This is a genomic window from Aetokthonos hydrillicola CCALA 1050, assembly GCF_017591665.1.
Lineage (GTDB): Bacteria > Cyanobacteriota > Cyanobacteriia > Cyanobacteriales > Nostocaceae > Aetokthonos > Aetokthonos hydrillicola.
On record NZ_JAAKGC010000038.1, the window covers coordinates 1 to 57,671 of the forward strand.

The 57,671-nt window shown below is 41.5% G+C and carries 50 protein-coding genes and 2 pseudogenes (1 of these 52 running past the window's edge); 17 read left to right on the top strand and 35 right to left on the bottom strand.

All coding sequences use genetic code 11. From position 1 onward, the window contains the following. Positions 1-116: 116 nt before the first annotated feature. From G4P69_RS19330 to G4P69_RS19365, 8 genes and pseudogenes are all read right to left on the bottom strand, one after another. Entirely contained in the window at positions 117-272 is a 156-nt protein-coding gene (locus G4P69_RS19330; protein ID WP_208344955.1) for a hypothetical protein, read from the bottom strand. Between the two features lie 215 nt (positions 273-487). Further along, positions 488-685: a hypothetical protein gene (locus G4P69_RS19335; protein ID WP_208344956.1), complete on the bottom strand. Its 198-nt coding sequence runs from the start codon at positions 683-685 to the stop codon at positions 488-490. A gap of 39 nt (positions 686-724) precedes the next feature. After that, entirely contained in the window at positions 725-868 is a 144-nt protein-coding gene (locus G4P69_RS19340; protein ID WP_208344957.1) for a hypothetical protein, read from the bottom strand. Between the two features lie 50 nt (positions 869-918). Continuing rightward, positions 919-4,089, bottom strand: a complete 3,171-nt coding sequence (gene infB, locus G4P69_RS19345) for a translation initiation factor IF-2 (protein WP_208344958.1) — start codon at positions 4,087-4,089, stop codon at positions 919-921. 478 nt (positions 4,090-4,567) lie between these two features. Beyond that, entirely contained in the window at positions 4,568-4,837 is a 270-nt protein-coding gene (locus G4P69_RS19350) for a YlxR family protein (RefSeq protein WP_208344959.1), read from the bottom strand. 562 nt (positions 4,838-5,399) lie between these two features. Beyond that, positions 5,400-6,734, bottom strand: a pseudogene (gene nusA, locus G4P69_RS19355) (transcription termination factor NusA); the annotation flags it as partial. 140 nt (positions 6,735-6,874) lie between these two features. Further along, positions 6,875-7,336, bottom strand: a complete 462-nt coding sequence (rimP, locus tag G4P69_RS19360; RefSeq protein ID WP_208344960.1) for a ribosome maturation factor RimP — start codon at positions 7,334-7,336, stop codon at positions 6,875-6,877. 173 nt (positions 7,337-7,509) lie between these two features. Beyond that, a complete protein-coding gene (locus tag G4P69_RS19365) occupies positions 7,510-8,955 on the bottom strand; it encodes a hypothetical protein (RefSeq protein ID WP_208350900.1) in 1,446 nt (481 codons plus the stop codon). Between the two features lie 246 nt (positions 8,956-9,201). On the opposite strand from G4P69_RS19365, the gene G4P69_RS19370 reads away from it, so the two are divergent. Then, positions 9,202-9,912 (top strand): peptidoglycan-binding domain-containing protein, encoded by a 711-nt coding sequence (locus G4P69_RS19370; protein ID WP_208350902.1) that lies wholly within the window; start codon positions 9,202-9,204, stop codon positions 9,910-9,912. Positions 9,913-9,971: 59 nt separating this feature from the next. Here G4P69_RS19370 and G4P69_RS19375 read toward each other — a convergent pair whose 3' ends face one another. Continuing rightward, positions 9,972-10,865: an SDH family Clp fold serine proteinase gene (locus G4P69_RS19375; RefSeq protein WP_208350904.1), complete on the bottom strand. Its 894-nt coding sequence runs from the start codon at positions 10,863-10,865 to the stop codon at positions 9,972-9,974. A gap of 175 nt (positions 10,866-11,040) precedes the next feature. Then, the gene (locus tag G4P69_RS19380; RefSeq protein ID WP_208350906.1) at positions 11,041-12,984 is read right to left on the bottom strand and encodes a serine/threonine-protein kinase; all 1,944 of its coding nucleotides are present in this window, start codon (positions 12,982-12,984) and stop codon (positions 11,041-11,043) included. Between the two features lie 258 nt (positions 12,985-13,242). On the opposite strand from G4P69_RS19380, the gene G4P69_RS19385 reads away from it, so the two are divergent. Next, positions 13,243-14,151, top strand: a complete 909-nt coding sequence (locus tag G4P69_RS19385; protein WP_208350908.1) for a c-type heme family protein — start codon at positions 13,243-13,245, stop codon at positions 14,149-14,151. Between the two features lie 43 nt (positions 14,152-14,194). Here G4P69_RS19385 and G4P69_RS19390 read toward each other — a convergent pair whose 3' ends face one another. From G4P69_RS19390 to G4P69_RS19400, 3 genes are all read right to left on the bottom strand, one after another. Further along, a complete protein-coding gene (locus G4P69_RS19390) occupies positions 14,195-15,433 on the bottom strand; it encodes a serine/threonine-protein kinase (protein WP_208350911.1) in 1,239 nt (412 codons plus the stop codon). Between the two features lie 332 nt (positions 15,434-15,765). Then, complete coding sequence (locus tag G4P69_RS19395) at positions 15,766-16,710, bottom strand: phosphate/phosphite/phosphonate ABC transporter substrate-binding protein (protein WP_208350913.1); 945 nt, start codon at positions 16,708-16,710, stop codon at positions 15,766-15,768. A 32-nt stretch (positions 16,711-16,742) separates the two neighbouring features. Continuing rightward, complete coding sequence (locus G4P69_RS19400; RefSeq protein WP_208350915.1) at positions 16,743-17,954, bottom strand: histidine kinase; 1,212 nt, start codon at positions 17,952-17,954, stop codon at positions 16,743-16,745. Between the two features lie 1,055 nt (positions 17,955-19,009). On the opposite strand from G4P69_RS19400, the gene G4P69_RS19405 reads away from it, so the two are divergent. From G4P69_RS19405 to nblB, 4 genes are all read left to right on the top strand, one after another. Next, the gene (locus G4P69_RS19405; protein ID WP_208350921.1) at positions 19,010-20,413 is read left to right on the top strand and encodes an S-layer homology domain-containing protein; all 1,404 of its coding nucleotides are present in this window, start codon (positions 19,010-19,012) and stop codon (positions 20,411-20,413) included. Positions 20,414-20,853: 440 nt separating this feature from the next. Further along, on the top strand, positions 20,854-21,921 hold the full coding sequence (locus G4P69_RS19410; RefSeq protein WP_208350922.1) for an SGNH/GDSL hydrolase family protein: 1,068 nt from the start codon (positions 20,854-20,856) through the stop codon (positions 21,919-21,921). A gap of 219 nt (positions 21,922-22,140) precedes the next feature. Then, positions 22,141-22,608, top strand: coding sequence for a CBS domain-containing protein (locus G4P69_RS19415; protein ID WP_208346328.1), 468 nt, complete (start codon positions 22,141-22,143; stop codon positions 22,606-22,608). Between the two features lie 383 nt (positions 22,609-22,991). Then, entirely contained in the window at positions 22,992-23,660 is a 669-nt protein-coding gene (gene nblB, locus G4P69_RS19420; protein ID WP_208350923.1) for a phycobilisome degradation protein NblB, read from the top strand. 206 nt (positions 23,661-23,866) lie between these two features. Here the strand turns inward: nblB and G4P69_RS19425 are convergent, their stop codons facing one another. The 3 genes from G4P69_RS19425 to rpaB form a co-directional block, all read right to left on the bottom strand. Then, a complete protein-coding gene (locus tag G4P69_RS19425) occupies positions 23,867-24,385 on the bottom strand; it encodes a DUF456 domain-containing protein (protein ID WP_208350925.1) in 519 nt (172 codons plus the stop codon). Between the two features lie 5 nt (positions 24,386-24,390). Beyond that, positions 24,391-25,044: a cofactor assembly of complex C subunit B gene (locus G4P69_RS19430; protein WP_208350927.1), complete on the bottom strand. Its 654-nt coding sequence runs from the start codon at positions 25,042-25,044 to the stop codon at positions 24,391-24,393. A 153-nt stretch (positions 25,045-25,197) separates the two neighbouring features. After that, complete coding sequence (rpaB, locus tag G4P69_RS19435) at positions 25,198-25,926, bottom strand: response regulator transcription factor RpaB (protein WP_208345777.1); 729 nt, start codon at positions 25,924-25,926, stop codon at positions 25,198-25,200. Between the two features lie 171 nt (positions 25,927-26,097). Here rpaB and radA point away from each other — a divergent pair, with 171 nt between their 5' ends. Beyond that, on the top strand, positions 26,098-27,636 hold the full coding sequence (gene radA, locus G4P69_RS19440; protein WP_208345776.1) for a DNA repair protein RadA: 1,539 nt from the start codon (positions 26,098-26,100) through the stop codon (positions 27,634-27,636). An 89-nt stretch (positions 27,637-27,725) separates the two neighbouring features. Here the strand turns inward: radA and G4P69_RS19445 are convergent, their stop codons facing one another. The 7 genes and pseudogenes from G4P69_RS19445 to G4P69_RS19475 all read right to left on the bottom strand — a co-directional run bounded on the left by G4P69_RS19445 (position 27,726) and on the right by G4P69_RS19475 (position 36,411). Then, on the bottom strand, positions 27,726-28,673 hold the full coding sequence (locus G4P69_RS19445) for a VOC family protein (RefSeq protein ID WP_208350934.1): 948 nt from the start codon (positions 28,671-28,673) through the stop codon (positions 27,726-27,728). Position 28,674: 1 nt separating this feature from the next. Then, positions 28,675-28,938, bottom strand: a pseudogene (locus tag G4P69_RS19450) (NAD(P)-binding protein); the annotation flags it as partial. A gap of 100 nt (positions 28,939-29,038) precedes the next feature. Beyond that, on the bottom strand, positions 29,039-29,464 hold the full coding sequence (gene mutT, locus G4P69_RS19455; RefSeq protein ID WP_208346213.1) for an 8-oxo-dGTP diphosphatase MutT: 426 nt from the start codon (positions 29,462-29,464) through the stop codon (positions 29,039-29,041). Between the two features lie 164 nt (positions 29,465-29,628). Then, entirely contained in the window at positions 29,629-29,979 is a 351-nt protein-coding gene (locus G4P69_RS19460) for a DUF760 domain-containing protein (protein ID WP_208350936.1), read from the bottom strand. A gap of 249 nt (positions 29,980-30,228) precedes the next feature. Beyond that, a complete protein-coding gene (locus tag G4P69_RS19465; protein ID WP_208342061.1) occupies positions 30,229-31,185 on the bottom strand; it encodes an RNA polymerase sigma factor, RpoD/SigA family in 957 nt (318 codons plus the stop codon). 566 nt (positions 31,186-31,751) lie between these two features. Beyond that, positions 31,752-35,048: a carbamoyl-phosphate synthase large subunit gene (gene carB, locus G4P69_RS19470; protein ID WP_208342064.1), complete on the bottom strand. Its 3,297-nt coding sequence runs from the start codon at positions 35,046-35,048 to the stop codon at positions 31,752-31,754. Positions 35,049-35,871: 823 nt separating this feature from the next. Beyond that, complete coding sequence (locus tag G4P69_RS19475; protein WP_208342065.1) at positions 35,872-36,411, bottom strand: DNA starvation/stress protection protein DpsA; 540 nt, start codon at positions 36,409-36,411, stop codon at positions 35,872-35,874. 525 nt (positions 36,412-36,936) lie between these two features. Here G4P69_RS19475 and G4P69_RS19480 point away from each other — a divergent pair. Together G4P69_RS19480 and G4P69_RS19485 are read left to right on the top strand one after the other, a co-directional pair. Next, complete coding sequence (locus tag G4P69_RS19480) at positions 36,937-37,182, top strand: Asr1405/Asl0597 family protein (protein ID WP_243902422.1); 246 nt, start codon at positions 36,937-36,939, stop codon at positions 37,180-37,182. 152 nt (positions 37,183-37,334) lie between these two features. Next, on the top strand, positions 37,335-37,997 hold the full coding sequence (locus G4P69_RS19485) for a (2Fe-2S) ferredoxin domain-containing protein (RefSeq protein WP_208342066.1): 663 nt from the start codon (positions 37,335-37,337) through the stop codon (positions 37,995-37,997). A gap of 220 nt (positions 37,998-38,217) precedes the next feature. Here G4P69_RS19485 and G4P69_RS19490 read toward each other — a convergent pair whose 3' ends face one another. The 3 genes from G4P69_RS19490 to G4P69_RS19500 form a co-directional block, all read right to left on the bottom strand. Beyond that, positions 38,218-38,490, bottom strand: coding sequence for a GlsB/YeaQ/YmgE family stress response membrane protein (locus tag G4P69_RS19490; RefSeq protein WP_208342068.1), 273 nt, complete (start codon positions 38,488-38,490; stop codon positions 38,218-38,220). A gap of 123 nt (positions 38,491-38,613) precedes the next feature. Then, positions 38,614-39,003: a RidA family protein gene (locus tag G4P69_RS19495; RefSeq protein ID WP_208342071.1), complete on the bottom strand. Its 390-nt coding sequence runs from the start codon at positions 39,001-39,003 to the stop codon at positions 38,614-38,616. 24 nt (positions 39,004-39,027) lie between these two features. Continuing rightward, positions 39,028-39,459, bottom strand: coding sequence for an NUDIX domain-containing protein (locus G4P69_RS19500; RefSeq protein WP_208342073.1), 432 nt, complete (start codon positions 39,457-39,459; stop codon positions 39,028-39,030). A 195-nt stretch (positions 39,460-39,654) separates the two neighbouring features. Between G4P69_RS19500 and malQ the strand changes: the two genes are divergently transcribed. Continuing rightward, on the top strand, positions 39,655-41,163 hold the full coding sequence (gene malQ / locus G4P69_RS19505; RefSeq protein WP_208342075.1) for a 4-alpha-glucanotransferase: 1,509 nt from the start codon (positions 39,655-39,657) through the stop codon (positions 41,161-41,163). Positions 41,164-41,328: 165 nt separating this feature from the next. Here the strand turns inward: malQ and G4P69_RS19510 are convergent, their stop codons facing one another. Next, complete coding sequence (locus G4P69_RS19510) at positions 41,329-42,147, bottom strand: helix-turn-helix domain-containing protein (RefSeq protein ID WP_208342077.1); 819 nt, start codon at positions 42,145-42,147, stop codon at positions 41,329-41,331. A 208-nt stretch (positions 42,148-42,355) separates the two neighbouring features. Then, positions 42,356-43,105, bottom strand: a complete 750-nt coding sequence (locus G4P69_RS19515; RefSeq protein WP_208342079.1) for a pseudouridine synthase — start codon at positions 43,103-43,105, stop codon at positions 42,356-42,358. Positions 43,106-43,264: 159 nt separating this feature from the next. Here G4P69_RS19515 and G4P69_RS19520 point away from each other — a divergent pair, with 159 nt between their 5' ends. Then, complete coding sequence (locus G4P69_RS19520) at positions 43,265-43,981, top strand: LmeA family phospholipid-binding protein (RefSeq protein ID WP_208342081.1); 717 nt, start codon at positions 43,265-43,267, stop codon at positions 43,979-43,981. 166 nt (positions 43,982-44,147) lie between these two features. Here G4P69_RS19520 and dps read toward each other — a convergent pair whose 3' ends face one another. The 4 genes from dps to cbiT all read right to left on the bottom strand — a co-directional run bounded on the left by dps (position 44,148) and on the right by cbiT (position 47,682). After that, positions 44,148-44,687, bottom strand: coding sequence for a DNA starvation/stationary phase protection protein Dps (gene dps, locus G4P69_RS19525; RefSeq protein WP_208342083.1), 540 nt, complete (start codon positions 44,685-44,687; stop codon positions 44,148-44,150). Between the two features lie 328 nt (positions 44,688-45,015). Beyond that, on the bottom strand, positions 45,016-45,909 hold the full coding sequence (locus tag G4P69_RS19530; RefSeq protein ID WP_208342084.1) for a helix-turn-helix domain-containing protein: 894 nt from the start codon (positions 45,907-45,909) through the stop codon (positions 45,016-45,018). Positions 45,910-46,038: 129 nt separating this feature from the next. Continuing rightward, entirely contained in the window at positions 46,039-46,920 is an 882-nt protein-coding gene (locus tag G4P69_RS19535; RefSeq protein WP_208342112.1) for a phosphatidate cytidylyltransferase, read from the bottom strand. A 159-nt stretch (positions 46,921-47,079) separates the two neighbouring features. Then, entirely contained in the window at positions 47,080-47,682 is a 603-nt protein-coding gene (gene cbiT, locus G4P69_RS19540; RefSeq protein WP_208342085.1) for a precorrin-6Y C5,15-methyltransferase subunit CbiT, read from the bottom strand. A 223-nt stretch (positions 47,683-47,905) separates the two neighbouring features. Here cbiT and G4P69_RS19545 point away from each other — a divergent pair, with 223 nt between their 5' ends. Both G4P69_RS19545 and tatA read left to right on the top strand, forming a co-directional pair. Next, complete coding sequence (locus G4P69_RS19545) at positions 47,906-49,399, top strand: serine/threonine protein kinase (RefSeq protein ID WP_208342086.1); 1,494 nt, start codon at positions 47,906-47,908, stop codon at positions 49,397-49,399. 133 nt (positions 49,400-49,532) lie between these two features. Further along, the gene (gene tatA, locus G4P69_RS19550) at positions 49,533-49,706 is read left to right on the top strand and encodes a twin-arginine translocase TatA/TatE family subunit (protein ID WP_279605172.1); all 174 of its coding nucleotides are present in this window, start codon (positions 49,533-49,535) and stop codon (positions 49,704-49,706) included. 34 nt (positions 49,707-49,740) lie between these two features. Here tatA and cphA read toward each other — a convergent pair whose 3' ends face one another. From cphA to G4P69_RS19565, 3 genes are all read right to left on the bottom strand, one after another. Continuing rightward, positions 49,741-52,440, bottom strand: a complete 2,700-nt coding sequence (gene cphA, locus G4P69_RS19555) for a cyanophycin synthetase (RefSeq protein WP_208342114.1) — start codon at positions 52,438-52,440, stop codon at positions 49,741-49,743. A gap of 176 nt (positions 52,441-52,616) precedes the next feature. Continuing rightward, positions 52,617-53,480 (bottom strand): cyanophycinase, encoded by an 864-nt coding sequence (locus tag G4P69_RS19560; protein WP_208342088.1) that lies wholly within the window; start codon positions 53,478-53,480, stop codon positions 52,617-52,619. 57 nt (positions 53,481-53,537) lie between these two features. Next, positions 53,538-53,957: a hypothetical protein gene (locus tag G4P69_RS19565; RefSeq protein WP_208342089.1), complete on the bottom strand. Its 420-nt coding sequence runs from the start codon at positions 53,955-53,957 to the stop codon at positions 53,538-53,540. A 204-nt stretch (positions 53,958-54,161) separates the two neighbouring features. Between G4P69_RS19565 and trmD the strand changes: the two genes are divergently transcribed. From trmD to G4P69_RS19585, 4 genes are all read left to right on the top strand, one after another. Then, positions 54,162-54,971, top strand: coding sequence for a tRNA (guanosine(37)-N1)-methyltransferase TrmD (gene trmD, locus G4P69_RS19570; RefSeq protein ID WP_208342090.1), 810 nt, complete (start codon positions 54,162-54,164; stop codon positions 54,969-54,971). 91 nt (positions 54,972-55,062) lie between these two features. After that, entirely contained in the window at positions 55,063-55,542 is a 480-nt protein-coding gene (ispF, locus tag G4P69_RS19575) for a 2-C-methyl-D-erythritol 2,4-cyclodiphosphate synthase (RefSeq protein ID WP_208342092.1), read from the top strand. 1 nt (position 55,543) lies between these two features. Next, positions 55,544-57,358, top strand: coding sequence for an ABC transporter substrate-binding protein (locus tag G4P69_RS19580; RefSeq protein ID WP_208342094.1), 1,815 nt, complete (start codon positions 55,544-55,546; stop codon positions 57,356-57,358). Positions 57,359-57,463: 105 nt separating this feature from the next. After that, positions 57,464-57,671, top strand: the 5' end (the start) of a protein-coding gene (locus G4P69_RS19585; RefSeq protein WP_208342095.1) for an ABC transporter substrate-binding protein. The gene runs 1,583 nt beyond the window's last position; only the first 208 of its 1,791 coding nucleotides appear in the window; it begins with the start codon at positions 57,464-57,466; its stop codon lies beyond the right edge, outside the window.

The window sequence follows — 57,671 nt, forward strand, 5'->3', positions numbered from 1 at the left end:
TACAGATGTACTAAAATTTAGCGCTCCCCTGTGCCAGTTGCGTAAGTCCTGGCACATATTCTCTATTTTTCCTAGTTTACTTGAATATGTGACCCTCTCTAGCAAATTTTGCGGTTCTAGTTTTTTTGAGATTCATTTTGTGGTGTAAAGTCAACTAATACTGTGCCTGACGGTGATTGTTTAGCAGGATGAGGTAGTTTACCGGCTTTCCACCAACGCCAAGCAGTTTTGTAACTTACTCCAATGTGTTCGGCGTACTGTGATAATTTCATATTCTCAATTTAGCCATATTTGTCTATTTATGGGAATACTTGTCTATATTCTTTATAAAAATTTACAATACCTGAGAGTATTCGCTAACTCAGTAGTAAAAAACGATTATCTTGCTCGCCTACATTTAGCCGAACAAGATGTAGTAGTGTATCACGAAAAGACGACATCTACAGAGAAGTTATTTATTTTGACTTTTTATTGTTGCCTTGTCGTACTAATAAGCTAAAGTTTCTAAAGTTTCACGCAGGTACCTCTGTACTTGCTGATCAAGTTCAAGCTCTTGAAATTGAGCGTGATGCTCCAACAGCCAACTTTGAAATCCGGAACTGGCTGCGATCGCGTACTTTAAACTATTCCATATTTCGGCATTAGCAGCGAAGTGGGAATTACTAGAAGCTTGAATCCGAGCCATAGTTTCTCCGTCCTCAGTTTTTCACAGAGTTGTTAATAATTACTCGTTGGTTGATGGTTGGTTAAAATTTAACAGCAACCACCAACAACTCATAACTACAGAAGGAGTCAGAATTCGGAATTCAGAAGGAATGAGATGGGGATTTAAATCCCATAATTCACTTGCCATTAAGCCAGCATTCATAATACTGACTCCTGACTCCTGACTCCTGAATTCTTTCTTATCAACACTTTCTACTTAGACATAGAGAGTGTGCGGCGCTTAGTAACCATTTGGAAGGCTTCGATGATGTCATTGTCTTGCCATTCATTGAATTTATCAACGCCGACACCGCATTCATAGCCGGAACTCACCTCACGTGCGTCTTCTTTCATACGCTTGAGGGAATCAAGGACACCTTCGTAAATCACCTTACCACTGCGACGTACTCGCAGCCTACAGTTGCGAAGCAGCTTGCCTGACTGAATATAGCAACCAGCAACAGCTCCACGTCCCACAGGGAATACAGCACGTACTTCGGCTTGTCCAAGGGGTTCTTCTACCAACTCTGGTTCTAGGAGCCCTTCCAAAGCACCTTGAATATCTTCTAAGAGTTTGTAGATGATATTGTATTCGCGCACGTCAACGCCAGCTTCATCAGCAGCTTGTCTTGCCCCACTAGCGTAGGTAGTATTGAAACCAATGATGACGGCTCCACTAGCTGCAGCTAAGTCGATATCCGTTTGGGTAATTTCTCCCGCTGCCGCTAACAACATGCGTATCTGCACCTCGTTTTGCGGAATTTGCTTGAGTGATCCGACAATAGCTTCTACAGAACCTTGAACGTCTGCCTTCAGTATCAAGTTCAGTTCCTTCAACTCGCCTTCTTGCGCTTGAGCAGAAATGGTTGTGAGGGTAACACGTCCTTGCATGAGGCGAGATTGACGTTGTTTGTCGGCACGATCACTTGCAAGCGCTCGTGCTTGTTTTTCATTTTCAAACACTTCAAAATCGTCACCGGCTGCTGGCACATCGCTCAAGCCCAGTACTTCGACTGCAAACGAAGGAGAGGCAACTTCTACTCTCTTACCTCTATCGTCTACCATCGCCCGAACTTTACCGAAGGCAGAGCCAGCGACTAACATATCGCCCACATGTAAGGTACCGTTCTGGATTAGTAAGGTAGCAACTGCTCCCTTTGCTTTATCCAGATGTGCTTCAATTACTGTTCCTTTAGCAGATCGATCTGGGTTAGCAGAAAGTTCAGCCACTTCTGCTACCAAGAGAATCATCTCTAAGAGGGTATCTAGATTTTCTCCCTTGATTGCACTGACGGGAACCATAATTGTTTCGCCGCCCCATTCTTCTGGTGTTAGACCGTACTGAGTCAGCTCTTGCTTCACACGATCCGGCTGTGCGCCCTCTTTGTCAATTTTGTTAATTGCCACAACAATTGGCACTTCAGCAGCTTGTGCGTGGCTAATTGCTTCTATTGTTTGAGGACGTACACCATCGTCAGCCGCCACAACTAGGACAGCAATATCTGTCACCCGTGCACCCCGCGCCCGCATAGCAGTAAAGGCTTCGTGACCGGGAGTATCTAAAAACACGACTTGTTGAACTTTACCATCATGTTCAACGTCTACATGGTATGCTCCAATATGCTGAGTAATACCACCAGCTTCACCAGCAGCCACCTTGGTTTTACGAATCGAGTCAAGCAGAGTGGTTTTACCATGGTCTACGTGACCCATAATCGTTACTACTGGTGGACGACGGAGAAGATGTTCTAGATCTGCCAAGTCGATCATTTCTGTGACTTTGCGTGCTTCAGCTTCTGGTTCGCCGGTTTCAACTTCCACTTCAAGATCGGTGGCGATCACCTTAATTGTAGGAACATCCAGATTTTGGGTGATACTGACCGCCATACCTTTGATAAAGAGAATTTTTACAATCTCTGTATCCGCAATTGCTAAAGCGTCAGCCAGTTCTTGGACCGTCATTGGCCCCATGACCACAATTTTTTCTGGACGCTCTTGCTTTTGATCAGGTTCTCGACGACGGTTTTGGTCACGAGATGTGCCTGGCTTTTTGACTCTAGCCGTTGGGCTAACAGTAGTCGTCGTAGGTTGTGCAGGCTTGGCTGCTTTGGGTTTAGGCGGACGGGCGATGGAAAGACTTACTTGGACTGTAGCTGGTATTTCCAGTCCTTCTTCATCCAGGAAATCATCCTCTAGTAAATCATCTTCAATGATTGGCTTAGTGCGTTTTCCTTTAACAGCTCCTTTACCAGCCTTACCTGATTCTTTGACTTCGTCAATTTCCTCTTCTTGCCACTTTTTAGCAGTCTTAGATGGACGAGGTGGTGTTGGACGTTTAAGTTCAAGAATTTCGGGTGGAGCAATATCATCCTCATCCAGGACCTCTGTTTTTGCTGTTCCTGGCGGTGCTGGTTTTACCGGGGCCGTAACATTTAAAGAAGCTGCAACTCCTGGTGATTGTTCTGGACGTGGTGGTCTTGGTCTTGGCATGTCAACGCCTTGACCTGGTGCAGATGGTTTATTAGCCCTCTGATCTAGTTTTACTGGCGGTCCCGCAGAACGAGCCGGTCTTGGTGATGGAGTTTGGGACGTTTCTGTATCCCTTGGCTTGCTAACCTTTGCTTTATGTTGCTCGCGTGTTTGTTCGCGATCGCGTTTCAGGATCGGTCGCTCACTAATACTTGGTTGGCCGTCTGAATCAGTTGATTGCTCAGACGCTGGTCTTGTTGGTGGAGCGGCCAGATGTGGTTTTTGCGGTCTGTCTGGTCTTGCTCTATGGGGTGTACCAGTTTTTTCTGGTGCTGCTTTGCCCTCTTGCTGTTTATTCTTAGGCGTTGTGGGCGTTGTAGGCGTTGTAGGCGTTGCAGGCGTTATTTCCGCCGCATTGTTGTCTGTGACAGCCGGTTCTTGGGTGGTCTCAGACTGATTCCGGGGTACAGGTCGGGTTGGTGCCGTCGGCTTCATGGGTGAGACTGGTGGCGCGAAAGGTCGGGGAGGTGAAGGAGAAGAAGACACTTCAGAAGAAGCAAGTTGGTTATTGGTAGCGACGGACGCCTCTGAGGCGTTGTGATTATTATTTCTCAATATTTTGGGTTTACGAATCTCCAAAATTTGTTGTTTATTAGGTGCAGCAGGTTGGTTACGTCCGCTCGGTTGTGGTGAATTTGGTCTATGGCTGTTTCCGCCATTATCCTTTTTCGGCGTCATATTTGCCGCCGCCAATTTCTCTGCTTGTGAACGGATACGCTCTGCCTCTGATTCTGTAATCGTGCTGCTATGGCTCTTGACCGCAATATTGAGCTGGTCGCAAATTGCTAATAGCTCTTTGTTATCCAAATTTAATTCCTTTGATAATTCGTAGATTCTAACTTTGCCGTTGTTCATCCACTCTTCCCCTTTAATTTACAGTTTTAGCGGATGGTTGCCTGGTTTGCGACATCTCCATCCTTTGATTACTGTGTTTGGTTGCCGTTATCGGTTTTGCCGGTGCCTCCAATTAGGAAAGAGAGATGTTTCGGTTCATTGCTGGCATCCCCACCGAGAATTATGGTTGACGCCAAATTGCGCACGAGCGCTACCAGGTTGCCATTTTGTTGTATTTTTTGGTTTTGCTGATTCTGAGTCTTCCACGACACAATCGAGTCAAACTTGTTTGGAGTATTGCTTAGCCCTTTAATATATTTTTAGAGCTATTGCTGGACACTCTTTTTCTATTTTTGCATTACAAGGGCAATCACAGAGGTTGAGATGATAGCACAATTAGTTCGGCTGTCGCCACAATTTCTCTAGTAATTACCGTTATATACGGTACTTCTAAGTAGGTTTGTTTTTAGAATTGCTTTGAGCGTATGCTCCAAAAGGGTTAGCCTGACCCTGGAGACTGGCAAATCGCTAAACGTTGCCACAATGTTTGGTACAGTGTTTCTGGCACTGGTGCGTGTAACGATCGCCCAAGACGATTCTTTTTTTGAGCCGCTTGTAGGCAGCTCTGCTGGGGACATATGTAGGCCGAACGACCCATGCCCTTATCTAATTGTACCTGTCCTGACGGAAATACGCGGACAATCCGCCAAAACTCTTGTTTTGTGCTTACTTTACGGCAACTAATACACCGTCGTTGATTTGGCTTCATTGGTGTTGTAGCTGCCTCCTTGGCAATCTGCCCAGATTTATAAAAAAGTCTTATTTAAATGTCACTACTGTCTCTACCGATTCATCGTTTATAAATTTCAAAAATCTTATCCTCCAGTTTATCCTCATTTTTATTATTTTCGGGTTCTTGGTGCTTAATGTCATCTACTTTATAGTGTAGATTTAACTTTTTCGTTAGTTAGGTGCTAGGGATACAGCCTTTTCAACTTTACTATGGTAGATGCGCTCTTTAAAGTACAGCGTCTTTAAAATACTCAAACCTCCAGTGAATCTAAGATATTTTGTAATTTAACATTCTCTAATTCTAGGGTGTCAGCTAGCTTCTCGATAGCAAAGTCGGTTCCATACTTAGCATCCAGATTCACTAAGCGTTCTAGAAGCTGCTTTAAAACGTTTAAAGAACTTTCAATAATTAACACTCTAAAATTGTCTGCCGCTTCAGAATTTTCTTGTATGAAATCATTTATAGCGGCTTTAAGCTTTGGCGGAAAACCTTCAAAAGACTTTGTTGCTGTCTCTATCTTGTTGTGAGAGGCTTCTATCTCCTCGGCTTGATAATCGTCTTCCTCAGCCTGATCATCGTCGTTGATTTGTGGTTCTTCGTACTCATCCACTTCATCAAGCTCATCTATCTCTAGTTGATCGTCAAGCTCAAGCTCAAGATCATCTTCTTCCTCTTCCTCTTCTTCTTGTTGTTGTAGTAAATATTGTGCGCGTGAAGCCGCGAATTTGGCATCTTCTGCTGCATAATCGTACCTAGCTTTATCTTTTATGTCAATTTTCCAACCAGTAAGACGAGCAGCTAAACGAACATTCTGTCCTTCTTTCCCAATAGCTAAACTTAGCTGATCATCAGCTACCAATACATGAGTTTGTCGAGTCTCCGTATCCATAAGGCGCACTTCATCTACACGGGCAGGACTAAGAGCATTAGCAATATATGTTGCTGGATCTGGAGACCAACGAATAACATCTATTTTTTCACCACGCAATTCGTTAACTACCACTTGAATGCGTGATCCCCGCGCTCCAATACAAGCACCCACAGGATCTACGTCCCGATCAAGAGTGTCAACAGCAATCTTAGTTCTAGGACCAACATGACGCGATGGAGGATTAGCTTCTCGTGCTACTGCAACAATTCGTACCACTTCATCCTCAATTTCTGGGACTTCGTTGGCAAACAGATAAACTACTAAACCAGCATCAGCTCGAGATACTAGCAACTGTGGTCCCCGTTGTTGACCTTGGGAAACTTTTTTGAGATACACCTTAAAAGTGGCATTTGCACGGTAATTATCATTAGGCAATTGTTCGCGCTTAGGTAATTCTGCTTCTACCTCTGGCTGACCAAAGCCACTTGAAACAGCCATGATCACAGATTGCCTTTCAAACCGCAGGACTCTTGCTTGTAAAACAGTCCCTTCTAAATCTTGAAACTCTTCTTGCACCATTTGGCGCTGCTGATCCCGAAGTTTTTGCGCTAAAACTTGCTTAGTTTGCATCGCCGCCATACGACCAAAATCTCTTTGTTCTGGGGTTACATCCAGCACAACTTCTTGTCCTAATTGGGCTTCGTCACCGCCCATGTCTTGAACTTGTTTAAGAGAAATCTCATGATCGTTGTTCAAGATTTCTTCAACTATAGTTTTAGTAGCAACAACGCGAAACCCTTCTTCTTCAACATCAAGTTGTACATCAAAATTGTCAAAGTAATCTTCATCGAATTGTTTTCGCTCTAAGTTTTGCGCGCGGCGAAATCTTTCGTAACCTTTCAGTAAAGCTTCTCTAATAGCTGCTTGAACTGCCATTCTAGGCAAATTACGCTCTTGACTAATTTTTTCAATTAAATCTTTTAACCCTGGTAAAGTAACCATTGACATAAGCAATCTCCTTAATTTTTACGCAAACAGCCAGCATAAGCTACGAGTTATAAGCTAAGAGTCAGGAGTTTAAAATTTACAACTCTTAACTCTTAGCTGTTAACTCTTAACTTTTAGCTGTTAACTCTTAGCACTTAGGTGTGTTCATCAAATTGCACCTTAGTGACTACGGTGCGAGGAATTTCGATAGAACGACCTTTTTGGTTCAAGTAAACTTTTGTCTCATCCCGACGAATCAATTGCCCAATCCACTGTTCTTGTCCGTCGTGAGGTGGGGAAGTCCAAACGATTACAGGAAACCCTTTAAAAGCAATAAACTCTCGGTCAGTGATCAACTCCCGTGAAATACCAGGACTCGATACTTCCAATACATAGGCATCTGGAATAATCTCCGCCGCATCTAATGAAGCTTCTAAAGCACGGCTCATCCGTTCACAATCATCTAATCCAGTATCCTGATGAGGATTACGGATATCTACTCGTAACACTGGCGGACGTTGGTTCGTGTGGAAAACCACGTTAACAACTTCTAGTTCCAGTTTTTCTGCCACTGGTGTTGCCAATTGAATAATTTGTGGGACTATAGGATGAGTCATGCGATAATTCAACAAAAAAAGTGGGCGGTGACCCACTTCCTGCGATAGGGATATCTTCCAAGAAGTCTTGGCGGCGAAACTATGTAGATTCGCCTCTCATTCGAGTTTAGCGCATTTCTTTTAGAGCGAAAAGTAAGATAGGACTAAATCGTGGAGAATTACAATCAGGTTGTTTATTCAGGAGGTAAGATGGCAGAGTTCTTACTGCTAACCACTGGTTGAATTGATACCTGAGTTTTTAATTGTCCTGTTTGCGTTAGTATCTCAGCTATTTCCTCTTCAGATAATTTCTGCACGTAGTTTAGCTTCACCTCTTCTAAGAAATCTAAAAGCAAACTTTGAATTTCAGGGAGTACGTGTTTTTTCTGGATTTCAGAGCCCAAGGCACTGCTAAAGCGTTCCACCAACTGACTAGAAAGTTTTGCCGAAACAGGATCTTCCATAGATCTCACAAGAACATTGTAAAGGTTTGTCGCGATCTGAACTGCCAATTGCTCGCTTAAATCGGTTTGGATTTGACCAACTAATGGTACGGTTTTCAAATTCCGGTAGATTGGTGATTGACTAAGCGCACCTTCTATACTATGGCGTAAAATAGCAGTTATTTCGGGCTGGATCTGCGGTAAAACTTGGTAAACAATTGTTTGTGCCAATATACTCGCTATTGCTTCTATTTCGTTTAAATTATTTATATCTATATAAGGACGTTGGGTCTGTTTTTGAAAAAGCCAGCGTATTAACTCTCCTCGCTGAATAGAACCTTGGATCTGGTTAATTACCCGAACCACAACAATTTCAGTGATTTCTTCGGCAAAATTTGATAAGATTCCCAGATGTACTTGCTGCCTGACACTTCGGAGACTGATCACATGGGCATGGTCTAGCCGAATTAAAACAGGTATAAACCGTAACCAACGCCAAAAGGGTATCAGTAAAAATAAGTCGTACCAGCGCCACAAAATTGCATTGAACCAACTAAAGCCCGGATGGCGGCGTTTAATAAATAAGCTACGTGCTAGCAACTCTAGAGAAAATAAAATGACAAAAGGTAAATCAATACGCCAAAAGTTATCAACAAATTGACCGCTTTCCCCAAGGCGGCGGTAATAATTCGTTGCAATTAAAGGAGCTATTTTTTCGTCAAAAAAATTAATTTCTTGCTTCCAATTGTGCTGCAATAAATATGCCTGACTCCAAAAAATTGCAAAAGAACGTTTTGCTGATGTTTCTCGGGTGCGATCGCGCATCCGATTTTTGATTTTTTCTAACGTCCCACTTTTACCTGCTGCTGCAAATGGGTTAGTGTCAATCATTTCAGCGCTTAAACCCTGGAGCGTTTGCAGCGTTGTTGCTACCTCAGGCGATCGCAATCCTACTTGACTAACTTGATGAGATAGTGTATGAACAACCTGTAGATAAGCTTCTGTTTCCCGATGGGGTTCGATAGCCTTTACCTGATCATAGACATGAGTCAGTCCTGGCAGCCTTCTTAAGTAAAAATTTCGCCAAGGAATGTAACTTAAGTCAAATAAAACTAGTAACAAGTTGATTGTAGCAACGACTGCCAGCAATTGCTCCAACCATAAATTACGCTGCTTGGATGAGTTCTCGTTGGCCATTCCTGATCTATGGATTTAGGTTATGTTTTTGCAGTTTTCTCAGCCTATATTCTTCCCTGAACAGAAAGTGCTCTTATAGTAAGTTGTAAAAATGAAATTATATATACGTACCAAATAGTTAAATTAAACCATAACACTTAAAATCATCAAAAATCTTTAATTATTAGAGATAAATAGGTTAAAGAAACTTAAAATGCAACTGTTAACGTCAAGATCCTGACGATTCGACTAAAAGGAGTTTAAACCATGTGGTGTGGGTTTGGAAGAGCAAGTGCTACAGCTGCTGTTATTTGCTTTGTAGCAACTAACGCGATCATGTCCGACACAGCTTTTGCTGTGAAGAAATATACACCTAGACAATTTCGTGCTGTGTTGCAGGGACTAGGGTATAAGGTAAATGTATCAAATGCACCACTAACTGATGCTGAGACAAAAGCAGCTATCAAGGAGTTTCAAACCGGGTATAAGCTAAAACCTGCTGATGGAGTTGCTGGACCAAAAACTGAAGAATTTGCAGCACAAATAGTGGAAATTCTCCAAGCCAACTTAAATTTGGTCCTTAAACCTAAATCTCCTCTTCCTCGAAATCAATATTATGGTTCCCAAACCCAACTGGCAGTAAAGCAGTATCAGAAGAAAAATCAGTTACCAGAAACTGGAATTGCTGACTTAGCATTGCGGCAGAAGCTAGATAAAGAAGCTGAGAACTTAGTCAGTTCTCCAGCTTCCACCTCTACCCCAACTAAGAAGCCATCAACAAAGCCCAAAGCTTCACCAACCCCAACACCAACGGCATCACCGGAGGAAACATCAACGCCTGAAGCTACATCAACACCAACCGAGTCTCCTGAAACGACATCAACACCAACAGAGTCCCCTGAAGCTACATCATCACCATCGCCTACCAGTACATCGAAGCCTAGTGCTAAACCTACCACTAAGCCGAGAAAGAAATAGTAAATAAGAATTCAGGATTCAGGAGTCAGAATTCAGAATAATTCTGACTCCTGAATTCTTCAATCATGAGTGGTTTTTTCTTCTAATGGTCTCCCCTTGGGGATAGGTAGAATTGGGCGGCGGTCATCGTAGGGCATGGGAATATATTGTACGGTCGGGCGTCCGCCTTGCGGTTGTGGGTATAAATCCATAAGATCATAAATAGTATGGGGCAGTCCAACTGTAATGGGCAGCCCTATTTCTGTTGCTTCTTCAACAGTGATCGGGTAGTCGTGGGTAACACGCCCAGTAGTCAGGAAATCAACGATGTTTTCGATATTTTCCGGCTTAACTTTTTCGTTAGGAATATTATCCTTGAGGAGCGTTCGCACAAAGTTTTGTACCTGACGAATAGCTTTGCGGGATAGATCTCCCATAATCAGGGTTTGATCATCAATTTCGCTAATCGGCTTATCTTCAATTACTTTGAGGATACTAGCTGCTGGAAAATTACCAAGCTGAGGATCAACTGGTCCCAGAACAGCGTTAGCATCCATAACAATTTCGTCAGCAGCAAGGGCAAGCATTGTTCCACCACTCATCGCATAATGTGGAACAAAGACTGTAACTTTTGCCTGGTGACGAATTAAGGCTCTGGCAATTTGTTCTGTTGCTAAAACCAAACCACCAGGGGTGTGCAAAATCAAGTCTATAGGTACATCTGGTGGGGTGAGGCGGATTGCACGTAAAATTTGTTCTGAGTCTTCGATTGTGATGTAGCGGGATAGGGGAATTCCTAGTAAACTGATAGACTCTTGACGATGAATGAGTAAGATGACTCTACTTTTACGTTGTTGCTGAAAGTCTTGTAAGGCACGCAAGCGACGAAACTCTATCTGACGTTTCTGCCATAAGGGTTGCAGAGAAGAAAGAAGTAGAAAAATCCAGAATAGATCACCAATACCAAAGCCCATAGGATTGATTGTTCACGACTAATGGTTTCGACATTATTGTCCCAATTTTGAGAACATAAAAAGTCTATCTTAGAGGGGATTGGGCATGGGGCATTAGGCATGGGGCATTGGGCATGGGGCATTGGGAATTGAGGGTTTGACTAATTCCTGCTCCTGAGCTTCTGTGGGCAATTGCTTAATCCCGTTGCCATACCTTAACAGTATTGTCATCACTTCCGCTGACAAGGGTTTGCCCATCGGGACTGAATGCAACGGATCTTACATAGTTGGAATGACCGCTAAGAGTGCAGATTTCTTTACCTGTATTGATTTGCCAGAGTTTGATAGTTTGGTCCCAACTGGCGCTCGCTAAAATCCCTCTGGGTTCTCGTTGCTCAAGTGAACTTGGGGGAATTGGGCTGAAGGTGACGGAAGACACAGCATTTGAATGTCCTGAGAAGGTGCGGATTTCTTGACCATTGCTTACTTGCCACAGTTTAATCTTTTTGTCACTGCTACCGCTAGCAAGAATTTTGCCATCGTTGCTCCAAGCGATCGAATTAACATAGAACGAATGACCAGCAAAAGTCAGAAACTCTTGACCACTAATTACGTGCCATAGCTTGATCGTATAGTCAGCACTAACACTAGCTAACAACTTTCCATCAGGACTAAAAGCTATTGACAAAATAGTGTCGGAATGACCACTAAAAGTGCGAATTTGTTTACCACTACTGACTTGCCATAGTTTGATCGTGCTATCAGCTCCGGCGCTGGCGAGTAACTGTCCATCTGGACTGAAGACTAAGGAGTTCACCCAGTTTGAGTGAGCCATGAGAGTCCGAATTTCTCTACCGGTAGTGACTTGCCATAGCTTGATAGTGTCATCCCAACTACCACTAGCCAGAACCTGTCCATCTGGGCTAAAGGTAACAGTATGAACCATACTAGAATGACCAGAAAACCAACCACCAAGCGAACGCAGCAACTTCCCCGTATCTAATTGCCACAACTTAATAGTGCTGTCATTGCTACCACTAGCAACAAGTTGCCCGTTGGGACTAGTGGCAACGGTATGAACCATGTTGGAATGATCTTTGAGGGTATGTACGCATCGCCAATTCTCTGGAAACACAACAACCGGCAAAGATTTTGCTCGAGGTGCAGTCCCTGATTCCCCGCTTTGCTTTGCCACTGCTTTTTGCGATGGTTTTTTTGGAGCTACTAAAGGTGATACTGCTTTAGGATCTGCTGCAGGTAATAGCCTAGTGCTGATCGTCTCTATCGGATCGATTGGAGATGATAACATTAAGCTGTTTTTGGCGTTCAATAACTCTAACCACTGCTGTATGGACTGGGGTCGGGAGTTTGATTTTAACTCCATTCCTCGAATAACTGCCTGATTAACTTTGTCACTGATCTTAGGATTTAAACGTTGTGGCGGAATCAGAGGAATATTCTTGGCTCTATCGTATGCACTTGTGGGAACTCTGGAAGTAATTAAACTATATAAAGTGGCAGCTAGGCCGTAAACATCAATATATTCTCCCCTTGGCGCTTCTAATTCATACTGCTCGAGAGGCGCAAAACCGGGAGTGCGGTACACCGTATGTTTTTGGACAACGTTGGGTACAAATTCTCTAGCAATACCAAAGTCAATGAGTACTGCTTCTAATTTACCCTTGCGAATCATGATATTACTTGGCTTAATGTCTCGATGCAGTAAGCCTTTACGATGAATGACTGTCAAAGCTTCACCAATCTGCTGAATGTAAAGCACCGCTTCTGATTCTGATAACGGTCCTTTTTTTTCCAGGCGCTTACCTAAGTCTTCCCCTTCCACATACTCCATTGCGATGCATGGTATGTTGAACTCATCGAAGATTGTTTCTATCTCGACTATATGGGGGTGGCGACAAACAGCCAGTCGCGTTGCTTCGTCACGGAAGTCTTGCTTTAATTTAGTCTGATAGGGTTTCCAATCAGGATTATTTCGAATTTCTTCTTTAAGAGTTTTAATGACCCGTAGATCACGCTGTTTGTTTCTGGCAAGATAAGTTATACCTATTCCGCCTTCACCTAATTTTCTTTCGATGACATAGCGCCCTTCAAACAGCTGCTGCCCAGGATTCCAAACCATTAGTCAAAGTTACCAAGTTATGTTATTTATTGTGGCACGGGATCGCGGTAGGTAGTAGACTGCAAAAGGTACCTCTCCTAAAATCCGAGATTTCAGGCTTGGGAAGCGTTTTGAGATTGTATTCAAGATTCTGAAATCACATTGATAATTTTTGTTAAATTTAGAAGGCAGTACGATTTCAGTATTTCTAATGCGGACGTATGCAGAGCCAAGTTGTAGTTATAAAGAACCTTATTTTATTCTTAGAACGCTCAAATTATGTTAAAAAATCTTAACCTAAAACAAAAATTTACAATTTTACTAACTATAATTCTTGTCGTCGGTCTAAGCTTGAGTGGATTAACTCTATCTTATTTACTGAGGCAAAACGCTAGTGATGAAGTTGCTGCAAAAGCTTTAGCACTGATTGATACAATGACTTCTGTACGTGACTACACTCTTAAACAAATCACTCCAGAACTAACTGATAAACTAGAGACCAAATTTTTACCACAAACTGTATCGGCTTACTCTGCACGGGAAGTTTTCGATATTCTACGACAAAAATCAGATTATCGTGACTTCTTCTATAAAGAAGCAACGCTCAATCCTACCAATCTTAGAGATAAAGCTGATACTTTTGAAACAGATCTTGTAGAGCGTTTTAGAAAAGACAAAGATTTAAAAGAGTTGACTGGATTTCGCTCAAATCGTGGCGACGAGACATTCTATATTGCTCGTCCACTTGCAATACGCGATCAAGCGTGTCTGAAATGTCATAGCACGCCAGAAAATGCACCTAAAACTCAGATTGACCAATATGGTACGGCGAATGGATTTGGATGGAAGTTGAACGAAATTGTTGCAGCTCAAATTGTCTCACTTCCAACTAGTAAGGTGATTCAAAAAGCCAATCAATCTTCTGTTCAGATTATAGGACTTGTATTTATCGTTTTTATATCAGTTATTGTTTTAGTTAATATTTTCTTAAATAGGCAAGTTATTCGTCCCCTGAAACAGATCACTCGGGTAGCTGAGGAAGTCAGCACAGGGCATATGGAAGTAGAGTTTGAACAGCTCTATAATGATGAAATTGGCAAGCTTGCCCAAGCCTTTAAACGTATGAAGTTAAGCCTAGAAATGGCAATCAAAAGAATCAAACGCAACACAGGAAGTACGGAATATTAATTCTTGAAATACGGTGCGCTACAGCATTTTGTCAAAGCGCACCCTACTGGCTGAAAAGTCTGCGTCTAAATTCGAAAGCTGCTTGTGTTTCTGGGATTTCCCTGGCTAATAATTCAACAAATTCATAAGGTGAAATATACGGAGTTTCAGCTAATATTTCTTCTATAATCAGACCTGCTATTGGTCCTATTTGGTAAGCTAGCTCTTGACGACAACGCTGGACAAATACAGAGTCTAGCGATGATTGTTGTGGCGCTCTAGCTGTTGGTTGGTTAAAGTGTGTATTAGCTGTATACTGAGTATGCGGCTGCGCCATTGTTGGCAAAAAGTTAGATTCAGCGCCTACTACCGTGGGAGGCAAATCAAAAGATGTTGATGGTGACACTACTTGAGTGTACGAAACTTGAGTTTGCGAAAGATTCTCAAGATCTCTGAGGATATCGAGGGATTTTCCGTATCGTTGATTAGGTCTATCTGCCAGCATCTTATCGAGTATTTGCGCAAAAGCGTGGCTGACGTTGGCGTAGAGCTGCCAATTCCATTCTAAGGAATATTGATCTATCAGCAAAGATGGATCTCTACCTGTGAGCAATACAACTGCGGTTACTCCCAAAGCGTAAATATCGCTGCCTGGAGAACAAAATCCTAAGCTAATCTGCTCTCGGGGAGCATATCCCAGTTTTCCGACAAGTGACATTTTACTAGTGAGCGATAGCCTGTCCAAGGCGGTACCTTCATGAATGTTAGCGATTTGCTTCCCTACACCAAAATCTATCAGTACAGGCATATCCTTGCCGTCAGGTAACATTATGTTTTCAGGAGAAATATCTCGATGAATAATGTTGTGTTGGTGTATATATTCCAACACAGGTAGTAGCTTTTTTAGCCAATCTATAATCTCTGGTTCAGAAAAAAGTTTTCCTTGTGTTTGGCGATCGCGTAACAAGTTCGAGTAAGTTTTGCCGTTGATAAATTCTTGAACCAAGAATAAACGACCATCACCTTCAAAACAAGCTAAAAAGCGAGGGATTTGGGGATGTTCTAAATGATGAAGAATTTTTGCTTCTCTTTTGAATAAAATTCGAGCTTTTTCGAGAAAATTCTCTCCTGCCGCAACAGGTGCAAATTCCTTAAGAACACAAGGTTCGTTGAAACGACGCGTGTCAAAGGCAAAGTACGTTCTTCCTAATCCGCCTTTTCCCAGAAGTTTTTGGACGGTATAGCGATTATCAATTAGAGTTCCACATTGAATTTCTGGTTTTACTAATGGTTGTTGAGACATATAATAACTGCACTCCTGAGATGTTTTCGATAGATAACCCCGTTTCTTTAAATTTAATATGTTTTCTTGTGTGATTAAATTACATAAAGTTAATATAGGGCTGCCTTTTGAGATTAATGCACTCTATAGGGCACCATTATGCTTATACAGTAAAGAAAGTAAGAATTCCTAAAACAAGCAACTGAACAGCGAAAAAAACTTTGTTTCTTTAACTTCTAGAAACAAATTCTTTACACAACGGCAAGCAGAAACTCTTTTTCTTTGCTCTAAGTGTTTTTAGCGTTATTACAAGTATAATTTAATAATAGATAGTTTTGCAAGAGATAAGCAGTCTATTGTTGCGTGCGAGATCCGCTGTTGTCATTTTGTGTCCCAGTCGTCGTATCGGTAACAGCAGATTTACGGATGAGCAGCACAGCAGGCTTTTGTTTGCTTTGATTCTCTAGAGGTCTGACTTTTTCTACTATTTCAATAAATTGGTTGTAATTAGGTGCTTTAGCCGTAGGGACGTACCCGGCATCTGCTACAATATCACCAGGAGCATCTTTCATTGCTTTTTCGATTTCAGCTTGTCTGTTGCGATCTACAGTTTGTCCAACTAATACAAGCCCTATAGGTATCCATCGACTGGTGTGTAAAACTCTAAATTTTGCTTGAGGAAAACTTTGGTGATAAAGGTTGAAATCATTCTCAGACATGGCTCCGGCATCAACACTTTTGTCACTTATCCACTGGAGTACAGTTTTAGGAGTTGACGCAAAACGGATTTGAGCAAGAGTTAAGCCATACAAATCGTACAAAGGAACATAATACCCAGCAGCAGATCCTATCTCTCCTAAAGCAACAGTCTTATTAGCTAAATCTGATATTTTTTTAATTGGGTCATTCTCTCGTACTATAAGTAAAGAACGTTGTCTATTACTCAATCCTTCCAAAGAGAACAATGGGGCGTACATAGCTTTGCTAATTGCGATCGCTGCTAAACCTGGAGGCGCAAATACTATGTCCCACTTTTTCCGTTGAATTTGCTCGATGGCTTGCAATTCGTTGTACGCAGGCTCTAACTCCACAACAGCTCCAGTTTGTGTTGCCATGTAGTCTTTGAAGCGCTCATACCTTTGTAAAGAAACTGCGCCTTCTCCATAACTGACTACCCCAATAGTCAGTTTCTCTCGGTTCTCAGTTTGTTTACCTGAAGTGCATCCTCCTGCTCCTAGTAAATTTATAAACACTAGTAACTGAATTAGCACAACCCGGCGCAAAGTCGTCTTTTTCATTGAGGTTAAAATACGGCAATAAATATATCGAACTAACTGGGATAAACTGGCAAAGTGAAGTGAAACCATGCTCCGCCATCAGGAGACGAGTCTACCCAAATTCGACCGTAGTGCCCTTGAATAATCCTTTGGCATAGGCATAAACCTATACCATATCCATCTACGGCTCCATCACGCTCCAAACGAAACCGGTTTTCAAAAATGCGCTCACGGTCATCTTCTGGGATGCCAGGGCCAGTATCGCCAATGCTAAATTGGACTTTTTGGGTAGTTCTGTGAAGTCCGCAGATAGTGATAATACCATTCTCTGGGGTGTATTTGATGGCATTATCCAATAAATTTATCAAAACTTGACGTATCCGTTCTGGATCCGCATAAACATAGGGTAAATCTTTAGGTATATCTTTTTTAATTGTTAAAGATTTCCGGGCGTATTGATCGCTTAATTCCTCAAGTATTTCCAAGCAAAGTTTACCTAATTGCGTTTTTTGCGGTTGAATGAGAAATTCTTGATTATACGTACGACCAACCTGCAACAAACCAGTAATCATTCGGTCAATTATCTTAGTTTGACTCCGGGCTTGTTTAAATAAATGCACTGCCATAGCAGGTGTCAAGCGGTCAAATTCCCCTTTTTCGAGATTATAGTTCGAGTCTAGGGTTTCTATAGCGATCGCCATCGCAGTGAGCGGATTACGAAGGTCATGGGCTAACATAGCAATGACTCGTTCTTTAAACTGTAGCTGCTCTTGAAGTTTTTCCTTTTCCTGTTTCAGGCGAAAAATTTCATCTGATAGCGTTATCACTTCCGCCGAGAGAGCGATTGAACTGAATAACGAACTTGGCTCCTTAAGACGGCCATTTTCTTCTTTATCTATACTCTCTTGCAAGCTACTGTGTAATTTTATGTAAGCTTCAGCAGAGGCTTGCCAATGAGGCCAACATTCTTTTAATTCAGCAATAATATGACTACCAGCCAGAACATGTCTCGGTTCAGGATGGATTTTGACTAAAGCTGGCGTTGCTACCAGTTTAAAGTGTTCCGCCAAATACGGTTGTTGCGCAACTTCAATAATTTGCAGTTCAAATTTGAATTCAGCCTCCAATTGTTTTAAGTAAGCCTGAATACCTTGTACTTGTTGTCGGGAATTCGGGCGACCATCAACAAAAAGTAACAATTGTAGGGGAGCTTCAAAATAAATAGGTTGCTCTGGAGAAACTTGCATGTAGTCTTGTTTCAGCACTCGTAACAAACCAACGACGCTTTAAAGAAAGTAAGCTTGACTAGCGGTTGCTCGTCTTAATGGACATTTTTTTGAATTTAATATCTATTTTAGATTTTTCATGCTCCTATCCCACAAGGTTTTTAGAATGAGATTCAACTTAACATGAGTTTTCCCCTCTAGTTTTGCATGACTGCTATCTCCGGAAGCGCTCAGTAGTCTAGAATCTAGATGCCATCTTCGCTTTAGAAAAATATAAACGTCAAGTCAAACTATATGCTTTATAAGCTGTTCGGCATCTAGTTTTACAGGGCAGTCTAAGGTAGCAAAGAGGTTCAGGCTCTAAATTATTAAATTTAGATGCGCATCAGCTTAGGACTTTAAATGACTGAGTACAGCAATTGCCGACTGAGTCTAAACCTGAGTGCAATCACATTAGATTTGTCGTAAAGCAATTGACAGTTCATTTTAAACTTTTCAGCTTTGATCACCAATTGGCTCAATAGGGAACCAACCGGTTGATAACAGTTGATACCCTAGCACGAACCGCAGAGCAGATGTGTCCAAACTTAGAAAGGGATTTAACTCACTCCTTCCCCTCAACCAGCGTTGTGGTGCTGGCTCATAAGTGACTTTCCTCATTGGCACAACTTCGCTCACAGAAAAGCTGCAAAAGCACTTTAACAAACGCGGATTTACGCCAAGTTTTTTCCAGTGGCTAACACTGGCGTTTCTCTTATGTTGCTATCTTTAAGCTTATCACTATCTAAGTCGTAAGCATCAGCAACAAAAGAACGTCTATGAAAACTATTGCTTCCCTCTTGAGACGGAACGTTAAACCAATTGACAGTAACACTCAACAGTACCAGGAAAAATCTAAAATAGAGAAGTCAATGTTTTAAAGCACTTTATTAGACTTGCTCAGATTGTTCTCAATGGTAGGCTGTTTTTACAGCCATCGGTTTTCCTCGGTTACTGAAGGCTACACAGTTTCCAAACCTATTGGAGATTGTTTGATTAAGCGTGTTTTGGAAACTACCGAATCCCAATATATTAACGTTTTTGAGTGATTAAGAGTGTTTCACTATAAAAGTCAATCTGTCGCATTAGTGAGTTTAACGGTTTTACTCACCTCACTAACAGCCTGTTCCAACAGCCAAGTCGCCAAAAATATTGAGCAGACTTTAGCCGCCGATCCTAGTTTAAAAGACAAGCCAGTTACCTTTGGCACTCAAGCGCCAAATACTAAACAAAACCAACCAACCACACAAACAGTTCAGTTACCATCTGATTTTCCTAAAGAAATCCCCTTATATCCTAATGCCACCTTGGAAGAAGTTACACCTTCTGGTGGCTCAGATAGTGGTGTATCAACTCGCTGGCAAAGTTCTGACCCCAGCAATTCAATTACTACTTTCTATCGCCAACAGTTTCAAGCAAATAACTGGCAGATTTTGCAGCAGCCACCTGATGACCAACAGGGATCTTTTGAAGCGCGGCGGAATAATTTACAGATAAAAGTTTCTATTCAACTGAAATCAGTTCCTAATTCTACCACAAATCAGCCACATACAATAACGGAACTTGTCATTGAACACATACCCAACACCACTCCAATAACCCAAACAACCCCAACTTCTAGCCCCCAAACAACTAACGAGACTGTTCCTTCTCAACCTAGTACTTCCCCATCTATTAGTGCATCACCACCAAACGATTCAACAACCCAAGCAACACCAACGCCCCCTATAAATACTGTTGAGAAGGAAAATACAGCTACACCTGGAAATCAGGAAATTACAGATCTTAATAAAGCACCACAAGCTCTTAGACAATACATACAAGACTTAGTCGCTAATGGTATTTTGCCTGTAGACTCAAATGCTGTTAAGAGTAATAACGCTACAAAAATTCAGTTTCAACCCGATAAAATTCTTACCCGTCAAGAATATGCTCGTTGGTTAGTTGCTGCAAATAATGCAATGTATGCTAACAACCCAGCTAAACAGATACGCTTAGCATCAGAAAGCTCTCAACCAGCTTTTAGTGACGTACCAAAAACAGATCCTAATTTTCCTGCAATTCAGGGTTTAGCTGAGGCGGGGTTAATTCCCAGCCCTTTATCTGGAAATTCTACAGCAGTTTTATTTCATAGCAATGCGCCCCTGACTCGTGAGCAGTTGATTTTGTGGAAAATACCCCTCGATACTCGTCAAGCTTTACCCTCAGCCAACTTAGATACAATCAAACAAACTTGGGGTTTCCAGGATGCAGCAAAAATCGATCCTCAAGCTTTACGAGCACTACTAGCAGATTTTCAGAATGGGGAAAAATCGAACATCCGCAGGGTGTTTGGTTACACAACACTTTTCCAACCCAAAAAAGCGGTGACTCGCGCTGAAGCGGCTGCTACTTTATGGTACTTCGGTACTCTAAACGAAGGGGTATCAGCTCAAGATGCCCTGAAGTTAAAGCGTTAGCCAAATTGATATAGCTAGTACCGCAAGGAGGAATTCAAAATTCTGTTAGGAATACAGCGTAGGCTTTCCAGAGATTTTGAATGGTATGCTTATTTACGCGGCGCTGTACTAGGTAATCAACACTAGGTAGTAGGTAATAAATTATTGTACCAATGATCTAGGATTGCTATATTGAATAGTTTTCTCAAAAACTTAAAATAATTTAATCATTAGTGAGAACACAATTTGGGTAAGATCACTTAATCAGAGTGGGTAAGCCAAGTTGTTAAGTTTTTAGCATCATTTTACAAAAAGGTTGCTCTACTTTAAGTAATTGCGATTATCAATATAACTTATTTTTCGCAAAAAATTCATAATCTGTATAAAATAATACTTGTGGTATCTGCTCCCTCTGTGTTTGTCAAAATTGCGCAAAAATAAAAAGACAGGACAAAGCAAACGTGAAAAAACAACTTTTAGGGGCAGGATTTTTGCTTCTTTCTTTAATGTCGCCACTCAAAGCCTCCGCTACAAATCCTGACCAATTGTATATATTTGGCGATAGTCTTTCTGATACTGGTAATACGTTTAATGTCACTGGAGGATTAACAGATCCAACAAAAGCGACGCCTCCAGATCCTCCTTTCTTTCAAGGACGTTTTTCAAATGGCCAAGTGTGGGTAGACTATGTTGGAGACCAGTTAGGATTAAGTCCTACTTTATTTAGTACCTTACAAACTAGGACAATTCCCACCCAAGGTATTAATTACGCCTTTGGAGGAGCTAGTTCGGGTAAGGGTAACCTTGTGGTTCCTAATGCACCTTTACCAGGAGTGCTGGAACAAGTTCAAGCGTTTGCACAACCCTTACTCACCAGCAATCAAAAAGCTGACCCCAAGGCTGTTTATGCTGTATGGGGAGGTGGAAACGATTTCTTGTTTAGCAACCTTAGTGATAGCAGTCAAATAGTAAAGAATATATTAGACTCAGTGACATTGCTAGCTCAGGTCGGCGCTAAAAATATTCTAGTATTTAACTTGCCGGATTTAGGTAAGATTCCTTTCGCATATGCAAGGGGCGTTTCAAGTCAATTAACAGTTCTAAGCACAAGCTATAATTCCTCACTAGCAACAGGTATAGCAAATTTAAGGACAAATCCAGCTTTCACTGGTGTTAATATCATTCCTGTGGATATTAATTCGTTATTTAATCGGGTAATAGCTTCTCCAGAAGAATTTGGCTTCAAAAATGTTACGACTCCTTGTGTGATAGGTGATTTAAATAATATTGCGTCTGTATGTAATAATCCAGATGATTATTTGTTTTATGATGCTGTTCATCCCACAACAAATGCTCATAAACTAATAGCTGCAACAGCACTCTGCTCAATTAAGTTCAAGACTATTCTTGGATTTTCGTCAGTACCGGATACGTTTAAGTGTGGTGGTTTTGGTACACTGGAAGTCTTCAAACCGAAGCGAAAACAGTACTACAATTTTCCAATCCCTAACTTTAACGGGGTTAGATGACATTTAGCATGTTCAGTTTTAAAAAATTGCTTACTCAGAAGCGATAGCGAATCGGTGCGGCGATCGCCAATTGTATTGATTTATTACAAATGTTTTTTCAGACAAAGTTTGAATAACTCAGCTATTCCTCCACACATATACCTCTGAGGCTGTTCTTAGAGTGTCCGAAATTGGACTAAAATAATCCCAGAAAGGTTAATACTAAACAAAGCCAAGCAAATGCCTAACACTGTTGCCGACGTAATGACTCGTGATCCGATTGTCGTTAAACCTGAAACTCCCTTAAATAAAGCCGTTCAAATTTTGGCAGAACGACATATCAGTGGGTTACCAGTTGTGGATGATGCTGGTAAATTAGTAGGTATTATTTCGGAAACAGACTTAATGTGGCAAGAAACAGGAGTCACTCCTCCGGCTTACATAATGTTTCTTGATAGTGTCATTTATTTAAAAAATCCCGCTGCTTACGAGCGTGACTTACATAAAGCTCTAGGACAAACAGTTGGGGAAGTTATGAGTAAAAACCCTATTATTACTATTTCCCCTGAAAAAACTGTCAAAGAAGCTGCGAAAATTATGCAAGACCACAAAGTTCATCGCTTACCAGTACTTGACAGCGAGGGCCAAGTTATTGGTATTCTCACTCGTGGTGACGTTATTCGCGTAATGGCAGCCAGTCAAGAGTAATTCTTGTTAAGTAGGTCGGTACAAATAAATCATCATTGGTTTGTAGTTGTGCTCTAGCGTACCCGCATGGCAACTACAAATGTTTTAAGCTGTTTTATAAAAGAATTCAGAATACAGGAGTCAGGAGTCAGAATACACCATCCCTTTATGGTTAGTGTATTAAGAAAAGTTTCAACCCCTATCTCAGGAACGAGTAGATGAGGTTTTTACCAATATTTATTCTTCTGACTCCTGAATTCTGACTCCTGAGTTCTTTTTGATAAAACTTTACCTAGTTGGTATTATTCTTGCCGACTTACTTAGTTGTTAATGGTTAGTAGAACAATTAACACTTAACAACTCATAAAATACCTTTACCTTTTTTAACAGAGCGAGATAAATAAATGAGCATTACCCCTGAGTCTGTGAAGCAATCGCTCAGTTCTGAAGATTTGGGCGATCGCTTTCGCGCAGTCAATCAAATACGCCAGTTAGATCCAGCCGATGGGTTTGAGTTGATTCAAAGTGCGATCAAGGATAGCAACGCTCGTGTACGGTACTCTGCTGTAAGTCAATTGGATACCTTGGGCGGACAAAATCTAGACTTATCGTTAGAGCTATTGCGAAACTTGCTTGATGATCCTGAGCCAGATGTACAAGCAGCAGCCGCAGACTGCTTAGGAGCTTTGAAGCTGGGTGCAGCCTTTGACGATTTACAAAAGCTCTATTTAACCAGTAAAGAGTGGTTGGTGAAATTTAGTATAGTCGCCACGCTAGGAGAATTGGGTGATCCACGAGGGTTTGAGTTACTTCAAGTAGCGCTTTCATCTGATAATGAATTGGTACAAACTGCAGCTATTAGTTCCCTAGGAGAATTAGGAGATCAACGAGCTATTCCCTTACTAGCTCCGTTCGCCACAAATCCAGACTGGCAGATTCGCTATCGGCTAGTACAATCTCTAACCAATTTAAATAGTATCGATGCCAAACCTATATTAGAGACTTTGGCAGATGATCAAGTAGAACCCGTAGCTAATGAAGCTAAAAAAGCTTTAGCTTCGTTGTCTGCTTAAAAATTGATGAACAGGGTGTAGGGTGTAGGGTGTGGAGAAAATATAAACCCACCCGCTCATAGGTGTGGTTTCAACCGTATTGTGATGAAAGAATTTTTGAGTGCAGCAATGCACTCGGCTTTAAACCGAACTTGGCAGGCGCTCTTTTTGAGCCTACACCCCACACCCGCCCCAAAGGGGCTTGGTTAATTTATATTTCTGTTTTCCTAGCCACCATAAACCTGTGTCCAAGTAGTAGCGACGAAAACGCCAAAAGCCGCGATCGCGAGCATCCCTTGAATCACATTCCCAACTAACGTACCTACCACAATTCCAATTCCTGCTTTAAAAGCTAGTGGTAAATTTCTTTTATAAATAAACTCGCCAATAATTGCTCCTAAAAGTGGTCCTAGTAACATTCCTAGCAATGGCCCACCAAAGGGTAAACTTGGTAATAATCCTAAAAATCCTACTAAAAAACCGACACCCGCGCCAATTTGTCCCCACTTACTGGCACCTGCTTGTTGTGCACCTAAATACCCAGCTAAAAAATCAATTCCTATACTCAGAAGTAAAACAATTGTTGTCACAATTAAGGGTATCTTGATCGCCACAAAAGAACCGCTAACAAATCCCCAAATAACGATCGCAAGTAATATTAAGCTGGTTCCAGGAATGGCTGGAACTACAGCACCAACAATACCCACAATCATTAGAGCTATCAGTAACCAGTAAAGAATTTGCATAAAGTTTATTTTGTCGTTATCCCGCCGTTCAAGGTAACAGCTAATTTATCAGCAATTCCCGCAATCCAGTTTTCGTCTTGTTTGGTGTAACTACGAGGAGCATTTGCTCCTAAAATTAGCACTCCTTTGTCACCAATAGGTTGACAAATGACCCCTTGAGTGTTATCCGGTAAATAATTAAACTCAATCCGACCTGGATAAACTTTCAAATCAACTAGATAAATTGGCTTTTGTTTTTCCAAGACACGGCTTAAAATTGGCCCTGGCACGACTTCAGACTGAACACCCAGAATACCCCGACGCAACAAAACTTTACCATTATAAAAAACGACAAGCGATCGCGTCACTGTATTTGTTAAAAGCAAATGTGATGCCCAAGCCAGTTCTGTTTTTACCAAGTCTGGCAAATCAGGATCAAGAACAAAGCCTTCCTCTCCAATTAATTCCACAGTATCAGGCAATCGCGGCTGAACCTGCTGCCAAATTAAGCCGGTTAAAATTAGGACTGCACTTAAGATAACACCCAGCGCATCTGCACGCGCTTGGGAATCTGTTATTTCTGGTGTTAGCAACCGGTTAAAGAGCAAAAGCACAGCGCCCAACCCTCCAACCGCAATGGGTAGACGCCGCAAAACGCGGTTAGTATCAGGTTTATTCATAAGTCAGAAGTCAGAACTCAGAACTCAGGAGTCAGGAGTCAGAAGTCAGAAGTCAGGAATCAGAAGCCAGATAATTTTTGTTGAATAAATTTACCTTTCTCCCCTGCTCTCCTGCTCCCCTGCTCCCCTGCTCCCCTGTTCCCCTGCTCCCTGCTACTCCTCTCCTGATTCAAGAATTCGTTGAAAGAGATAGCCTGTACCTCTTGCAGTTAGAATTAATTCTGGGTTACTGGGGTCGTCCTCTAACTTTGCTCGTAGCCGGGAGATGTGTACATCTACAACACGTGTATCTACGTGACGTTCTGGTGTATAACCCCAAACTTCTTGCAAAATTTCCGAACGAGAAAAAGCTTCTCCAGATCGGCTTACTAACAGTTCCAGCAAGCTAAATTCCATACCTGTTAAGCGAATGCGCTCATCGCCTTTGTAAACTTGCCGTTTGTTTGTGTCAATTTTGATATTTCCAACGTGGATGACTCCAGAGCTAGGAATACCAGAAGCACTGGTTTTGTCCACCCGGCGAAGTACTGAGCGAATACGGGCTTCTAGTTCTTTAGGTGAAAAGGGTTTAACGACGTAGTCATCAGCACCTAATTCTAAACCAGTAATACGATCCGCAACATCTCCCAAGGCTGTTAGCATAATAATTGGGACGTCTGATTCCTTACGTAGTTCTTGGCATACGCCATAGCCATCTAACTTTGGCATCATTACATCCAAAACAACTAAGTCAGGGTCAGCTTTACGAAAAGTATCTAAAGCTTCCTCACCATCTCCTGCTGTTACCACGTCATAGCCGATCATGGAAAGGCGCGTTTCTAAAATCCGGCGGATACTGGCTTCATCATCTACCACCAGAATTTTTTCTTTATGACTTTCCAATTTGTTTAACGCTCCTTAACTAAAATTTTTCATGATTAATTTTTACTACCATATTATTAAGATATCATTCCACCATTTCATTGGGAAAACCTGCATCTACGATTAATACTTGATTTCATTCTGTCTAAAAATTAAAGAAACATAAAGATTATTTAATAAGAAAAATAAATAATGGCAAAGCAGAAGACTTATTACGTTTGTAATGAATGTGGATCAGAATCTCCCCAATGGTTTGGAAAATGTCCAGCTTGCAACACTTACAATTCCTTAGAAGAACAAATTGCTATTCAGTCATCGACAGATGTACCAAGCCGGGGAGTTGGTAGTTGGCATTCTACACAGAGCAATGGCAAACCTCCCGCCAAACCGGCTAAGCCAAGAGCTTCGTTGACATTTGACCAAATTAGCGATCGCCAAGTGACTCGTTGGGAGTCGGGCTATGGAGAACTAGATCGAGTGCTTGGTGGAGGAGTGGTTCCTGGTTCTATGGTTCTGATTGGAGGAGACCCAGGAATAGGTAAATCTACTCTATTGTTACAAGTATCTAACCAACTAGCACAAAGATATCGTATCTTGTACGTTTCTGGAGAAGAGTCAGGACAACAAGTAAAATTAAGAGCTTTACGCTTGGGAGTAGGCAAATCTTTAAATCTACTGACGAATGGAACTGCCGAAGTAGTAGAAAAGACTCAGCAAGTAGTGGAAGGTGTAGCTGAAGGTGTGGGGGCAGATTTATACGTATTGCCAGAAACAGATTTGGAAGAAATTATACGGGAAATTGATTCCCTCAAACCAAATGTGGCAGTTATTGATAGTATCCAAACAATTTTCTTTCCGTCGCTGACTTCTGCACCTGGTTCCGTAGCACAGGTACGAGAATGTACCGCAGCTTTGATGAAGGTGGCAAAGCACGAGGATATTACAATGCTAATTGTGGGGCACGTGACGAAAGAAGGCGCGATCGCAGGACCAAAAGTGTTAGAACATTTGGTTGATACAGTGCTGTATTTTGAGGGCGATCGCTTTGCATCCCATCGTTTATTACGGACAGTCAAAAACCGTTTTGGCGCAACTCACGAAATCGGCATTTTTGAAATGGTCGATAATGGATTGCGAGAGGTACCTAATCCCTCGGAGCTATTTTTAGGCAATAGAGACGATCCAGCTCCTGGTACTGCTATCGTAGTCGCTTGCGAAGGCACTCGTCCGATTGTTGTTGAGTTGCAAGCTTTAGTAAGTCCCACTAGCTATGCTTCTCCTCGTCGTTCTACAACTGGCGTGGACTACAACCGCTTAGTTCAAATTCTTGCAGTTCTAGAAAAACGAGTGGGAGTTCCTATGTCGAAGTTGGATTCTTACGTGGCTTCAGCAGGGGGGTTAAATGTAGAAGAACCAGCAGTGGATTTAGGAGTCGCGATCGCAGTCGTCGCTAGTTTTAGAGATCGGATTGTAGATCCTGGTACTGTCTTAATCGGAGAAGTTGGTTTAGGAGGACAAGTGCGTTCAGTATCGCAAATGGAACTGCGGCTAAAAGAAGCAGCAAAATTGGGATTTAAACGAGCGATCGTACCTAAAGGACAAAAATATCCTGAGTTGGATCTTGAGATTTTGCCTGTGTCTAAAGTTATAGACGCGATTATCGCAGCAATTCCGCACCAAAGCATTGAAGCTAGCGACTTAGAACTCGACGACGACGACGACGATGAGTAGTTCGTAGTTGCGCTAAAGCGCAAAATACGGTAAAATTACAATCCTTTCTTGTTGCTCCCTTACAATACCAAGCGAGCAAGATGCTCGCACTACTGCTCAACCAAAAAGAGCGCGTGTCCATTCACATCCTTAACTAAACACCCTTGGCGGTAAGGAGCCCATTCATCTGTAAATTTTACAACCCCCGACGAAACAACCTCGACGTTGTTCTCTCGCAGCAAATCCACCCCTTGCTCAATGTCCTCTACAACTAGCTCAAGTTCAACGTTTGTAATATCAGCACTGTTCCAGTCATGTGGTATTAGACGACCATTTTCAGGAACTATATAATCCAGCAGTTCAATACCTAAACTGGGTTTAATCGGTCGTAGTGGTGTTACTCGAACTTTAGCTTCTGATAAACCATCCAGGTGAGCTTGTGTTTCACCATGGTTTAGACTAGCTTGCTTAACTTCCATTCCTAGAAGGTCATGGTAAAATTTTAAGCTATCCTCAGTGTTAGCAACGGCGATCGCACTATGATCAATGCCGAGAAACAACCGATCATCATTATTGCGGTGCCACTTGTCTCCCCCCTTATCCGGTGGAAACCAGATAAGTTCTAAATTGTGACGATCAGGATCTTTGAATTTGAAGGCTCGTACACCGGCAGAGGCTTCATTATCAGGTGGTATTGTTTGCGGCTGTGTAGAAATAGGGTCGATTGGAAATGATTGCAATCGCGTATATGCGTGATCCATATCACTGACAACAATCGCGATATGTTGAAACCAGAGATCGTTGCTTTGTGAATCTTTTGGGATAAGCCTTCCCTTAATATTGAGATATTCTATTAGCCTGATCAGTTCATTTCCAAGCAGCAAGGTAACAATCCGAATTTTTGCACCAGGAAGTCCTTCAACTTCGCCGTAATTTTGTCCTTCAAATATTAGATCTGAAACAGTTTTACAATCAAATGCTTGGGTATAGAAATTCTTGGCTTGATCTGCGCTCGTTACAGTTAATCTAATAGCTTGAATTTTTTGTACTTGTATCATCGTAAACTTTGGTGTTTCCTCCTACCCAATAGCCTACTTGCGGACGAAATGCTTTGCCATCCTTATCGTACCAGTGCTCATCAGCGTGATAGCGTTCCTTTTGGTAAACTTCTAACGCGCTCCAGTTTTCTTTTTCTCTAGGGAGAAAGCTACCTCGCTCTAACACCAAAATTTTTTTACCCGTAGGAGCTAGCCGATGTGCTAATGTTCCTCCACCTGCTCCCGTACCGATAATTATGACGTCGTAGTGTTCAGTAATCTTCATCTGCAATTGATTAATTGCTTCTTCGATACTGAATTTAGAATTTAATTCCTGCTATAACTTCTTTCTAAAGGAGTAAGTCGGTGCGTTTCACTGTTCCCCTTTATTTATGAGCCGCCGCGTTTTTGAGCAATGCGTCGATGATTTCAACATTTGCTTCAGGAAAAGTAAAATCTTTTAGTTCATCTAAATTCACCCAGCGAACTTCATCGCATTCTAGTGGTTGGGGGATACCTGTTAGATGGCAACAGTAATGCACTGTGAGGGTAACGCGTAAATGAGGGTAGGTGTGGTCTACAGTTATTAGATGCTCACCGACTTCAATTTCTATTCCTAGCTCTTCTTTGATTTCACGTTTAATACACTCTTGGACGGTTTCACCTAACTCAACTTTACCTCCTGGGAATTCCCACAAACCGCCCATAGCTCCTTTCTGATGACGGCGATCAATCAAAATTTGCCCTTGGTTATTCCGAATTACAGCAACGCCAATAATTTTATGGGGTGGAACAGAAGAGGTTTCGTGCATGGAGTGTCAGAAAAATGGTGGGTGATTCGTTGTTGCGCCTAAAAGCGACAAAACTCGACATACCAGATTACCATATGCCGAGTTTGTATTTATTGATTTTTTTCGTCTTAACTTTAACCAGGGGTAAATCCAACGAGTTGAAAGCGTTACCAGCACATTTCGAATCACTCGTTCGTTTCCGAGTTGTTGGTTGTTTCAGTCCCTTGAAGCGCCATTTCAAAATTCATTCTTTGTTCAGCGTTTCTTAAGAAGTAGCCACTAATCATCGCGGAAGCGAGAAGTCGACCAAGGTTTTCTCTATTGGTAGTGATGCTAACGTTAAAGTGTTCTGATGGCAGATTTCCCAACAGACCCATGATATTATGTTCCATGACTTGAAAAACTTCGTGAGAACTGGGTCTAGATAACTGGGTAATTGTCTCTGGGCTTAGAGATTTAACATATTGCCACAAAAAGTTAGGATTTTCTGACTCGCTATTAAAAAATTCTGAGACTCTATGAGATGGGTTGTTCACGTTACCTGCTCCTAAAGTATTTTGTAAAGTTTAAAGCTGCTCAAGAGGCTTGTTTGTTTCGTGTAAAAATGTAAATACGTCAAGCGTGGTTGACTGGATTAGATGTTTTGATTTCCTATAAAGTAATGTAACAGTCTGGGCCTAAGTCTAAGGTGGGTGTAACCGTACCTCAGAAGACCGTGTTTTCTCGCCTGATTGGTTAATGATTGGTGGTCAATAGACCACTAATCATTCATAACCTAAAATTACTTAACTTGCCAAATATTCATCTATCCCAGCTTTGGATTTACGAAGTTTTGACAAAGCCTCTCGTTCGATTTGCCGCACTCGTTCACGGCTAATATTTAAAATTTCGCCAATCCTTGCCAAAGTAAGTGCTTGCCCATCAATTAAACCAAAGCGCAAGGATATAACTTCTTTTTGTTGTGAAGTCAGTTGTGCCATTAGGCAGTCTAAGTCGTAAGATAAAGCTGACTGCGTAACGAACTGTTCTGGAGAAGCTGTTTCATCTTCTAACATCTCTCCCAGCTCGGTGTCATAGTTATCTCCTAGTCGCAAATCTAGGGATAGGGGTACACGAGCTTTTTCTAAATACTCTCTTACCTGCTTTGGAGTTAGTTCTAATTCTTTGCCTAATTCCGACGCTGTAGGTGCACGCCCTAGCTGTTGCGATAATTGCCGCTGTGCCTTTTTGATCTTATTTAATTTTTCTGTTATGTGAATAGGTAGGCGGATGGTGCGACCTTTTTCAGCGATCGCGCGGGTAATGGCTTGGCGAATCCACCAATAAGCGTAAGTCGAAAATCTGTAGCCTTTGGTAGGGTCAAACTTTTCCACGCCCCGTTGCATCCCAATACTACCTTCTTGGATTAAGTCGAGTAAATCAACGTTCCGCTTAATGTATTTTTTCGCAACTGACACAACCAGACGCAAATTTGCTTCTACCATTCTGCGCTTGGCAATTTCACCTTCTGCGATCGCGTCGTTTAACTCGGCTATTTCTAGGTGTGTTTCTTCCGCCCACTCTCTTGTAGTTGGTTCACGACCTAATTGATTAGTAAGATACTCCCTCACTTCATACAAGCTAGTTGCACGCTGCACCTGTTTGCCATAGAAAATTTCTTCTTCGTGGGTTAGGAGTGGCACACGGCCAATCTCACGCAGATAAGTCCGCACTAAGTCTGTGGCTGTCTGAGCGGTCTTCATGGCGCTACTCTTTGGTAATGATGGGTTGTGTACTTATGGTCTTTTACTGATAGATGCTTTTTTGGGGTGCTACCCATTTGGACTTTTACAGCTTCAGCATCCCTACAAATTAAGGGTTAGAGCTTAACTGTCATTACGTTTTATCCTTGAATGCTTGAAACTACAGCTTTTTCTACTTTTGCCTCTAGTATCTACGATTAGATAATGAGTATTCATTCAAACACTTTTTCTATAGTTACATTATTTATTTATTTCTCATTTTAACATTTATAAAAATTTATGGACCATCTGGCGGATTTTTATTTTGTATATTTTTCTGAGCATTTTAGGGTAACTATTTACCGAAACCTCATTGATTAAGAAATATCAGCAGATAACAGTCAGAATTTTTCTGAGAATTGTTATGGTAATTTAACTCTTTCTAAGATTATTTTATCAGTGTGATAAGAGATAATTAATTTACCGAAACTAGGGGGTAGGGGTAGGGGGTAGAGCAATAGCTCTACCTAATCGACAAATTATGTTTAACCGAACCGTATTGCTCTATAAGACCTTTCTATGGGGCTTCATAAAGCGTAATCTTGGATAGCTCTTACATCCAGGGTTGTATTTTGCAAAGAACGGATGGCAGCTACAGTGGCTTTTGCTCCAGCAATGGTAGTAACAATGGGAATTTTGTAAGTTAGAGCTGTACGGCGGATAAGTCTTGCATCACTTTGGGCTTCTTCTCCAGAAGGTGTGTTGATAATTAGCTGAATTTTATGATTTTTTATGGCATCTAAGACGTTTGGGCGACCTTCATGAAGTTTGAGCACTAATTGAACATCTAATCCTTGTTGTTGCAGAAAAGAACGCGTACCATCGGTAGCCATAACAGAGAAGCCTAAATCCATAAATTCCTTCACCACAGGAACCGCAGCAGCTTTGTCCCGATTATTCATCGACACAAACACTGTTCCTTCTAAAGGTAAACGCTCACCAGCACCCAGTTCTGCTTTAGCAAAGGCACGTCCGAAGTCATTGTCAATCCCCATAACTTCACCAGTGGAGCGCATTTCTGGACCAAGAATTGTGTCTGTACCAGGAAATTTGCTAAAAGGTAATACGGCCTCTTTTACGGCAATATGAGAAGGTATAACTTCTTGGGTAAAGCCTATACTTTCCAAAGTTTCACCTGCCATAATCCGCGATGCAATTTTCGCAAGTGGTACACCTGTTGCTTTAGAAACAAAAGGTACTGTGCGAGAGGCGCGGGGGTTGGCTTCTAAAATGTAAACTTGAGCATTGGTATCGAGCGGACAGGCATTATCTGCTCCCCAATCATCGGTTCCATCTGTCGTTTTGACAGCAAACTGAATATTCATCAGTCCTACAACATTAAGCGCCTGCGCTAATTCGACTGTCCAAGTGCGAATTTGATTGAGAACCGTTGGTGATAAGGAAATTGAAGGCAAAGAACAAGCTGAGTCTCCTGAGTGAATACCGGCCTGTTCAATGTGTTCCATGATGCCACCAATCACTACGCGCCCAGTGTGGTCGGCGATCGCGTCTACATCGACTTCAATAGCATTTTCTAAAAACTTATCAATCAAAATCGGATGATCTGGTTCGACTTGTACAGCAAATGTCATGTACCGTTCTAACTCAGCATCGGAGTAGACGATTTCCATCGCCCGTCCGCCTAAAACATAGCTAGGACGCACAACGACGGGATAACCAATACGTTTAGCCACAACCAACGCATCTTCGTAGGTTCGGGCAATACCATTTGGCGGCTGGGCAATATTTAACTGTTGAAGAATTTTCTCAAACCGCTCTCGATCTTCAGCTATATCTATAGAATCCGGAGATGTACCCCAAATTTTGACTGTAGGATAGGTTTCTGGTCTTTGATCTAGAAAGTTTTGTAATGGCATTGCCAGCTTTAGCGGGGTTTGCCCACCAAACTGCACAATGATTCCAACAGGGTTTTCTGCCTCGATGATGTTTAAAACATCTTCCTTGGTCAACGGTTCAAAATAAAGGCGATCGCTGGTGTCGTAATCTGTAGAAACTGTCTCTGGATTAGAGTTGACCATAATTGTCTCGTACCCAGCTTCTCTCAGAGCATAGGCAGCGTGACAGCAACAATAGTCAAATTCTATTCCCTGACCAATCCGGTTTGGACCACCTCCTAGAATCATCACTTTCGACTTAGTTGTTGGCATCACCTCTGTTTCTTCTTCGTAGGTAGAGTAGTGATAAGGGGTAAATGCTTCAAACTCAGCCGCGCAAGTATCTACAGTTTTATAAACTGGAACGACACCCAGTTGTTTACGGTGTTCCCGTACTTCGTCCTCAGTGGTTTTGGTTGCAAAGGCAATTTGGCGATCGCTAAAACCTTGCCGTTTTACTGCATACATCTGGGCTTTTGTCAATTGCTGTAATGGTGTCCGCTTTAAGAATTTCTCAGCATCCAGCAGTTGCTGCAACTTATCTAGAAACCACGGGTCAATACCTGTTAACTCGTAGATTTCCTCAACACTCATCCCTATCTGCATGGCGTGCCGTACAGCAAATATCCTCTCAGGGTTTGGTGTCCGCAAATGGGCACGAATTTGATCACCACTGGGTAATTTTTCTTTGCTATCACAACCCCAGCCAGCGCGTCCAGTTTCTAGGGAACGTAAAGCTTTTTGGAAAGACTCGTTGAATGTCCGCCCAATTGCCATTGCTTCGCCTACTGACTTCATTTGTGTTGTTAGCACTGGTTCAGCGCCAGGGAACTTTTCAAAAGCAAAGCGGGGGATTTTTGTTACGACATAATCAATCGTCGGCTCAAATGAAGCTGGAGTTTTTTTAGTGATATCGTTGTTGATCTCATTTAATGTGTAACCAACAGCTAGCTTTGCCGCCATTTTTGCAATGGGGAAACCTGTCGCCTTAGAAGCTAAAGCCGAACTACGGGAAACGCGAGGGTTCATTTCAATGACGATCGCGTCCCCATTTACAGGGTTGATAGCAAACTGAATATTAGAACCACCAGTTTCCACCCCAATCTCGCGAATGATTTTAATTGCCATATCGCGCAGGCGTTGGTATTCTTTGTCTGTGAGGGTTTGGGCTGGGGCGACTGTGATCGAATCTCCGGTATGTATACCCATCGGATCGAGATTCTCGATAGAACAGATAATCACAACGTTATCTGCCAAATCTCGCATAACTTCCAGTTCGTACTCTTTCCAACCAAGTAGAGATTGGTCGATAAGAATTTGTGATACAGGACTAGCATCTAATCCTGCTTGTGCCATTTCTGCAAATTCTTCTTCATTATATGAAATACCGCCGCCAGTCCCCCCCATAGTGAAAGCTGGACGAATGATTAGGGGATAGGTACCAATACGTTGGGCGATCGCCTTTGCTTCTTCTATAGACGAGGCTGTACCACTAGGACACAGATTTACCCCTATACGCGTCATCGCTTCGTTAAAAAGTTTTCTGTCTTCAGCTTTCTCAATCGCTGGCAGCTTAGCACCAATCAACTCTACTCCATACTTTTCTAACGCCCCATTTTTTGCTAAAGCCACAGCAATGTTCAGGGCAGTTTGTCCTCCCATTGTTGGAAGTAGGGCATCAGGACGTTCTTTGACAATAACTTTTTCTACTAATTCTGGTGTTAGTGGCTCAATATAAGTCCGATCAGCCGTTTCGGGGTCGGTCATAATTGTAGCGGGGTTAGAGTTGACTAACACCACCTCATAACCTTCTTCTCGCAACGCTTTACAAGCTTGGGTACCAGAATAGTCAAATTCACAGGCTTGTCCAATCACTATTGGACCAGACCCTAGCAGCAGGATCTTCCTGATATCTTCACGGCGTGGCATAGTTGTTGTTTTGGAGTAACAGAATAGAAATCCTGTTTATTTTAAGGGTCTTTACCTATTCATCATGACATTTATCGGTAAGTTTTCTAGGTTTGATGACACACTAGGCTTTGGAATATGTTCCCGTTGTGGCTTGTCAAATGAGGAATAATGGGTAAAAAGCTATAAACACCGCATATTGGGGTGTATTTGACATGGATGAAAACCGCTATAAGCTTGATGCAATTTTATAATTTTAAATATAAAATTGTTTTTTTATTTACTCAATATATTAAAATTTTGTAGATTTTTTATAAAATATTGTCAACTAAACTCGTTCGGTTACAACAACTTATCATTTATTTATCTAGCGTTAAATTCTGTATAAATTCTTTAGACTTTTCTGTAGAAATTTCAGATTTTTGCTAAAAAATCGGCACATTTTGATACCCCGAATACTATAGGCATTTGGCCTAAAACTACTCGCAGAATCTCACATGTGTTTATAAAGTAGTCAGGAGGAGCCACTGTACTCTTACGGGTTTCCTGGCTTAAAGCAGGTGGTGTTCAGAATTCAGGAGTCAGAATGATTATTGGTTTAAAACTTCGTCTCTTATGGAAGAGATAGGGTTTAAAATTTTTTGTTTAAAAACCCATCCATCAGGTGATAGTATATTCTGACTCCTGACTCCTGAATTCTTTTTTATTTGAAAAACAAAAAATGGCAGAAAGATAAACTGTATTTCTTTCTACCATTTTTTTTGTTAGATTTAGCACAATAGCCAGTCTAATTTTTTATTTAGAATGACTACTCTCAATGATGGGCTTATCAATTTTAAGCAGCTTAAACAAAATCAAGTGTTAAGCTGTCCTTAGCAAGAAAATGACTCAAATGGTAAGCTCTTTCCTCAGTTTTTAGGAGAATTTTTTCGTACAAATACCGTGTACCTCTGTCACCTAAACTCTCTGCTTGAGCAGCTTGGCGGCGAATTAAGCTAATAACTGCTTGCTCTGCCTTGAGATCATTTTCTACCATTTGGCGACAAGAATATACACCGTCTTTTTCTTCCTCAAAACAGCATAATTCTGCTAATTTGCTGAAAGTAGCAACTGGTACACCACCTAACCCATCTAGGCGTTCTCCAATCTCATGGATGTGTTCTTGTACTTCTTTGTAGCTTTCGTTGAAGAATTCATGTAATGAGTAGAATTCAGCACCTTCAACAACAAAATGATGTTTTTGGTATTGTAAGTATAATGCTTGAAAACTAGCTAAAACAACATTAAACCCTTCGCATACTGGTGCAGTTACGGTGTTATCAAGCAATACAGGATTATCATAAACTTGACCAAAATTTCGTAACAAAGTTTGCATTTCAGACATTATTTTCCACGCTCCGTAAGAGTTATAGTCGTCAACTGCTGAATCTCTACATTTTAACACTCTTCAGATGAAAGCAATCTTTATTAAGAGCAAAAGTTTTTGACCATCTTACTAAAGAAAACAAAATTTCTAACATTTATATAAAGTTTTATATTTATTTAACCACTTGGCGTTGACGTATTTTTCGTTTTCATAGCGTATTAATTTTTTTACTACTTCAAAACATATATTGTTATTGCATCTTCCACTACACTCTTGTGGTCAAAATTAAAGCTGTAGCTTACGGAACCACGGATGATACCTTAAAAAGCGCCGAAGATAGCCCCCTGCCGTACTTATCCGAAGAATTTCCTAGAAACACACTTAATACTATTTGTCAATAAGTAAATCTTCACAGATTATTTTTTGACATTATTGAGAATATTTAGCGTTTAAGCTATCCTATAGATAAACTTGCTTCTGAGCAATCAGAAAGTTAGAGCGTGATAATACTGCGATATTTTTGCACTTCTAGGGGTAATTATTTTGAATACTTCGTTTCCACAAGCACAGGTACAACAGATTGTTGAGGTAAATTGGGCAGATCGTTGGCAGGTTTATCAGCGCTTGCAAGAACTAGATATTCGATGTTCATGTGGTAGTAACCAACCATTAACAGTTGAGATCAGCAATTCAACTGTAGCGATTCAACTTTGGAGTGTTCTGCGGCAATTAACAACCCCTCGTCAAGACTTGATACGGAACCTTGAACAATGCTGGCGGAATAGCTAAGGGTATGGTGCTATCTGTTGATAGTTGAGCAGAAGAAAATGCGAAAACTAGCCTAATAGCACTGCATGATACAAGTCTTTTGTTAAAAAAAATTTACAATTTTTAGTGCGAGATTGTTGGTATTAGCTAAAAATAGGGCATAGGGCAAAAAAATGAGTAAATCTTACAAGGCTGAAGTCTCAGAGTTTTGCGTTGAAGGACAATTGATCGATTTTGTTATTAAAGATGGCTATAAGCTTAAAGGTTTAGTTTTAGCAACTGCTGAGGGTGAATTTTACGTTAAACTCGCTAAACATTTACGAGTTGCGTTTGATTTGCGCACACCGCCAGGGACTTCACTACAAGTGATAGGTGAAAAAAAGGAGAATCCAACGACGGGTGAAGTTAAACTGATAGCTGAAAAGGTGATGGCTGCTCGACGCGAGTCGGCTCTAGAAAATTCCTCAAATACCTCTTCCTTGATGCCTCACGGCTCTGATGTTTCTGTCTCTTCTTCAAGTAGGGTTAAAGAAAAACCAACAAAATCAACTATTTTGGTATGTCAAAAATCTGATTGTATAAAACGTGGTGCTCAAGATGTTTGTCAGGCGTTACAAGCAGAGTTAAGCGATCGCAATTTGAATTCCCAGGTAAATATCAAAGCTACTGGTTGTATGAAAAATTGCAAAGCTGGACCAAACCTAGTTATGCCAGATAAGACACGTTATAGCCGTTTGGCGACGAAGCAAGTCCCAGGACTCATAAACAAACATTTTAGCGATAAGAGCCCCCAGGAAAAGCAAGGGTTGCAAGTACTGCAAAAAAGTTCACCGTAATGATGACTTGATAAGAGCTTTATTCTTAAATTGAGAAAGATCTGCAAATATTGTGGAATTAATATAGTTCTTTGATCTACAGAAGAGGCTGAAATGATATTTGTGAACTACCCCATGCGCTTTCGTGCTGGGGTAGTTCATGTGTGAGAAGTTAGTGCAAGTTTTTAATGTGGGTTCGTCTCTGTGCGTAAGCACGGAGGGGGTCAAATCGAACTAAAAGCTATGCTACTCCCCCAATAATTCTGTGCCAAATAAATACAGCAATGATTGCACCCAAAACAGCTATCAAAATGCCGGGAATACTGAAAGTAGTAGCCGTAAATGTTAGTTTTCCCGTCGTTAGTAAAGTAGCTAAACTTCCACCAACAAAGGCTCCAACAATACCAAGCAGCAAAGTGCCCAAAATTCCTCCCCCACCTCTAGCTGCTGGATCAATTGCCTTTGCGATCGCACCAGCAATTAGACCTAACAAAATCCAAGCAAGAAGATTCATTGGTTTGCTTCCTTAAGCATGCGTTTTATAAAAACTAGCCTAGCAGGTTTGACCAATTTTTATCATCTACCATCAGAGATAATCTAACAAATCATAATAATTGTTTAACTATTTTTATTATCTTTAAATCACGGCAATACATTCAATCTCTACCAAAACATTCTTAGGCAAACGTGACACTTCAACACACGCACGCGCTGGAGCTATATCTTCGCTAAAATATTTAGCATAAACCATATTCATCGCAGCAAAATCATTCATATCAGCTAGGAAAACAGTTGTTTTTACTACATTCTGAAAAGTTGCCCCAGCTTCAGTTAGAATCGCCTCTAAATTTTCCATAACTTGCTGAGTCTGCTTGGTAACATCACCTTCCCCAACAATCACCCCTTGGCTTGGGTGGAGAGGAATTTGCCCAGCAATAAAAATCATCTCACCAGAGGCGGCGATCGCTTGATTATAAGGTCCAACTGGTGCAGGTGCTTTATCAGTACGAATAACTTTTCGATTCATGCTTCTTCCTTTACGTTTTATGTTTTAATCTAACTTTGGACGTATCCCATAATGCTGATACCGCCAATAATCCCGCAGAATTTTATCATGGTCAAAACACAAATTACTAGGTACAGACCAAGGCTCAAAAATGCCTATGCTTTTTGCATCGTCCCCCGCCTGTGGCTGACCTTTTGCTATTGCTAAAAACACTATACTGATAATGTGCTGACGAGGATCCCTATTTGGGTCAGAATAAACGTGAAATTGCTCAATTAATTCAACTTGCAACCCTGTTTCTTCTAGAGCTTCTCGCTGCGCTGCTACTTCAACAGATTCTCCATAATCTACAAAACCACCAGGAATAGCCCAACCAAAAGGCGGGTTATGTCGTTCAATTAACACTATTGGTCGATGAGGATGATCGACCAGTTCGATGATGATATCAACTGTTGGCGTAGGATTTCGGTGACTCATACAATTGTGACAATTGAAAATTTTAGATTCTAGACGTCTTAGCGTCGCTTACCGTAAGGTAGCACGTAAGGGAATGTTGGATTATTGACCCAAAGCCGTCGAATAGTCCAAGACTAGAATCTAAAATTGTAAATCAATTGACCGTATGGGATAGATTTCGATTACATTAGTTTTCTGGTATAGCTCAAATTACTTATGCCTTTTCCCAGATCTAGCGGTGTTTTAGTACACCCCACCTCTTTTCCCAGCCGATTTGGTATTGGGGATTTAGGCTTAGAAGCCTATCGCTTTATTGATTTTCTCAGAGACAGCTATCAGCAATATTGGCAAGTCCTACCTATAGGACCAACTGGATATGGCAATTCTCCTTATGCTTCATATTCAGCAATGGCTGGAAACCCTTTGCTAATTAGTCCAGAAAAACTTCAGGAACAAGGTTTACTGACTGATGAGGACTTTGCTGATTTACCAGAATTTCCTGAGGGAAAGGTAGATTTTGACTTGGTTGTGCGAACCAAAATTCCGCTATTGAAAAAAGCCTACAAAAATTTTCAGGAAAATGCCAATCAGTTACAGCAAACTGAATTTGCCGGTTTTTGTGATAGCAAAGCTTATTGGCTAGATGATTTTGCGTTATTCATGGCTCTGAAAGATACTCATGAGAGTACAAGTTGGTCTACTTGGGAGCCAGAACTTGTTAAGCGCATACCAGAAGCATTAGAGAAAGCAAAAGAGCAACTTGCTCATGAGATTGCTTATCACAAGTTCATCCAATATGAATTTTTCAGACAATGGTCGCAACTAAAAAACTATGCGAACATGAGCGGTATTCATATCGTTGGCGATATTCCCATATATGTAGCTCACGATAGTGCCGATGTATGGTCAAACCCTGATATATTTTGCCTTGATGAAGAAACAGGGGAACCAGCATTGATGGCAGGAGTTCCACCAGATTACTTTAGCGCAACTGGTCAGTTGTGGGGTAATCCAGTTTATAACTGGGAGGAATTACAAAAGCAAGACTTTAAGTGGTGGATTGGGCGTTTTGAGGCAATGCTCGATTATATAGATGTGATTCGCATTGACCACTTCCGTGGGTTTGAAACTTACTGGGCTGTTAAAAAAGGCGAACAAACGGCTATTAATGGTGAGTGGATCAAAGCTCCAGGTGAACAGTTGTTTGAGGCAATCAAGTCAAAATTGGGCAAGTTACCAGTGATGGCGGAAGATTTGGGAGAAATTACGCCAGATGTAATTGCTTTGCGAGACAAGTTTGAGTTTCCAGGGATGAAAATTTTGCAGTTCGCATTTGGTTCTGATCCTGGAAACCCGTTTTTACCCTTCAATTATGAGCGTAACTTTATTGTCTACACTGGGACACACGACAACGATACAAGTGTAGGCTGGTTTAATAAAGCTTCCGATTATGAGAAGGAAAACTTGCTCCTTTATTTGGGTTGTGTAAGTCCTGAGGGTATCCATTGGGATTTTATTCGTTTGGCATTGAGTTCTGTAGCTAATCAGGCAATTATTCCATTGCAAGATCTTTTAGGATTAGATACTGAAGCACGAATGAATTTCCCAAGCAAAGCTGATGGTAACTGGGGTTGGTCTTATCAAGCAAATGCTTTGACGAAGGAATTAAGCGATCGCCTAAAAACTCTTACTGCACTTTATGGGCGTGCTCCTCAACAAAAATAGTTAGCAAAGGAGTCAGAAGTCAGGAGTCAGGAGTCAGAATACAAAATCAACTGGATGGGATTTTAACTCCATCTAGTTGTAGATGACGGGCTATGTTTTAAGCTGGGAAACCCTCACAACGTGCTGGCTTCTCCTGAATCCTGAATTCTGAATTCTGACTCCTTGTTAAAATCCCGACCTATTATTTGCTGCGATTGTCAGCTCTTTCATTTTCCCTGATTCACCCATTTGCTTAGCTTGTTCTTTGTTGACGCTTACTAAGACACCGCCAGCGTTACCAGCTCTTACAGTTAATTGTTCTTGAGCTTTCCATGTTAGATGAGTTCCCTCTGGTAACTCACCTTCATACTTTACTTTCCCATCAGCTACTACCCGAATCCACGACTTCTCTTTTACAGTCACACTAATTTGAACTTGCTCAGCATGATTGCTATTCGTAAGTGTGTATTTATCAAGTTGAATATTTTCAGGCTGTAGCTTTGATGTGCTTTTTGATTGTAATAGAGTTTCTTTTAGTGGTAATTGATAGCTTTGACTATTAGTCGTTTGCCAAGTCGCATTATCCAAAAATCGAGATAAGCCACTGACAGAGCAGATAATCAAAAATATATAAAGTAGATAAAGATGAAAAGGACGTAATTGACCTAGGGACGATCTTCTCCAAGCACTTCCAACAGTTACTGGAGCGGCCCCGATAGGAAAGGTACTGCCAAATTCTGCACCATTAAAACCTAGTGCATCGGCAAATTGTCTTATTAAACCTTGAATATAGATTGGTTCTGGAAGTTCTTCTAAATTACCTTCTTCAATTGCCTGCAACAATCTTCGGGGGATCTTAGTCAAGATAACCATCTGTTCTAATGATAACCCCTGCTCTAAGCGCGCGGTCAAAAGCTGAGTACCAATTTCTCCTAATTTTTCGGCTTGCTGTTCCTCTAAAGAAGGAGTTGGCTTATGCTTATCCTTCTGAATTCGCCACCTCATGTCTGGTTACACTCCTTAGTGAGCTGAGTCTCTGACAGGAATCTGTTTTATCAAACAGAATTCAGAAGTCAGGAGACAGGAGTCAGAATAAATGTTGGTAAAAACCTCGCCTGCGAGTGGACGAGACAGGGTTTGAAACTTTTCTTAAAACACCATCCCTTTATAGGTCGTGTATTCTGAATCCTGAATTCTGTCTCCTGACTCCTCTTTATTGTTTTATTTGCTTTTGTAAAAAGCTAATTTCATTGTCTTTAAGGTGACGATAATCACCTTCTGATAAATAGGTTCCCGGTTCAATTTGTAATTGAATTGAACCTATTGCAGAACGATGCAACTTGAGTACTGGATGTCCTAATAATTCTGCTACACGTCGAATTTGGCGATTTCTCCCCTCCTTTAAAAGGATTTCTAAACAACTAGAAGAATTAAACCTTTGGATAACTTCTACTAAAGCTGGTCGTGTTTTTCTTCCGTCTAAAACTACACCTTGACGCCACATTTGTAGTGCCGCGTTTGAAGGATGTCCTTTTACCAAAACTTGATAAGTCTTAGGTATGCTGTGACGTGGATGGGTTAACCCAAACGTCAGATCACCATCATTTGTCAGTAATAATGCTCCTGTAGAGTCTGCATCTAACCGGCCAACTGGATGAACACCTTGAGCCGAGCGCAATTCTTTTGGAAGTAGATCTAGGACAGTCTGTCTCCCTTGGGGATCATGACATGTTGAAACAACTCCAGCGGGTTTATGCAGTAAAAGATATATTAAAGTGGGCCGCTGCGTAGTGGACACAGCCTTACCATCTACTGTAATTATATCTTTTTCAGGATCGACTTTTTGCCCCAAATGCGCCAAGTCACCATTAATACGTACACGCTCTAGCTTAATCATTTCTTCAGCTTGGCGGCGTGAGGCTATACCCCATTGAGCTAAGATTTTTTGTAAACGTGCCTCCATGTGAAAATTACTTAATACCTGTTTAACTGTTCATCTATAAAGAATATATAAATCGTATTTAAATTTTTTGAAATTAGCTACTGAATACTGTTTAGTTGTAAAATACTACGTTGTAGTAAGCTAATGACGTGAGCCACAATTTATAAATAGAGTCATTAAATGGTAGAGAAAAATCATAAAACTAGAAGTTTAAAGAAAATCCGTATAGTTACAAATGTTCTGACAACAGCACTAAAATTGTGGTTGAGATCTCAAGTTAGCCAAATCTCTCAATTAGAAGTGGAGATTAGAGCGAGCGATCGCCAAATTTTGACTGGTTGCATACCTTGGGTATCGATTTTTGCTAGTAATGCAGTGTATAAAGGTCTTCATCTTACACAGATTCAACTAATTGCAGAAAATATCCGCATCAACATTGGCTCAGTACTTAAAGGTCAGCCACTACAGCTGTTAGAAACAGTCTCAGTATTTGGTGAACTTACGCAAGAAGAGGAAGCTCTTCAAGCCTCACTTTCTTCCTCATTATTGTCAGATGCTTTAGATGATATATTTATTACGATTTTACCAAACGACAGCGAAAAATACAGGTCTATAACCTGGCAGAAAATCAACCTTGACTATGATACAGTAGCACTTACCGCAATATCTTCAGAGCAAGAAGATATTAAACAATTAAACATCACTTTGGGTTTGCAATTACTCAGTGCATATGAGTTACAAATTTCACCAATTCATATTGGAAGTAATACTGTAATACTACTAGAAGCTAATCAGAATAAACATCGTCTAAATCTTGGGTCAGAGGTTAATATCCAAGAGCTAAAGCTGATTCCTGGGAAGCTAATGTGTCGTGGAAGGATCAATGTGAATCCATAAGGGAAATGGGCATGGGGCATAGGGCATGGGGCATGGGGCATGGGGCATGGCGCACGGGGGAAATATCAGGGGTTCTAGGTACTTAGACAGAATTAATTACGCAATAATCAATACCGCTTTTTCATCGCCCATTTCCCTATGCCCTATGCCCATTTCCCCATGCCCACTAATTTTGCGGAGAATTAGGATCAAGTTTTGAGCTAGCAATCAGTGCGTCCAAAAACCACAAACGCTTGTCGATGACTAAAGAAATTTCTGAGTAAAGATGAGCAGTATCCGCATCTCCTATTACAGAAGTGCGATCAATATTTTCCCAAAGCAAAGTACCGTAGATTGCTAGACGCTCTGCAAGGGAGACAACATGGTCTTTCGCGTCTATTATATGTAGAGGATATTCAGGTAGAATAGATTGCTTAACCGCATTCCGAGCTGTTCCTATCGCTAAACCTCCAATGAGTGTAATTCGCTCGGCAAGCATATCGATGTATAGATCTAGTTCCGTTGCTATCTCGTCAAAGATCTCATACAAATGGTATGAATTTATACCTGTAACGTTCCATTGTGCCTGTTTAACCTGAGTCTTTAAATCTACTGTAGTTGCAAGTGTTTGATTTAGAATGTCGACAAGCCGTGTTTGGGCTTCTGGGCTTATACTGATTAGACGAGCATCAAAAGCTGGAGTATGCAATTCGCTAATACTGTTCATAAACGATCCTTATCAAGAATGAGAAAAGGACGTAGTGGTAGAACGCTTAGCAGCACTTACCCATATAGGCGTCTGTTGGAATAACCGTCAGATTTTTCAGTTATACTTCAATACCCCCTAATCCTCCTAAAAAGCGGAGTTAGGACTATACTTCGTTTTTGAGGAGGGCAATTATATCTAGGCATCTGCTAAAGCAGAACACCACTAGCCGAAACGAATTAGGGACTTTAAATTTCTATCTAATGATAGAATAATATTTCGTGTATATATGATATGTTGTACTGATTTTTGCTGTATAGGTGATTTTTGCTTTTTTAGAAGATTATTGCTACGACTTACGAATTTCTTTAGGCGTAACCCCCAGCAACCGCTTGAAATGCCGTGTAAGTTGACTTTGGTCATTAAAACCAACAGATGAGGAGACTTCAGAAATTTTTAGCTGACTTTTTAAAAGCAGGATTTTAGCACGTTCAATTCGGCAATAAATAACATACTGATAAGGAGAAAGCCCCGTCGACTGCTTAAATAAACGGGCAAAGTGATACTGACTCATGCCCACCTCCTCAGCCATTGTCTTTAGTAACAAATCTTCAGAAAGATGGTCAATAATAAACTCGATGATCTGTTGTAGCTTGTGTTTGGGTAATCCGCCTTCATATTCGTGGATAGTGTGTTTTCTCCCAGAGTAATGCTGTAACAGGTGAGCAGATAACGCAGTTGTCATCGACTCAGCATAAAGACGACTACCCGACCCATCTGATTCTAGTGCTGCCTTAAGGGCAAGCGCAATTTGATAAATCAGCGCGTCAGATTTAGAAAAATGTGGTATAATCTCTACCGTATCAGCATCAACTGATTCGTAAGCAACATTTGAGACAGTTCGAGCGTTCAACGTCAAAGCAATAAACTCAGATTTTTCCGTTGTCACTGCCCTATGACTAATATAGGGAGGAATGACAACAACATCTCCTGCGATACAATTCTCGCTTTTATGACGCTCGCCAAGCCACCGCTCTAATCCTAATTGGCTCTTAAGACGGATCGCGAGCGTGTAATGGCTAGCATAATGTTCTGGGCTTTCGTAAGGTGGTTGTAAGTGATACTCGAGATTAATATCCTTCCAATTTGCTTGATAACTATCAAGCAAAGGTGGTTGGACAAGAACTGCTCTTCGAGCATCTAATTTGGTTACATCAATTCCTAGCAGTTTCTCGTCTGGCATCGCTTTCCCTTAGAGTTGCTCCTCCCGTGAGATAAGTCAAAATGGAACTGTTTGTGCCTTGTAGCAAATAAGAATATAACAGCCTATAAGGTTTAGGGAACACATCCAAAAGTTAGAGGCTAAGCAAGATTACAGAAGCGGTAACAAGAGTGTTACAAAGTAGTAAACTAGCGGAGCTGTAAAAATATAACTATCTGTACGGTCTAATATACCTCCATGACCAGGGATCAATTGCCCAGAATCTTTTACGCCTGCATCCCGCTTGAGCATCGACTCAGTAAGGTCACCCAAAATACTAGCAATGCCAATTAGCAAGCCTAAGGCTAGACCAGTGAAGGGAGTTCCTGACCAGTTGAGAAAATAAGCTCCTGCTACCGCCATAATAACGCTGGCGACAATCCCAAAAATCGCCCCTTCTAAAGTTTTTTTAGGACTAATTTCAGACAAAGGGGTTTTGCCAAAGAATTTGCCGATGATGTAAGCACCGATATCAGCTGCCCAAATACAGATAAAGGTGAGTAAGGTTGCTATTAAACCTTGAGGAACAGGATTAAAGTGTCCTGCAGGTAAAATCTCTGACCAGGTTTTAAACCAGTAATCACTAATAGGTGAGTTGTTGATTGCTATGCCGTTGATTGAACGCAAGCGCACCCAGTAGCTTGGTAAATAACCAGTATAAAATAGCCCTAGTATAGAAGCAGAAATATCTGCGATTGTAGCCATTTTTGGCTGAAATAGAAGATAAAAACAAATAAATGTCCCAGCTAGCGGCATCACGGCGTCAGCTAAACTACCATCTAAGGTACAAATCACTAATAGGACTTGACTAACGAACATGGTAGTTTTGGCAGCCGGAGCCATTCCTTTGGCTCTTACTAGATTAAAGTACTCTTGTTGTCCTAAAAAGATAATCACTGCAAACAAAAGCGTAAAGTACCAACCTCCCAAGAGAGTGGCTGATAGAGCAAGGGCGATCGCAATAATTCCACTAAAAATCCGAGACCAAGGCATATAAATATTTTGGATTTTAGAGCCAGTTACTGAGAGGATTTCCCCGCCCAGTAATCTGGCGTAAATCCCGTTGGCATTGCTACGCGATAAGTGTAGCGTCTCCGACAGGAGAAAAGATTTTGGATTCAATTTATAATTGAGAATCTAAAATCTAATGAATTAGTCTAGTTTCTCACCACTAAGGATAAAAATGGGATTAACAGCAGTAAAGGTTTGAGAAGAACCACGGGTTTCCAAACGGTTGACCGCTGATTGTATGACTTCGATATTTCTTGCCTGCAATTGAGCAAGGCTTTGGGAAATAGCATACAGACTTTCTAGATTAGCAGCTGTGGCAACAACTCGGCCTGATGGTACTAAATAATGCCACACTACTTTCAAAATTTCTTGCATAGGGCGTCCTCCCTCGATACAGACGCGATGGGGTGTATCTTTCAGGTCATGCAAACATTTTGGAGCATTACCTTCAATGACTTCAACGTTGTTGACCTCAAAGCGATCGCAATTGCGTCGGATAAGGTTGGCTACTTCGTCATCTCGTTCAACAGCTAAAATCCGTGCACTCGGACACAACAACCCCGCTTCTACCGGAATCGTTCCCGTCCCTGCACCAATATCCCAAAGAACACAATTGGGTAGTAGCCGTAGCTGTGCAATCAACAGCATCCGAACTTCCCGCTTGCTTAAGGGAATTCCCGGCAAGCGCTCGAACAATTCATCTGGAATACCAGGGGTAATATAAGGCCAAAGTTGGGAGGGCATAGAATTAAATAATTATAGTTAAAGATATCGGTTTGCCCAAGTCACACGGTTAGGGATCAGGAGAGTTCTACTAATAAGTCGCTCATGATTTCTTTTTCTAATTCTTACCCACGCAAAGCCCTAACTTAAATCAACACCCTAATTTAGCAGTCAGAGAAGAAACTTGCTGGCGACTTGTACGTAAACAAAACTCGGAAAAAAGCTATAGACATAAGTAATTATAATGAATAGTCAGGTATTAGGTGAGCGATACAAAGTACAACAACAGTTGGGAAAAAAGGCTGGACGGCGGACACTCTTAGCTCGCGATTTATTAACTAGTGAATTGGTAGTTATAAAATTACTGTCTTTTAACAGTGACTTTGAATGGGATGATCTCAAACTATTCGAGCGTGAAGCCGAAACCTTAAAGTCCTTATCATACCCTTTTATTCCTGGTTACTTGGACTATTTCCAGGTGAATTTATCTACCTTCAAAGGATTTGCTTTGGTACAAACCCATATTCCCGCGCCAACGTTAGAGCAATACTTAAAATCTGGGCGTACTTTTAGTGAAGTAGAACTAAAGCAAATAGCCAAAGCACTGTTGGATATTCTCATTTATTTACATAGACGACAGCCTCCCGTTATTCACCGCGATATTAAGCCTAGCAATATTTTGTTGAGTAATCGTTCTGGGAATAGTGTAGGTCAGCTTTACTTAATAGATTTTGGCTCGGTACAAACTGCTTGTGCTGCTCACGACGGATCAATAACTGTGGTGGGAACTTATGGCTATATGCCGCCAGAGCAATTTGGCGGACGTACTGTTGCAGGTTCTGATCTTTACAGTTTAGGCTCAACACTGATTTATCTTGCGTGTGGGATTCATCCCGCCGATTTACCGCAAAAAGACTTTAGGATCCAATTTGAGCATGCTGTAAATCTTAGTCCAACCTTTAGTTCCTGGTTGAAATGGATGACTGAACCGACTTTAGAAGAGCGTTTCAGTTCTGCATGTCAAGCACTAGCTGCTTTAGAACAAAGCTATCAAATTTTTCCAACCCGCTGGGTTAGAGGTGCTTGGTATTGGAATGGCAAAACTTGGTTTAGTAAGCAACAACCACAATTAATTAGAGAGAGCAAGTACAAGCATAGTTATAAATTAACACACAAGGTTTCTCAACCAGTTGGTAGCAAAATTAGACTCACTAGAGATAATGATTTTCTAGAAATTGTGATCCCACCCGTTGGTTATCAGAGATCGATGACATTTTTGGTTTTGTTTGCGATCGCTTGGAATTCGTTTACCCTTTTCTGGACAATCAATGCTTTGGCTGCGCCTTTGCCCGCCAATATATTCTTGGCTTTATTCTCACTTCCTTTTTGGGCAGCTGGGTGTCAAATGGTGACTTGGGTTTTATCTTCTTGGCTCAAGAGTACACGATTACACCTTAGCAAGGAGGAAATTACTTTTACTTGGGAGTTGTTGGGATTAAAATTTAATCTTGTTCCTCCAGCCCTCAAGAAGGATATTAGCAACTTAGTCTACTGCAAAAGAACCTTTACAACAGATTCGGAAGGTAACAAAGTTGAAGTTCCACCCCAACTCATTATTTGGGCAGGAGTACATAAGTATCAGATTGGAGGGTCTAATGGTCTTATCCAATCCGAACCAGAACTTGAATGGCTTGCATCTGAATTAAGCGATTGGTTAGGGTTGCCAATTGGAGAGTAGGGGCATGGGGCATGGGGAATAGGGCATGGGGCATTGACGGCTTGACTAATTCCTGCTCCCCTGCTACGAGATCCCTGCTCTCTCTATTAGGGTAGACTTTTAACAGTCGTTGTTCATAGGAAATAGGCTTATGTTGTTTGGATTAGGATGGCCCGAGATAGCTGTAATTACGATAGTCGCAATTCTCATTTTTGGGCCCAAAAAAATTCCGGAACTGGGGAGTACACTGGGTAAAACCTTACGAGGTTTTAAGGAAGAACTAAAAAATCCCAGTGATGACAGTAATCCGGAAGAAGAAAAACAGTAGTGATTTAGTTAGTGGGTTTTTGAAGAAGAATGGGCTAAATTGTGTTTGCGACGGACGACTTTACACCTAGTGGTGAGTCCACAATAGGTGCCGCACTATTTTGTTGGTGCAATTCCTCCTTAACCGTGCCCCGATCTTTAATTAGCTTGATGGCGCGGCTAACGCTTTCGGGCAATATGACCACCAGACTATTATCAGGGGCAATGTCCAAACCTTTTTTGATTGCTTCTGCTTCTTGGAGAATGGTTTCGTATGTTGAGTTAGCGTTAACTTGCTTGATCCCCTGGGTAATCAATTCAGCCGCTGAACCTCGTTGGCGTCCTCGGGTATCATCATCTTCTTTGATGATAATGTAATCAAAAATTTCTGCTGCCAGTTTACCCAACGTAACAAAGTCTTGATCCCGGCGATCGCCTGGTCCCCCAATAACTCCAATGCGTTGACCACCTGTCCAATTACGGACGAAACCCCCTAATGCTTCGTAACTGGCTGGATTATGAGCATAATCGACCAAAGCATGATAATTGCCTAAATTGAATAGATTCATGCGTCCAGGTGTTTGACTCACTGAAGCACGAAAAGTATTCAAGCCTGCCCTGATCTGCTCAATCGAGACATTTTGTACAAACGCCGCTAAACTTGCTGCTAAAGCGTTAGCGATCATAAATGGCGCGCGTCCACCCATGGTCAATGGAATATTTTCTGCTCGTTCAATTCGGTGAGTCCAATCGCCTTTGACTATTGACAAATAGCCATTTTCATACACTGCTACCACTCCACCCTTTTGGATGTGATTTCGCACCAATTCCGCATCTGGGTTCATCGTGAAGTAAGCAATGTTAGCTTTGGTTTTTTCTGCCATTGCTGCAACTCGTGGATCATCAGCGTTAAGCACAGCATAACCATCAGGAAATACAGCTTCGGCGACTATACTCTTGAGATGAGCTAACTGTTCGATAGTATCAATATCGCCTATTCCTAAGTGGTCAGCCGAAACATTGAGTACTACACCCACATTAGCAGATTCAAATGCCAATCCTGATCGTAGAAGACCGCCCCGGGCTGTCTCCAGTACGGCTACTTCTACAGTGGGGTCTTGTAGAATTAGTTGGGCGCTTTGCGGACCAGTGTTATCTCCTGCTTCTACTAAGAAATCACCAATATATGTACCGTCTGTTGTTGTATAACCAACTACTTTATTAGTCTGTTTAAAAATGTGTGCTAGAAGCCGAGTTGTGGTGGTTTTGCCGTTTGTACCCGTCACGCTTAAGATAGGGATACGGCTAGCTTGTTCATTAGCGAACAGCATATCTATCACTGCTCCAGCCACGTTACGAGGGATACCTATGCTAGGGGCGATATGCATCCGGAAGCCAGGTGCAGCATTAACTTCTACAATCACACCATCCACTTCTCGCAAGGGGCGGCTAATATCTGATGTAACAATATCAATCCCAGCGATATCTAACCCGATTATTTTGACTACCCGCTGCGCTAGCCAAAGGTTTTCTGGATGAATTTCATCTGTACGGTCTACAGCGATTCCCCCTGTACTTAAATTTGCCGTTGCTCGCAAATAGCAAATTTCACCTTTTTGTAGTACGGTACTGAGAGTGTAACCTTGCCTTTCTAGTAATTGGTAACTGGTGCGGTCTAGTTCAATTTTTGTAAGAACATTATCATGTCCTTCACCACGATTCGGGTCGTTGTTAGTTTCTTCAATTAGTTCAAAGATAGTTGATCTACCGTTGCCAGTGACGTGAGCTGGGACGCGTTCTGCAACTGCCACGACTTTACCATCTACCACTAGTACCCGATGGTCCCGCCCAACGTAGTATCGCTCCACAATTATTGCTCGAGAGATTTGTCTAGCAGCGTCATATGCTGTTTGAGCTTCTTCCCAGGTTCTGATATCAATCGTGATCCCACGTCCATGATTACCATCAAGGGGTTTGATAACGATAGGATAACCACCAACGTATTCAATAGCTTCTTGTAGATCGTCCAAAAAGTTTATTGTTGTACCTTTAGGGACTGGGACTCCACCATTAGCCAGGATGCGTTTGGTAGCTTCTTTGTCGCAGGCAAGCTCCACTCCTAAAATGCCGGTATTATCCGTCATAGTGGCTTGCAAGCGCTTTTGGTTGACGCCATAACCGAGCTGAATCAAAAAGCGTGCACCAAGAGATGTCCAGGGAATACCTCTTTTTTCTGCTTCTTTGACAATAGCTTCTGTACTTGGTCCTAGGGCCGCATCACGCCATAAGTCCTTCAGGTCTTGCAAATCTTGCTCTAATTCTGCTTTTGGATAACGACCGCGATCAACAATACTTTGGCACAAGCGTACCGCTGCTCTTGCAGCATATCGCCCTGCCTCCTCATTGAGATATTCGATCGCTACCTGGTAGATCCCGGGCGTGCCTGTTTCACGGGTACGACCAAAGCCTACATTCATTCCAGCTAAGTCTTGCAGTTCCAAAGCCACGTGCTCTACGATGTGACCCATCATAGTGCCTTCTCGTACCCTCATCAGAAAACCACCATGGCAGCCAGGTGAACAGTAGTGCCCTTCCAGACTAGGCAGGGTATCAACTAATCCTTCATAAAAGCCAGGGATTTCATTTGAGGGCGTCTCGGCAAGGTTTTCTAAATCGAGGCGCATGACGATCAACTTGTGGCGTCGAATGCTCCAATAGTTGGGTCCGCGCAGTGTCTGGATTTTAAGGATTCTCATGGGAATAGGTAGATGGAGATTCGGAACCAAAATTCTAGTTTCTTACTGGAATTGACCGTTTAACTGTTCACTGTGAACAGTTTTTCTTCTTGCATCGTATTATTCTCACTTTTTGTGTTTCAATAGACGAAAAAAAACACGGTCAAATCCAGTGTAACCTTAGCTACTTTAATCCATCAGCTGGAAATTCGGTATACCGCAGGCAAAACAATCCGTTGGTATAAATGAAAACGATCACCATGGCTTAGGACGTGTAGCCGTAAATTATGTATTGTTAGGGGTTCAGTAGCTCCTACATGTGGTTCGTTAGTGTGAGTTACTTCTGTTGGATCAACAATCGTCACACTTCCTTTACCCATTGCTTGTAGCCAGCCATCTCGTTCAAACATGGCACAAGTGTCTTCATCAATACCAATGCCTAAACGATCAGGATGAGATGCGATCGCGCTTATGAGTCGTACCATACGATTACGATTATGAAAGTGCTGATCCACGATAACTTCTGGTATCAATCCCAAACCTGTTGCCATATCAACCAGAGAACGGTTCGGTGATTCACCACTTCCACCTCCTGCTATCATATGATGACCCATGACCGCTGCCCCTGCACTAGTTCCTGCTAGGGTCAGTTGCCCGGCTCTAACACGTCGTCTAATAATTTCCATGACTGGTGTATCTGACAGGACGCCACACAAACGTAATTGGTCGCCTCCTGTTAAAAATACTCCTGTACAAGCTTCTAGAGATGCTTGAGCATGGGAAGTTGCACACTGTTCACGTTCTCGAATGTCCAATATTTCAACCTTGTCAGCACCCATTTCTTCAAAAATTCGGGTATACCGACCACCAATAATACTTGGTTCGCGCGAAGCAGAAGGGATTATTGTTATATAAGCGTTACTTCCTCCAGAACGACCAAAAAAAGTTCGTAGGATCTCACGTCCATGAACTTTGTCTTCTGCGCCTCCGATAACCAGAACGGCTGTTTTAGTTGCTTGGGGTGTCCTCATTTCCAGCGATTTAGCTTTTAACTGCTGCATTTTGTTTCTCCTGTCAACAACTTCAGGCGAAGATGACAATTTTCCGTAGCCTGATCTCTAAGAATTCAGGAGCCAGGAGCCAGGAGTCAGCATGGGTATGAAGATGCGACTGACGGCTAAATAAAGTAGTTGAAATCGCCACTGCCTATCTGTTGTCCTCACTGTTTTTTGGATAAAATCCAAGATCAAGACTGCTCCTGAATTCTGAATTCTGAATTCTGACTCCTGACTCCTCTTTAAGGACCCTTCTTGAAGCCAAGAGAGGTAACGACGGTAACACCACCACTCTAACTTCTTGCTTGACGCGGTAGACGCTGCAGCGAGTGTCCCTTGCCGTTCCTCAACCGACAGCGCTTTGTTGCTCCCTGTCCAATGTTTCCAGATTGGCAAAATATTGCTTGGAGAACTAAAGGTTGCCTTTAGTGTTGGAGGGTAAGCTGATTTTGATACGCTTTTTTTGAGGTTGGCTAGATGCATCCTGGAAGTTGTTAACTTTGTCAGATTATTAATTTAAATGTAGATGTGACAATATTTAAACATAAATTAAGTAATTAGAAAAATTTTTGCTCCAACCAGGAAAATTCAAGAAAAAAGGTAACTTTAGATACATTACTTTACAAGTAGGCCGTTCTTGTACCAAGCATACCAATTTAACAATAGTGTCCTCCAATACGAATTACTGTGCGCTTTGATATAGTTACGCTATTTCCTGACTGTTTTACCTCTGTTCTAAGCTCTGGGCTTTTGGGAAAAGCCTTGACCAAACAGATTGCACAAGTCAATCTGGTTAATCCACGAGATTTCACCAGCGATAAACACCGAAAAGTAGACGATGAACCCTATGGTGGTGGTGTAGGAATGTTAATGAAGCCAGAACCTATTTTTGCTGCTGTAGAGTCTCTGCCCATTTTACCCCGAAGAGAAGTCATTTTGATGAGTCCTCAAGGTAAAACAATGGATCAACCCCTTTTACGCGAATTAGCAACGAATTATGAACAATTGGTTGTTATTTGTGGCCATTATGAAGGTATCGATGAACGGGTACAACATTTAGTGACCCGTGAAGTCTCTTTAGGTGATTTTATTCTTACTGGTGGAGAAATTCCAGCAATGGCTTTGCTCAATGGTGTGGTGCGTCTTCTACCAGGAACAGTAGGAAAAGCTGATTCTCTCAAAACAGAAAGTTTTGAAGAGGGATTATTAGATTTTCCTCAGTACACCCGTCCAGCAGTTTTTCGTGCATGGAAAGTTCCTCAAGTATTATTATCAGGCAATCACGCAGAAATTGCTAAATGGCGTTACGAACAACAAATTGAAAGAACACGCCTACGTCGCCCTGATTTACTAGAAAGCTGGGAAATAGCTAAGAGGGAGCAGGGGGAGAACGGGAGCAGGGGAGCAGGGGAAGCAGGGGAAGCAGGGGAAGCAGGGGGAGCAGAGGAGCAGAGGAGCAGAGGAGCAGAGGAGCAGAGGAGCAGAGGAGCAGGGTAGCAGGAATTAGTCAAACCCCCAATACCTATGCCCCATGCCCTATGCCCCATGCCCCATGCCCCATGCCCAAATTCACTTACAATTAACAAAAATGAACATTCGCATTGGTAACGGCTACGATATACATCAACTGGTGAGCGATCGCCCTTTAATTTTGGGTGGAGTCAATATTCCCCATTCATTAGGTTTGTTAGGACATAGTGACGCTGATGCTCTGACTCATGCGATTATGGATGCTATGTTAGGCGCATTATCTTTAGGGGATATTGGACATTATTTTCCGCCCAGCGATCCTCAATGGGCAGGTGCAGATAGCTTAGTTTTATTAAGTCAAGTAAACCAACTTATTAACGATAAAGGTTGGCAAGTGGGTAATATTGATTCTGTAGTAGTAGCGGAACGTCCAAAACTAAAACCACATATCGAGAAAATGCGGGACAAGCTAGCAAGTGTTTTGCAGTTGGAACCAAATAAAATTGGCATTAAAGCAACTACAAATGAAAAATTAGGTCCTGTCGGTAGAGAGGAAGGTATTTGTGCTTACGCTGTAGTTTTGCTATTCGAGCAATAAAATGGGTTTTATGAATTCTGGCATTTTTAGAAAAATTTTCCGACGAGGCTGGATTTTTACTCTACTAGCTTTCTGGGTAATGGTTGGTCTGAATGGCTGTAATCCTAATAATTTTAAAGCCAAAGCCGCTCAAGTTTCTCAATTAGTGATTACGAATGGAAGTAACCCAAAAACATTTAACTACGCGCTAAGCCAAGAAAGCCCTAATATTTTTGGTTTCACCTACGAAACGTTAGCTACTGTAAATGGAGTCACCAAGAAAATAGAACCAGCTTTGGCTGAATCGTGGGAACTGTCAGAAGATAAGCTGCACTATGTATTTACATTGAGAGAAAATCTGAGATGGTCGGATGGCGCACCATTAACTGTTGATGATGTCGTTTTTTCCTTTAATGACATCTACATGAACAAGGCAATTCCCAACTACTACCAAGATAATCTTCGTATTGGCTTGAGTAAGGCTTTTCCTCAAGTCCGCAAACTTGATAGCCGCCGAGTAGAATTTATTTTGCCAGAGCCATTCGTACCATTTTTAGGATTAGTTGCAGCATCAACAGCAGTTCTACCAGAACACGCCTTGCGCCAAGCTGTAGAAACCAAGAGATCAGATGGTAGACCAGTATTTCTCTCTACTTGGGGAACAGATGCAGATCCTAAGAAAATTATTGTTAATGGCCCTTATACAATCGATAGTTATGCAACCAGTGAGCGCTTAGTATTTCGGCGAAATCCTTACTACTGGAGAAAAGATGCGCGAGGGAATCCACAGCCTTATATTGAACGTGTAATATGGCAAATTGTAGAATCAACTGACAACACAGCTTTGCTTCAATTTCGTTCTGGAGGATTAGATATATTAGAAATAGGTCCTGGAACTTTTCAATTGCTGAAGCGTGAAGAAAAGCGAGGAAATTTTACAATTAAAAATGCTGGACCTAGTTCTGGAGCAAGTTTTATTGCTTTCAATCTCAATAAAGGTCGTCGTAACGGTAAGCCTCTTGTTGATCCGGTTAAATCTCGCTGGTTTAACAATGTTGCTTTTAGACAGGCAGTAGCCTATGCTATTAACCGCCAAGCAATCATTGACAACGATTTGCGCGGTTTAGGTGAAACTCAAAACTCTCCTGTTTTTGTTCCAAGTCCCTACTACTTGTCACCCAAAGAAGGTCTTAAAGTCTACGATTATAATCCAGAAAAAGCTAAGGAAATTTTACTAAAAGCAGGATTCAAGTACGATAATAAAGGCCGGTTACTAGATGCAGATGGTAATCAAGTACGCTTCACAATGTTAGCCCCTGCTAGTAATAGACCCTCAGTTCCTCCTAAAATCAAACAGAATTTAGGCGCAATAGGTATCACTCTTGATTTGCAATATGTTGGCTTTGATGTGATTGGAGGAAAAATCAGCAACACCCTTGATTGGGAATCTTATATAGGAGCTGTGGTTGGCAATATTGACCCACACGACGGTTACAACGTCTGGGCTGTAGAAGGTAGTTTTCACCTCTTCAATCAAAAACCTGCGAAAGGACAACCTCCTATAGAAGGTTGGGAATATGCTGAGTGGGAGAAAAAAATTGAGGATCTTTTCATTGAAGGGTCAAGAGAATTCGACGAGACAAAGCGCAAAGCTATCTATGCAGAAACACAACGTCTTGCGCAAGAATATTTGCCTTTTATTCATCTAGTAAATTCTTTCGATTTAGTGGCAGTGCGTAACACTATTGAAGGCATTCAATACACGTCAATTTTTCCTTCTCCTACGGGATACATTTGGAATATATACGAACTTAAGAATACAAAAGATAAAGCATAACGAAAGAAATCAGGATTCGGAATTAATTCCATATCAGTTCTCAATCCTCTTTTAAGAACGTTCAAAAAGTCCTTAATTCGTAGACATTACATTATAGGTTGTAATATGAAATATTCTAAAATTTATCCTGTGGGTTGGCGTTTTTTGGTACTATGCTTTCTAGGTTTAGTAATGGCAATTACGGTTGTTGCTTGCAATCCTACTAAATTTAAAGCAAAATCGGCTCAAGTTACTCAATTAGTTATAGCGACACCTAGTGGACCTTCAACCTTTAACTTGACACAAAATCAATCGGCCTATAGTGTTTTTGGCT

Excerpts from the sequence above, each read along its gene's own strand:
- G4P69_RS19330 (WP_208344955.1), bottom strand. The coding sequence starts at position 272 with ATGAAATTATCACAGTACGCCGAACACATTGGAGTAAGTTACAAAACT.
- G4P69_RS19335 (WP_208344956.1), bottom strand. The coding sequence starts at position 685 with ATGGCTCGGATTCAAGCTTCTAGTAATTCCCACTTCGCTGCTAATGCC.
- G4P69_RS19340 (WP_208344957.1), bottom strand. The coding sequence starts at position 868 with ATGAATGCTGGCTTAATGGCAAGTGAATTATGGGATTTAAATCCCCAT.
- infB (WP_208344958.1), bottom strand. The coding sequence starts at position 4,089 with ATGAACAACGGCAAAGTTAGAATCTACGAATTATCAAAGGAATTAAAT.
- G4P69_RS19350 (WP_208344959.1), bottom strand. The coding sequence starts at position 4,837 with ATGAAGCCAAATCAACGACGGTGTATTAGTTGCCGTAAAGTAAGCACA.
- rimP (WP_208344960.1), bottom strand. The coding sequence starts at position 7,336 with ATGACTCATCCTATAGTCCCACAAATTATTCAATTGGCAACACCAGTG.
- G4P69_RS19365 (WP_208350900.1), bottom strand. The coding sequence starts at position 8,955 with ATGGCCAACGAGAACTCATCCAAGCAGCGTAATTTATGGTTGGAGCAA.
- G4P69_RS19370 (WP_208350902.1), top strand. The coding sequence starts at position 9,202 with ATGTGGTGTGGGTTTGGAAGAGCAAGTGCTACAGCTGCTGTTATTTGC.
- G4P69_RS19375 (WP_208350904.1), bottom strand. The coding sequence starts at position 10,865 with ATGGGCTTTGGTATTGGTGATCTATTCTGGATTTTTCTACTTCTTTCT.
- G4P69_RS19380 (WP_208350906.1), bottom strand. The coding sequence starts at position 12,984 with ATGGTTTGGAATCCTGGGCAGCAGCTGTTTGAAGGGCGCTATGTCATC.
- G4P69_RS19385 (WP_208350908.1), top strand. The coding sequence starts at position 13,243 with ATGTTAAAAAATCTTAACCTAAAACAAAAATTTACAATTTTACTAACT.
- G4P69_RS19390 (WP_208350911.1), bottom strand. The coding sequence starts at position 15,433 with ATGTCTCAACAACCATTAGTAAAACCAGAAATTCAATGTGGAACTCTA.
- G4P69_RS19395 (WP_208350913.1), bottom strand. The coding sequence starts at position 16,710 with ATGAAAAAGACGACTTTGCGCCGGGTTGTGCTAATTCAGTTACTAGTG.
- G4P69_RS19415 (WP_208346328.1), top strand. The coding sequence starts at position 22,141 with ATGCCTAACACTGTTGCCGACGTAATGACTCGTGATCCGATTGTCGTT.
- nblB (WP_208350923.1), top strand. The coding sequence starts at position 22,992 with ATGAGCATTACCCCTGAGTCTGTGAAGCAATCGCTCAGTTCTGAAGAT.
- G4P69_RS19425 (WP_208350925.1), bottom strand. The coding sequence starts at position 24,385 with ATGCAAATTCTTTACTGGTTACTGATAGCTCTAATGATTGTGGGTATT.
- G4P69_RS19430 (WP_208350927.1), bottom strand. The coding sequence starts at position 25,044 with ATGAATAAACCTGATACTAACCGCGTTTTGCGGCGTCTACCCATTGCG.
- radA (WP_208345776.1), top strand. The coding sequence starts at position 26,098 with ATGGCAAAGCAGAAGACTTATTACGTTTGTAATGAATGTGGATCAGAA.
- G4P69_RS19445 (WP_208350934.1), bottom strand. The coding sequence starts at position 28,673 with ATGATACAAGTACAAAAAATTCAAGCTATTAGATTAACTGTAACGAGC.
- mutT (WP_208346213.1), bottom strand. The coding sequence starts at position 29,464 with ATGCACGAAACCTCTTCTGTTCCACCCCATAAAATTATTGGCGTTGCT.
- G4P69_RS19465 (WP_208342061.1), bottom strand. The coding sequence starts at position 31,185 with ATGAAGACCGCTCAGACAGCCACAGACTTAGTGCGGACTTATCTGCGT.
- carB (WP_208342064.1), bottom strand. The coding sequence starts at position 35,048 with ATGCCACGCCGTGAAGATATCAGGAAGATCCTGCTGCTAGGGTCTGGT.
- G4P69_RS19475 (WP_208342065.1), bottom strand. The coding sequence starts at position 36,411 with ATGTCTGAAATGCAAACTTTGTTACGAAATTTTGGTCAAGTTTATGAT.
- G4P69_RS19485 (WP_208342066.1), top strand. The coding sequence starts at position 37,335 with ATGAGTAAATCTTACAAGGCTGAAGTCTCAGAGTTTTGCGTTGAAGGA.
- G4P69_RS19490 (WP_208342068.1), bottom strand. The coding sequence starts at position 38,490 with ATGAATCTTCTTGCTTGGATTTTGTTAGGTCTAATTGCTGGTGCGATC.
- G4P69_RS19495 (WP_208342071.1), bottom strand. The coding sequence starts at position 39,003 with ATGAATCGAAAAGTTATTCGTACTGATAAAGCACCTGCACCAGTTGGA.
- G4P69_RS19500 (WP_208342073.1), bottom strand. The coding sequence starts at position 39,459 with ATGAGTCACCGAAATCCTACGCCAACAGTTGATATCATCATCGAACTG.
- malQ (WP_208342075.1), top strand. The coding sequence starts at position 39,655 with ATGCCTTTTCCCAGATCTAGCGGTGTTTTAGTACACCCCACCTCTTTT.
- G4P69_RS19510 (WP_208342077.1), bottom strand. The coding sequence starts at position 42,147 with ATGAGGTGGCGAATTCAGAAGGATAAGCATAAGCCAACTCCTTCTTTA.
- G4P69_RS19515 (WP_208342079.1), bottom strand. The coding sequence starts at position 43,105 with ATGGAGGCACGTTTACAAAAAATCTTAGCTCAATGGGGTATAGCCTCA.
- G4P69_RS19520 (WP_208342081.1), top strand. The coding sequence starts at position 43,265 with ATGGTAGAGAAAAATCATAAAACTAGAAGTTTAAAGAAAATCCGTATA.
- dps (WP_208342083.1), bottom strand. The coding sequence starts at position 44,687 with ATGAACAGTATTAGCGAATTGCATACTCCAGCTTTTGATGCTCGTCTA.
- G4P69_RS19530 (WP_208342084.1), bottom strand. The coding sequence starts at position 45,909 with ATGCCAGACGAGAAACTGCTAGGAATTGATGTAACCAAATTAGATGCT.
- G4P69_RS19535 (WP_208342112.1), bottom strand. The coding sequence starts at position 46,920 with ATGCCTTGGTCTCGGATTTTTAGTGGAATTATTGCGATCGCCCTTGCT.
- cbiT (WP_208342085.1), bottom strand. The coding sequence starts at position 47,682 with ATGCCCTCCCAACTTTGGCCTTATATTACCCCTGGTATTCCAGATGAA.
- G4P69_RS19545 (WP_208342086.1), top strand. The coding sequence starts at position 47,906 with ATGAATAGTCAGGTATTAGGTGAGCGATACAAAGTACAACAACAGTTG.
- cphA (WP_208342114.1), bottom strand. The coding sequence starts at position 52,440 with ATGAGAATCCTTAAAATCCAGACACTGCGCGGACCCAACTATTGGAGC.
- G4P69_RS19560 (WP_208342088.1), bottom strand. The coding sequence starts at position 53,480 with ATGCAGCAGTTAAAAGCTAAATCGCTGGAAATGAGGACACCCCAAGCA.
- G4P69_RS19565 (WP_208342089.1), bottom strand. The coding sequence starts at position 53,957 with ATGCATCTAGCCAACCTCAAAAAAAGCGTATCAAAATCAGCTTACCCT.
- ispF (WP_208342092.1), top strand. The coding sequence starts at position 55,063 with ATGAACATTCGCATTGGTAACGGCTACGATATACATCAACTGGTGAGC.
- G4P69_RS19580 (WP_208342094.1), top strand. The coding sequence starts at position 55,544 with ATGGGTTTTATGAATTCTGGCATTTTTAGAAAAATTTTCCGACGAGGC.